This is a genomic window from Salegentibacter sp. BDJ18, assembly GCF_017579965.1.
Taxonomy (GTDB): Bacteria; Bacteroidota; Bacteroidia; order Flavobacteriales; family Flavobacteriaceae; genus Salegentibacter.
Map to the genome: position 1 here is coordinate 115,343 of NZ_JAFLQX010000018.1, position 57,671 is coordinate 173,013.

The 57,671-nt window shown below is 36.1% G+C and carries 51 protein-coding genes (1 of these 51 cut by a window edge); 21 read left to right on the forward strand and 30 right to left on the reverse strand.

Annotation, left to right across the window (positions count from 1 at the left end):
- Window positions 1-7: 7 nt before the first annotated feature.
- The 4 genes from J0871_RS10415 (at window position 8) to thrC (ending at window position 6,568) form a co-directional block, all read left to right on the forward strand.
- Complete coding sequence (locus tag J0871_RS10415; RefSeq protein ID WP_208225167.1) at window positions 8-1,471, forward strand: magnesium chelatase; 1,464 nt, start codon at window positions 8-10, stop codon at window positions 1,469-1,471.
- Between the two features lie 331 nt (window positions 1,472-1,802).
- Entirely contained in the window at window positions 1,803-4,250 is a 2,448-nt protein-coding gene (thrA, locus tag J0871_RS10420; protein WP_208225168.1) for a bifunctional aspartate kinase/homoserine dehydrogenase I, read from the forward strand.
- A 3-nt stretch (window positions 4,251-4,253) separates the two neighbouring features.
- Complete coding sequence (locus tag J0871_RS10425) at window positions 4,254-5,177, forward strand: homoserine kinase (RefSeq protein ID WP_208225169.1); 924 nt, start codon at window positions 4,254-4,256, stop codon at window positions 5,175-5,177.
- Window positions 5,178-5,272: 95 nt separating this feature from the next.
- Complete coding sequence (thrC, locus tag J0871_RS10430; protein ID WP_208225170.1) at window positions 5,273-6,568, forward strand: threonine synthase; 1,296 nt, start codon at window positions 5,273-5,275, stop codon at window positions 6,566-6,568.
- A gap of 145 nt (window positions 6,569-6,713) precedes the next feature.
- Here the strand turns inward: thrC and J0871_RS10435 are convergent, their stop codons facing one another.
- Entirely contained in the window at window positions 6,714-8,198 is a 1,485-nt protein-coding gene (locus J0871_RS10435) for a carboxypeptidase (RefSeq protein ID WP_208225171.1), read from the reverse strand.
- A 57-nt stretch (window positions 8,199-8,255) separates the two neighbouring features.
- The gene (locus tag J0871_RS10440) at window positions 8,256-9,926 is read right to left on the reverse strand and encodes an AarF/ABC1/UbiB kinase family protein (RefSeq protein WP_075326591.1); all 1,671 of its coding nucleotides are present in this window, start codon (window positions 9,924-9,926) and stop codon (window positions 8,256-8,258) included.
- 198 nt (window positions 9,927-10,124) lie between these two features.
- Here J0871_RS10440 and J0871_RS10445 point away from each other — a divergent pair, with 198 nt between their 5' ends.
- Window positions 10,125-12,371, forward strand: a complete 2,247-nt coding sequence (locus J0871_RS10445) for a SulP family inorganic anion transporter (protein ID WP_208225172.1) — start codon at window positions 10,125-10,127, stop codon at window positions 12,369-12,371.
- Here J0871_RS10445 and J0871_RS10450 read toward each other — a convergent pair.
- From J0871_RS10450 to J0871_RS10495, 10 genes are all read right to left on the reverse strand, one after another.
- Window positions 12,368-14,371: a monovalent cation:proton antiporter family protein gene (locus J0871_RS10450; protein WP_093302375.1), complete on the reverse strand. Its 2,004-nt coding sequence runs from the start codon at window positions 14,369-14,371 to the stop codon at window positions 12,368-12,370. The two genes, J0871_RS10445 and J0871_RS10450, sit on opposite strands and share 4 nt — an antisense overlap.
- A 111-nt stretch (window positions 14,372-14,482) precedes the next feature.
- Entirely contained in the window at window positions 14,483-16,348 is a 1,866-nt protein-coding gene (locus J0871_RS10455) for a peptidase M61 (RefSeq protein ID WP_208225173.1), read from the reverse strand.
- A 142-nt stretch (window positions 16,349-16,490) separates the two neighbouring features.
- On the reverse strand, window positions 16,491-17,690 hold the full coding sequence (locus tag J0871_RS10460) for a glutamate-5-semialdehyde dehydrogenase (RefSeq protein ID WP_208225174.1): 1,200 nt from the start codon (window positions 17,688-17,690) through the stop codon (window positions 16,491-16,493).
- Window positions 17,691-17,735: 45 nt separating this feature from the next.
- On the reverse strand, window positions 17,736-18,506 hold the full coding sequence (gene proB, locus J0871_RS10465) for a glutamate 5-kinase (protein WP_075326595.1): 771 nt from the start codon (window positions 18,504-18,506) through the stop codon (window positions 17,736-17,738).
- Between the two features lie 40 nt (window positions 18,507-18,546).
- Window positions 18,547-19,350, reverse strand: a complete 804-nt coding sequence (gene proC, locus J0871_RS10470; protein ID WP_075326596.1) for a pyrroline-5-carboxylate reductase — start codon at window positions 19,348-19,350, stop codon at window positions 18,547-18,549.
- Window positions 19,351-19,812: 462 nt separating this feature from the next.
- Window positions 19,813-21,186, reverse strand: coding sequence for an MBL fold metallo-hydrolase (locus tag J0871_RS10475; RefSeq protein ID WP_208225175.1), 1,374 nt, complete (start codon window positions 21,184-21,186; stop codon window positions 19,813-19,815).
- Between the two features lie 4 nt (window positions 21,187-21,190).
- Entirely contained in the window at window positions 21,191-22,027 is an 837-nt protein-coding gene (locus J0871_RS10480) for a restriction endonuclease (RefSeq protein ID WP_093302378.1), read from the reverse strand.
- A 36-nt stretch (window positions 22,028-22,063) separates the two neighbouring features.
- Window positions 22,064-22,897: a universal stress protein gene (locus J0871_RS10485; protein WP_208225176.1), complete on the reverse strand. Its 834-nt coding sequence runs from the start codon at window positions 22,895-22,897 to the stop codon at window positions 22,064-22,066.
- A gap of 2 nt (window positions 22,898-22,899) precedes the next feature.
- Complete coding sequence (locus tag J0871_RS10490) at window positions 22,900-23,748, reverse strand: universal stress protein (protein WP_208225177.1); 849 nt, start codon at window positions 23,746-23,748, stop codon at window positions 22,900-22,902.
- A 12-nt stretch (window positions 23,749-23,760) separates the two neighbouring features.
- On the reverse strand, window positions 23,761-24,615 hold the full coding sequence (locus J0871_RS10495) for a universal stress protein (protein ID WP_208225178.1): 855 nt from the start codon (window positions 24,613-24,615) through the stop codon (window positions 23,761-23,763).
- Window positions 24,616-24,796: 181 nt separating this feature from the next.
- On the opposite strand from J0871_RS10495, the gene J0871_RS10500 reads away from it, so the two are divergent.
- Window positions 24,797-25,420: a WG repeat-containing protein gene (locus tag J0871_RS10500; RefSeq protein ID WP_208225179.1), complete on the forward strand. Its 624-nt coding sequence runs from the start codon at window positions 24,797-24,799 to the stop codon at window positions 25,418-25,420.
- Window positions 25,421-25,756: 336 nt separating this feature from the next.
- On the opposite strand, the gene J0871_RS10505 is transcribed toward J0871_RS10500, so the two are convergent.
- Window positions 25,757-26,764 carry a Crp/Fnr family transcriptional regulator gene (locus J0871_RS10505; protein ID WP_208225180.1) on the reverse strand — a complete coding sequence of 336 codons (1,008 nt, stop codon included), beginning with the start codon at window positions 26,762-26,764 and terminating at the stop codon, window positions 25,757-25,759.
- A gap of 319 nt (window positions 26,765-27,083) precedes the next feature.
- Here J0871_RS10505 and J0871_RS10510 point away from each other — a divergent pair, with 319 nt between their 5' ends.
- Together J0871_RS10510 and J0871_RS10515 are read left to right on the forward strand one after the other, a co-directional pair.
- Window positions 27,084-27,494: a hypothetical protein gene (locus J0871_RS10510; protein ID WP_208225181.1), complete on the forward strand. Its 411-nt coding sequence runs from the start codon at window positions 27,084-27,086 to the stop codon at window positions 27,492-27,494.
- A gap of 56 nt (window positions 27,495-27,550) precedes the next feature.
- On the forward strand, window positions 27,551-27,814 hold the full coding sequence (locus tag J0871_RS10515) for a zinc ribbon domain-containing protein (RefSeq protein ID WP_208225182.1): 264 nt from the start codon (window positions 27,551-27,553) through the stop codon (window positions 27,812-27,814).
- 59 nt (window positions 27,815-27,873) lie between these two features.
- Here the strand turns inward: J0871_RS10515 and J0871_RS10520 are convergent, their stop codons facing one another.
- Genes J0871_RS10520 through J0871_RS10530 form a run of 3 tightly spaced genes read right to left on the reverse strand, consistent with a single transcriptional unit; the run spans window position 27,874 to window position 30,383 of the window.
- Window positions 27,874-28,863 carry an MlaD family protein gene (locus tag J0871_RS10520; RefSeq protein ID WP_208225183.1) on the reverse strand — a complete coding sequence of 330 codons (990 nt, stop codon included), beginning with the start codon at window positions 28,861-28,863 and terminating at the stop codon, window positions 27,874-27,876.
- 6 nt (window positions 28,864-28,869) lie between these two features.
- Window positions 28,870-29,601, reverse strand: a complete 732-nt coding sequence (locus J0871_RS10525) for an ATP-binding cassette domain-containing protein (protein WP_208225184.1) — start codon at window positions 29,599-29,601, stop codon at window positions 28,870-28,872.
- A 2-nt stretch (window positions 29,602-29,603) separates the two neighbouring features.
- Window positions 29,604-30,383: an ABC transporter permease gene (locus J0871_RS10530; protein ID WP_208225185.1), complete on the reverse strand. Its 780-nt coding sequence runs from the start codon at window positions 30,381-30,383 to the stop codon at window positions 29,604-29,606.
- Window positions 30,384-30,770: 387 nt separating this feature from the next.
- Here J0871_RS10530 and J0871_RS10535 point away from each other — a divergent pair, with 387 nt between their 5' ends.
- From J0871_RS10535 to wrbA, 6 genes are all read left to right on the forward strand, one after another.
- Window positions 30,771-34,412 (forward strand): chemotaxis protein CheB, encoded by a 3,642-nt coding sequence (locus tag J0871_RS10535; RefSeq protein ID WP_208225186.1) that lies wholly within the window; start codon window positions 30,771-30,773, stop codon window positions 34,410-34,412.
- Window positions 34,413-34,418: 6 nt separating this feature from the next.
- Entirely contained in the window at window positions 34,419-36,632 is a 2,214-nt protein-coding gene (locus J0871_RS10540) for an ATP-binding protein (RefSeq protein WP_208225187.1), read from the forward strand.
- Between the two features lie 49 nt (window positions 36,633-36,681).
- The gene (locus J0871_RS10545) at window positions 36,682-37,236 is read left to right on the forward strand and encodes a response regulator (RefSeq protein ID WP_208225188.1); all 555 of its coding nucleotides are present in this window, start codon (window positions 36,682-36,684) and stop codon (window positions 37,234-37,236) included.
- A complete protein-coding gene (locus tag J0871_RS10550) occupies window positions 37,223-37,792 on the forward strand; it encodes a biliverdin-producing heme oxygenase (RefSeq protein ID WP_243870461.1) in 570 nt (189 codons plus the stop codon). The genes J0871_RS10545 and J0871_RS10550 overlap by 14 nt, the downstream gene beginning before the upstream one ends.
- A 149-nt stretch (window positions 37,793-37,941) precedes the next feature.
- Window positions 37,942-39,660 (forward strand): gamma-glutamyltransferase, encoded by a 1,719-nt coding sequence (ggt, locus tag J0871_RS10555; protein WP_208225189.1) that lies wholly within the window; start codon window positions 37,942-37,944, stop codon window positions 39,658-39,660.
- 86 nt (window positions 39,661-39,746) lie between these two features.
- Window positions 39,747-40,349, forward strand: a complete 603-nt coding sequence (gene wrbA, locus J0871_RS10560) for an NAD(P)H:quinone oxidoreductase (protein WP_208225190.1) — start codon at window positions 39,747-39,749, stop codon at window positions 40,347-40,349.
- Window positions 40,350-40,508: 159 nt separating this feature from the next.
- Here wrbA and J0871_RS10565 read toward each other — a convergent pair whose 3' ends face one another.
- The 6 genes from J0871_RS10565 to recF form a co-directional block, all read right to left on the reverse strand.
- A complete protein-coding gene (locus tag J0871_RS10565) occupies window positions 40,509-40,892 on the reverse strand; it encodes a DUF3037 domain-containing protein (protein ID WP_208225191.1) in 384 nt (127 codons plus the stop codon).
- Window positions 40,870-41,661, reverse strand: coding sequence for a HipA family kinase (locus tag J0871_RS10570; protein ID WP_093302400.1), 792 nt, complete (start codon window positions 41,659-41,661; stop codon window positions 40,870-40,872). The genes J0871_RS10565 and J0871_RS10570 overlap by 23 nt, the downstream gene beginning before the upstream one ends.
- A gap of 76 nt (window positions 41,662-41,737) precedes the next feature.
- A complete protein-coding gene (locus J0871_RS10575) occupies window positions 41,738-42,310 on the reverse strand; it encodes a pseudouridine synthase (protein WP_208225192.1) in 573 nt (190 codons plus the stop codon).
- 10 nt (window positions 42,311-42,320) lie between these two features.
- Window positions 42,321-42,617: a DUF721 domain-containing protein gene (locus J0871_RS10580; RefSeq protein ID WP_075327954.1), complete on the reverse strand. Its 297-nt coding sequence runs from the start codon at window positions 42,615-42,617 to the stop codon at window positions 42,321-42,323.
- A complete protein-coding gene (locus J0871_RS10585; RefSeq protein WP_083634172.1) occupies window positions 42,601-43,035 on the reverse strand; it encodes a lipocalin family protein in 435 nt (144 codons plus the stop codon). The genes J0871_RS10580 and J0871_RS10585 overlap by 17 nt, the downstream gene beginning before the upstream one ends.
- Window positions 43,032-44,111, reverse strand: a complete 1,080-nt coding sequence (gene recF / locus J0871_RS10590) for a DNA replication and repair protein RecF (RefSeq protein ID WP_075326618.1) — start codon at window positions 44,109-44,111, stop codon at window positions 43,032-43,034. Before recF ends, J0871_RS10585 begins: the two co-directional genes overlap by 4 nt.
- A gap of 146 nt (window positions 44,112-44,257) precedes the next feature.
- Here recF and J0871_RS10595 point away from each other — a divergent pair, with 146 nt between their 5' ends.
- From J0871_RS10595 to J0871_RS10625, 7 genes are all read left to right on the forward strand, one after another.
- The gene (locus J0871_RS10595; protein WP_208225193.1) at window positions 44,258-45,031 is read left to right on the forward strand and encodes a tetratricopeptide repeat protein; all 774 of its coding nucleotides are present in this window, start codon (window positions 44,258-44,260) and stop codon (window positions 45,029-45,031) included.
- A gap of 2 nt (window positions 45,032-45,033) precedes the next feature.
- Window positions 45,034-45,531, forward strand: coding sequence for a 6,7-dimethyl-8-ribityllumazine synthase (ribH, locus tag J0871_RS10600; protein WP_075326620.1), 498 nt, complete (start codon window positions 45,034-45,036; stop codon window positions 45,529-45,531).
- Between the two features lie 110 nt (window positions 45,532-45,641).
- Window positions 45,642-45,935 (forward strand): hypothetical protein, encoded by a 294-nt coding sequence (locus tag J0871_RS10605; RefSeq protein WP_093302413.1) that lies wholly within the window; start codon window positions 45,642-45,644, stop codon window positions 45,933-45,935.
- Window positions 45,936-47,804, forward strand: coding sequence for a DNA mismatch repair endonuclease MutL (mutL, locus tag J0871_RS10610; protein WP_208225194.1), 1,869 nt, complete (start codon window positions 45,936-45,938; stop codon window positions 47,802-47,804).
- Window positions 47,805-48,548, forward strand: a complete 744-nt coding sequence (locus tag J0871_RS10615) for a rhomboid family intramembrane serine protease (RefSeq protein WP_075326622.1) — start codon at window positions 47,805-47,807, stop codon at window positions 48,546-48,548. It begins immediately after the preceding gene.
- Window positions 48,548-49,465: a rhomboid family intramembrane serine protease gene (locus tag J0871_RS10620; RefSeq protein WP_208225195.1), complete on the forward strand. Its 918-nt coding sequence runs from the start codon at window positions 48,548-48,550 to the stop codon at window positions 49,463-49,465. Before J0871_RS10615 ends, J0871_RS10620 begins: the two co-directional genes overlap by 1 nt.
- Window positions 49,466-50,494, forward strand: coding sequence for an endonuclease/exonuclease/phosphatase family protein (locus J0871_RS10625; RefSeq protein ID WP_208225196.1), 1,029 nt, complete (start codon window positions 49,466-49,468; stop codon window positions 50,492-50,494).
- Here the strand turns inward: J0871_RS10625 and J0871_RS10630 are convergent.
- The 8 genes from J0871_RS10630 to scpA all read right to left on the reverse strand — a co-directional run.
- Window positions 50,484-51,134: a WbqC family protein gene (locus J0871_RS10630; RefSeq protein WP_208225197.1), complete on the reverse strand. Its 651-nt coding sequence runs from the start codon at window positions 51,132-51,134 to the stop codon at window positions 50,484-50,486. The genes J0871_RS10625 and J0871_RS10630 overlap by 11 nt on opposite strands.
- Complete coding sequence (lepB, locus tag J0871_RS10635) at window positions 51,135-52,709, reverse strand: signal peptidase I (protein WP_208225198.1); 1,575 nt, start codon at window positions 52,707-52,709, stop codon at window positions 51,135-51,137.
- A 55-nt stretch (window positions 52,710-52,764) separates the two neighbouring features.
- Window positions 52,765-53,478, reverse strand: a complete 714-nt coding sequence (gene dapB, locus J0871_RS10640; protein WP_208225199.1) for a 4-hydroxy-tetrahydrodipicolinate reductase — start codon at window positions 53,476-53,478, stop codon at window positions 52,765-52,767.
- 50 nt (window positions 53,479-53,528) lie between these two features.
- Window positions 53,529-54,119, reverse strand: coding sequence for a DUF5683 domain-containing protein (locus J0871_RS10645; protein WP_208225200.1), 591 nt, complete (start codon window positions 54,117-54,119; stop codon window positions 53,529-53,531).
- Complete coding sequence (locus J0871_RS10650) at window positions 54,109-55,014, reverse strand: ParB/RepB/Spo0J family partition protein (protein ID WP_208225201.1); 906 nt, start codon at window positions 55,012-55,014, stop codon at window positions 54,109-54,111. The genes J0871_RS10645 and J0871_RS10650 overlap by 11 nt, the downstream gene beginning before the upstream one ends.
- Window positions 55,015-55,017: 3 nt before the next feature.
- Entirely contained in the window at window positions 55,018-55,782 is a 765-nt protein-coding gene (locus J0871_RS10655) for an AAA family ATPase (RefSeq protein WP_208225202.1), read from the reverse strand.
- A gap of 163 nt (window positions 55,783-55,945) precedes the next feature.
- On the reverse strand, window positions 55,946-56,827 hold the full coding sequence (locus J0871_RS10660) for an SDR family oxidoreductase (protein ID WP_208225203.1): 882 nt from the start codon (window positions 56,825-56,827) through the stop codon (window positions 55,946-55,948).
- Window positions 56,828-56,924: 97 nt separating this feature from the next.
- A protein-coding gene (gene scpA, locus J0871_RS10665) for a methylmalonyl-CoA mutase (RefSeq protein ID WP_208225204.1) crosses the window boundary here: on the reverse strand, window positions 56,925-57,671 show its 3' end. It continues 1,392 nt past the right edge of the window; only the last 747 of its 2,139 coding nucleotides appear in the window; the start codon falls outside the window, past its right edge; it ends in the stop codon at window positions 56,925-56,927.

The window sequence follows — 57,671 nt, forward strand, 5'->3', positions numbered from 1 at the left end:
AATAAATATGAAAATAGAAAATATAAATACACTGGGAGAACTTAAAAAATCTGGATATAAAAGTCGCGGTATTAAGGAGGAACTCAGGGAAAATTTAATTGAAAAAATAAAGAAAAATGAACCTACTTTTCCAGGCATTCACGGTTATGAAGACAGTGTAATTCCTGAAATGGAACGCGCAATTTTGTCCCGTCATAATATTAACCTACTTGGGTTAAGAGGCCAGGCGAAAACCCGTCTCGCACGTTTAATGGTGAATTTACTGGATGAATACATGCCGGTGATTCAGGGTTCAGAAATTAACGACGATCCTTTAAATCCAATTTCCCGTTATGCTACAGAGTTAGTAAAAGAAAAAGGAGATGAAACCCCAATTAGCTGGGTACATAGAGAGGAACGATTTTTTGAAAAACTCGCTACACCAGATGTAACTGTAGCCGATCTTATTGGAGATGTAGACCCAATTAAAGCTGCAAATTTAAAATTAAGCTATGCCGATGATCGTGTAATCCACTTCGGGATGATTCCGAGGGCCAATCGTAGTATTTTTGTAATCAACGAGTTACCGGATTTGCAGGCGCGAATCCAGGTAGCTTTGTTTAACATTCTTCAGGAAGGTGATATTCAAATTCGCGGCTTTAAATTAAGATTACCGTTAGATCTTCAGTTTGTATTTACCGCTAACCCCGAAGATTATACCAACCGTGGTAGTATTGTAACTCCTTTAAAAGATAGAATTGGCTCCCAAATATTAACGCATTATCCAGATAGTATTAAGATTGCTAAAACAATTACCGCACAGGAAGCAAAACTGGATAAAAGACAAAGCGAATTGGTTCATGTACCAGAACTCGCTAAAGATCTTTTGGAGCAAATTAGTTTTGAAGCTCGTGAAAGTGAATTTATAGATGAAAAAAGCGGAATTAGTGCCAGACTTAGTATCACGGCTTATGAAAATCTACTAAGTACAGCAGAAAGACGTTCATTGAAATCTGGAGACGATAAAACCTTGTTGAGGTTTGGAGACTTTCTGGGTGTAGTTCCTTCCATTACAGGAAAAGTAGAACTGGTTTATGAAGGGGAAGAAGAAGGAGCTGCCAGTGTTGCCCTTCAGCTAATTGGAGATTCAGTAAAAACTTTATTTCCGCAGTATTTTCCTAAGATAGAAAAGTTACAAAAGCCTGATGAAACCACCCCTTACGACGATTTAGTAGAATGGTTTTTTGAACAAAGCGGTTTTGAGTTACCCGATGATCTTTCAGATGCAGAATACAAAGAAAAACTGGATTCTGTAGCACCTTTAAATGAACTGATTAAAAAGTATCAACCTGAATTTTCAGAGAAAGATTCTTACTTTTTAAAAGAATTTTTGCTTTGGGCTTTGGTAGAATACAAGAAACTAAGCAAGCATCGTTTTGCCACCGGTGTTCAGTTTAAAGATCTCTACGGAAGTTATATAAGTGATCTTTAAGTAATTATTAAAATAAAACGAAAAAATACCCGGTTAAATTATTAATCGGGTATTTTTTTTATTGAATAAAATGAAATTCATAATTCTGCCGGTAAATTGTCATTTTTGTTTTTATTACACTTAAAAATATATACTTTTATCACCAGAATAAGGTCAAAAATGAAGATTACAGAAAGCATAAATTTCGGCACTTCAAGAAGCGTTTTTAACGTGGGCATTTCTGGCATGACGATTATTCGTATTACCCCTTTTGGGGTATAATTCTACATAGCACTTCCGTACACGCCTGTTTTTTTAAAACACAATCATTCTAATTTAACTAATTTGACTTATGAAAGTCCTAAAATTCGGAGGTACCTCTTTGGCCTCTCCAGAACGAATAAAACTCGTAGCTAAAACTGTTCAAAAACATTTAAAAGAAGATAAAACCCTGGTAGTTTTTTCCGCTTTTGGCGGAGTTACCAACGATTTGCTGGAAATGGCAGATCTTGCTTCCCGTGAAGATCTTGCATACAAAGAGATTCTTATAAAAAATGAAAAAAGACATCTTGAAGCCGTTCGTGAGTTGATTCCGGTAAACGCTCAAAGCAGTATTTTAAGCAAAGTAAAAACCGAACTTAATCGCCTGGAAACTTTGTATGAAGGTGTTTATTTGCTCAACGAACTTTCTAATAAAACCCGCCATGTAGTTGCTGGTTTTGGGGAAGTTTTATCTTCTTTAATTATTGCTGAATATTTCAAAAATCTTGGCGTAAACTCTCAATATATAGATTCTCGTGAGCTAATTGTTTGTAAAAATACCAATGAAAAAGTTCAGGTAAATTATGCACAAACCAATGCGAATATTGAAAACTATTTTGAAACAAAAGATGCTTCGTTATATATCGCACCCGGTTTTGTTTCCCGCAACGAACAGGGCGTTCCCAGCACTCTTGGCCGTGGTGGCTCAGATTTTACTGCGGCGCTTTACGGTGCTGCTTTAGATGTAAAAGAAGTGCTTATTTATACCGATGTGAACGGAATGTACACCGCCAATCCGCAAATTGTGCCACACGCATATCCGCTAAAGGATATTTCTTACCAGGAAGCGATGGAATTATCACATTTTGGGGCTAAAGTCCTTTATCCGCCAACGCTTCAACCTTTACTGGATAAACAAATAAATATCTTAATAAAAAACACTTTTAAACCAGAAGAAACTGGAACCCTCATTTCCAAATCTTCCGATAAGAATTTTCGTTGGGTTACCGGGATAACGCATATAGATTCTATAAAACTTCTAAATATTGAAGGCAGCGGAATGGTGGGTATTCCAGGCTTTTCCAAAAGATTTTTTGAGGTGCTTTTTCAGGAAAACATCAATGTGGTTTTAATTACGCAAGCCTCTTCTGAACACAGTATCTGTATCGCCGTAAAAGATGATGAAGCTCAACTCGCTAAAGAAGCTTTAGATGAAGCTTTTGAGGTTGAAATTCAGTATAAAAAAATAAAACCGGTAGAAATTGAAGATAATGTTGCTATTGTAGCACTTGTAGGGGATAGGATGAAGAGTCACCACGGATTAAGTGGAAAAATGTTTAGTGCCCTTGGTAACAATAACATTAATATTCGGGCAATTGCCCAGGGATCTTCTGAAAGGAATATTTCTGCGGTTATTTCTAAAAAGGATGTAAAAAAAGCGCTTAATACCTTACACGAACAATTCTTTGAAGTGCCTTCTAAAGAGCTCAACTTGTTTATCACCGGGGTTGGAAATGTGGGGAGTAAACTCCTAAACCAATTGAAGAAGCAGGAAAAATTCTTATTGGAAAAACTTCGGTTAAAGGTTAGGGTTCACGGCTTATCTAATTCCCGAAAAATGCTTTTTGATGAAAATGGGATTGATCTTGAAAATTGGGAAAAAGCTCTTGAAAAAGGAGAAAAAGCAGATAAGGCTGAATTCTTTAAAAAAGTGGACGAATTTAATTTACGAAACAGCATTTTTGTAGATAATACGGCAAGTCCCGATATTTCAGCCTGGTATAAAGAATATTTAGCAAATTCGGTTTCGGTGGTAACCTGTAATAAGATTGCCTGTGCAGATAGTTTTGAAAACTACCAGGAATTACAAAACCTGGCCCGGGAATATGGTGCTTCATTTTTATACGAAACCAACGTGGGAGCCGGTTTGCCTATTATAGATACGCTAAAAAACCTGGTTGCTTCGGGAGATAGGGTTACTAAAATCCAGGCCGTACTTTCTGGTAGTCTAAACTTTGTATTCAATACCTATAAAGCTAAAGATCCTTTCTATAAAACTGTAGAAATGGCAATGAAAGAAGGTTATACAGAACCAGATCCTAAAATTGATTTAAGTGGTGTAGACGTTGCACGTAAAATTTTGATCCTTGCCCGGGAAAGTGGTTACGAAATGGAGCTTGAAGATATTGAAAGTGAAGATTTCTTATCTAAAGAAAGTTTGGCAACCACTAATAATGAAGATTTTTTCGAGTTGCTGAAAAAAGATGAACCAAAATTCCAGGAAATCTATAGATCGGCAGAAGAAAAAGGAGAACAATTAAAATACGTGGCGCAACTTGAAGATGGAAAAGCTGTGGTAGGACTACAATCGGTAGATTCTCAGCATCCATTTTATAATTTGAGCGGGAGCGATAACATTGTGTTATTCTTCACAGAACGTTATCCAGAACAACCTTTAATTGTAAAAGGAGCCGGTGCAGGAGCCGAGGTTACCGCTTCGGGAATATTTGCCGATGTAATAAGAATAGGAAAGAAATAGGTGATGGATAAAATAAAACTATTTGCACCGGCAACGGTGGCTAACCTTTCTTGCGGATTTGACGTGTTAGGCTGTTGTCTAGACGGAGTTGGTGACGAGATGATTATTTCGAAAAATTCAGAACAAAAACTTAGAATCACTAAAATCACCGGCCAGGATTTACCTTTAGAGGTTGAAGAAAACGTGGCCGGGGTTGCGGCAAATGCTATGCTTGCCGAATTAAATGAAAAACAGGGTTTTGATATTGAAATAAAGAAAAATATTAAAGCCGGGAGTGGAATTGGAAGTAGTGCAGCTAGCGCTGCAGGCGCCGTTTTCGGAATTAATAAATTGCTGGGTGAACCTTTTTCAGCAAATCAATTAATAAAATTTGCGATGGAAGGGGAACGTCTTGCAAGTGGAAATGCTCACGCCGATAATGTAGCCCCGGCACTCTTGGGCGGTTTTACCCTGGTGAAAAGCTACGAACCTCTGGAGATAATTAGCCTACCTGGTTTGCCAGAATTAAGAATGTTGATATTGCATCCATTAATCGAGTTAAAAACCCGAGATTCAAGGTCGGTAATTAGGCAAAATGTAGAACTAAAAAAAGCAATTAGCCAATGGGGGAATTTAGCAGCACTTGTAAGTGCGCTTTACACCCAGGATTATGAACTTTTAGGCCGAAGTTTAAAGGATGAAATTATAGAACCGGTGCGATCTATTTTAATTCCGTATTTCGATGAACTTAAAAATTTGGCTGCAGCAAATGGAGCCCTTGGTTTTGGAATTTCGGGTTCGGGACCTTCAGTTTTTGCTATGTGCAAAGGTGATACGGTAGCCGAAAAAGTAAAAGCCGAATTCCAGGAATTTTATCAGGATAAAAATATAGATTTCGATCTGCATTTATCTAAAATTAATCCCGAAGGCATAAAAATACTATCATAATGAAACCAGCATGATGCTGGACCCTGAAATTAGCACTAATAGGAGCATTATAATTAGCTCTTGCCAAAACTTAAATGGGGATAAAATTTATACAGATGAAATACATTAGTTTAAACGATAAAAATCATAAAGTTTCCTTTGAAGATGCAGTTGTTCGCGGACTTGCACCGGGAAAAGCACTCTATTTTCCTGAAAGAATCCCTAATCTATCTAAAGATTTTTTTCAGAATTTAGGAGAACTATCCAAAGAGGAAATTGCTTTTGAAGCCATAAAACCTTTTGTAGGTGAAGAAATTGATAAAAACGGTCTTCAGGAAATTCTAAAGAAAACTTTAAACTTTGAATTTCCGGTAGTTCCAATTTCAGAAAACACAGGAACGCTTGAATTATTTCATGGGCCAACGCTGGCATTTAAAGATGTGGGTGCAGGCTTTATGGCGGGTTGCCTGGGGCATTTTGTAAAGAAAGGAAATCTTGGGAAAATTACAGTTTTAGTAGCTACGTCGGGAGATACCGGGGGCGCGGTGGCTAATGGATTTTTAGGTGTTGAAGGAATAGATGTAGTAATTCTATACCCTAAAGGGAAAGTGAGTGAAATCCAGGAAAAACAACTTACCACCCTTGGCCAGAATATCACTGCATTAGAAGTAAATGGAAATTTTGACGATTGCCAGGATATGGTTAAAAAGGCTTTTTCTGATTCTGAAATAAGTGAAAAACGCCAACTAACTTCAGCCAATTCCATAAATGTAGCACGCTGGTTACCACAAATGTTTTATTACTTTTTTGCATATAATCAATTAAGTGAAAAACAACAAAAAGTGGTTTTTTCAGTGCCCAGTGGAAATTTTGGAAATATTTGTGCGGGAATGTTAGCTAAAAAAATGGGGCTTCCCATAGACCATTTTATAGCTTCTAATAACGAAAATAATGTAGTGACACGTTATTTGAAATCTAAAGAATACACTCCGAAACCGAGCGTACAGACTATCTCTAACGCGATGGATGTTGGAAATCCCAGTAATTTTGTAAGAATCCTGGAATTGTTCAATAATGAATTTGAACCGCTATCAAAACAACTCTTTTCTTTTAGTTATTCTGATGAAGAAACCAGGAAGGCCATTAAAGAAGTAAAGGACAGGTATAATTATGTAATGGATCCTCACGGAGCAGTTGGTTATCTCGGGCTTCAGGAATTTTTAGTTGAAAATCCAGATTATTACGGTACATTTTTAGAAACCGCCCATCCGGTAAAATTCCTGGAAACTGTAGAGGAAGTGATTGGAGAAAAAGTGGAAATTCCGGCTTCCATTAAAGAAGCGATGAATAAAGAGAAAAAAGCTTTCAATATCTCAGATTATGATGAATTGAAAGCTTATTTGATGCAATAGTTAAGAAAGAAAATGTTTGGGAAGGATTATCTGAATTTCGTCATTCTGAATTTATTTCAGAATCTAAGTTGAAGTAGATATTAGACCCTGAAACGAGTTCAGGGTGACGTTAGATGAACAATTCTTCCCAAACTATTTATTGCAATTAATACTTAGCAGGAGCGCCTTCTTTTGGAAGACTGTTTTCTATAAACTCCCGAATATCTTCATTGGCATTTTTAAGATCCTCTGCTCGCAGATACATCATATGCCCGCTTTCGTAGCCTTTAAAACTAAGACGGTCTTTCATTTTACCGCTTGGGTCTAATTGCCACATCGTGTATTTTGCATTAAAATAGGTAGTAGCGCCATCAAAGTAACCCGATTGAATCATTACATCTAAATTAGGATTTTGCGCCATTGCCTGCCTCAAATTTTCACCGCTATTATCACCACTGCGATCCCAGGGATGAACGGGGCCAAACATATAATATTTCAAATCTGTTTCAAAATTAAGATCCTGCCGCAGGTAATGATTTATGGCGGGAGTAAACGAGTGTAACCAGGAAGTAAGCTCAGCATTATAATCGGGGGAATCTCCGGCTTCTTTGGCGTCTATTCCAAGATATCTGGAATCCAGTCTACCAACGGTAACACCATCTTTTCGCTTTAATTCTTTCCAGAAAAAACGATAATCTACATCAAGATTATTCTGAAGAATTACCTCTTTAGAAATCCCTGAATAATAAGCCATTTTCTCGGCTGCTTCCTCTTTTTTTGCAGTTTCAGTAAAACCGCCTTTTACAAGAACTGGCGTTAATTCATTTATAGTATAATTTTCTACTTCTTCCAGCAAATCTTCCAATTCTTTATTCTGAAGTTCTGCGGGTAAAGCATCATGATACCAGGCGGTGGCTGCAAAATATGGTAGCCTGTTAGCTATGCCCACCGGGCCATCGCGATCTATGCCAATTTCGGTTGGAGACACTAAAATTACTCCGTTAAGGTACATCCACTGGCTGTTTTGCAATTCTAGAGCTAAACCTGAAACACGGGTAGTTCCATAGCTTTCACCAATAAGATATTTTGGCGATAACCAGCGTTCGTTTCTGCTTACAAAAGTATTCAGCCATTCGGCTAAATATTTAATATCGGCTTGTACGCCAAAAAATTTTTCTCTGTTAACTTTTCCATCTTCATCTGGGATAGGGCGGGAGTAGCCAGTGTTCACCGGGTTCACGTAAACAATATCTGCAACATCTAAAATTGAATGTGGATTTTCCTTAATTCCGTAAGGCTGAATTGGATATCCTTCATCATCAATTTTTAACACTCGCGGGCCTGTATAGGCAACGTGCATCCAAACGGAAGCCGATCCCGGCCCACCATTAAACGAAATAACCAGGGGCCTGTTTTCGGTATTTTTTACATCGCTTCTTTTATAATAAGTATAAAATAAACTGGCAATTGGTTCACCATCATTATTCCAAAGTGGCTGCATGCCCGTAGTGGCCGTATAATCTATATTTTTTGAATTAATAGTCACCGAATGATTAGTGGTGACCGTAGTATCTACCGGAATTTCAACTTTCTGGCTCCAGGCCGTAGTTATAAAAACAAGTAAAAAAAGAGGGGTAAAGATGTTTTTCATGTGGTTCTAATTTTTAGAACCGAAAAATACACTGAAATACACAATTCCCCAAACAGGCTAATCTTTATTATTGAGATTTTCGTCCCTAAAAATAATGATATAACTAAGAATAATACCTCCAACTGCTGCGAGTAAGAAGAAAATCATTGCAAGCCCCGGGTAACCAAAAATTGTAAAATCTGAAGGAACCTGCATAAGCATTGAAGCACCAATAATCATTGCTGCTATAATTAGGCCTAGAGTAATACGATTGGCTACTTTTTGAAAACCATCTGTAACCCGTTGTTCATCTATGGCATCAATCTTAATTTTGAATTCATTTTCAGATAAATTCTTTGAAATTGTATTTAAACGATCGGGTAAGTATTCCAGAAATTTCTTTGAAGCTAACACCGAAGAGAAAAAGTTTTCAGGCTTTAATTCTTCATACATCTTATCTCGCATTATCTTGGTTGAATGTCTTTTAATGGCATCTCTAAGATCAAATTCTGGATCTAAGACCGCGATTATCTGATCCATATTTAGAAGAATCTTTCCAAGAATATTCACTTCTACAGGGAGGTGAATTCCGCTTTCGGCTGCAAGCCGGTTTAATTGAATAAGAAGCCGGCCGGTTTGCATATCTTTAGCCGTACTATGCTCGCTATCCATAATAATATCAGAAATGGTCTTTTTGAAGAATTTAAGGTTGGCATCTTCTGTAACCTCACTCATGCTTAATAGAACACGAGCTGTTTCTTCTCCATTATTATTACTAATAGCTAATAAAAGTTCTAAAATATATTGTTTAATTCCCGGGCTAAACTTGGCAACCATCCCAAGATCTATCAGGGCAATTTTATCATCTTTTGTAAATTGAATATTCCCGGGGTGTGGATCGGCGTGAACAAACCCATCATTAATTACTTGTTGCAAATAGGCTTTAACCAGTTCATCTACAAGGGGCGAATAATCTACTTCAATTTGTTTAAGTGGAGATATTGAAGTGATCTTTCTGCCTTCAATATATTCCATGGTAAGGACTTTAGCCGCAGAATAGTCCTGAATAGGTTGCGGTACAATTAAATATTTAAAATCCTTTAAATTGTCACCAAGGGTAATTAAATTCTGTGCTTCACGATGGTAATCTAACTCCTGGAGTAGAATGCGCCTAAGTTCGGTTAAAACATCATCAAAGGCATATTTTTGGGCGGTTGTACTGTGTTTTACAGCCAGCTCTGCCAGTTCTTTTAAGGTATCTAAATCTGAAAGGAATTGTTTTTTAATTCCCGGTCTCTGAATTTTTACCGCAACCGGTTTTCCCGATCTTAAAGTAGCCCTATGTACCTGTCCTATGGAAGCACTGGCCAAAGGTTCTTCATCAAAACTATCAAAAGCTTTAGAAATCCTGGTGCCTATTTCTTCTTCTACAATGCGATGAACTTCTTCGTAAGGAATAGGAGGAACATCATCCTGTAAAGTGGCTAAAGCCTTTAAATAAGCATCTGGAAGAAGGTCTGGACGGGTAGAAAGCAGCTGGCCCATTTTAATATAGGTAGGCCCCATATTTTTTAGATCTTCTACCAGTTCATCTGGGCTTTGATCGTATGAATTCTGTGAATTATCTGAATCTGATTTTTCATCCATTGCCTGCGACGCGGTATTGGCAAATAGATCGCTGTTCCAGTATTTTAGCATAAAGCCTATAAATTTCTGGTAACGCAAAAGATCGTCGGGAAGTACAGACATAAGATTATTGGTTGTTATGTTATTTAGTTTTTTAAAGATATCTATTTAAAATTATAACACCAATATGTACCGAAAAGCAGTCCGTTTTTTTGGTGTTATTTAAGAAACCTTTTGAATGTTTTACAGAAATTAGTTGGTTAACCACTAAATTTCCTATTTTCAGCATTTAATTTTAATCTTTTTTCATACTTAAAATTAATGGGAAAAAATGGCAATTTTAATTTCAGGGAAAAGGTAGATCAGGCTGCTTTAAGCAAACCCTTATTCTCCCGAATGGATAAAGATATTCCTTCCAGTATTGTAGTGTTTCTTGTAGCCCTTCCTTTGTGCCTTGGAATAGCACTTGCAAGCGGTGCCCCTTTGGTTTCCGGATTAATATCGGGAATTATTGGTGGAATTGTAATAGGAAGCGTAAGCCATTCATCGGTAAGTGTTAGTGGTCCTGCTGCCAGTTTAACTGCGGTGGTTTTAGCTTCTATAGCTTCTCTTGGGAGTTTTGATGTGTTCTTAATGGCGGTGGTGCTTGGTGGAATTTTTCAGTTTATCCTGGGAATTCTTAAAGCCGGACTTATAGCCGATTATATGCCTTCAAATATTATTAAAGGCCTACTTGCAGCGATTGGAATTATTTTAATCATCGCTCAGCTTCCTTATGCCGTTGGATTCATACAAGATTCAGGAGCAAATTTTGGAGCACGGGATAACCTTCTGGAACAGGCTATTGCTATGTTTAAAAACTTTTTTTACTCTCTGCACCCCGGCGCAGTAGTTTTGTCTATAATTTCACTAGCAATCATTATTTTCTGGGAGAAAAGTCCGCTTAAGAATTTTAAACTTTTGCCGCCTTCCTTAATTGTGGTTATTCTTGGCGTGTTTTTAAATTTACTTTTCAAGTATATAGCTCCCGTACTTCATTTAAGTGAAAAATATCTGGTGAATATTCCAAAAATAGATCGTGTAAGCGAACTTGTAACCTTCCCAGATTTCAATTCTATCACTAATCCTGAAGTTTGGGGCGTGGCAATTACAATTACACTTATCGCCTCTATAGCCAGTTTATTGGCTATTGAAGCTGCAGATGAAATTGACCCGCATAAGCGGAAAACGCCTCCAAACCGGGAATTGGTAGCCCAGGGAATTGGAAATACCATAGCCGGTTTAGTAGGAGGTATTCCGTTAACATCAGTAATTGTGCGAAGCTCGGTAAATATTAATGCCGGGGCCGAAACCAAGCTTTCCACAATTTTACACGGAATTTTCCTGCTTTTAAGCGTTTTGTTTTTAAGTTCCATTTTAAACCTTATTCCGCTCTCCAGCCTTGCGGTAATTTTATTGGTAGTGGGTTATAAACTGGCCTCCTGGGATGTAATTAGCACGATGTATAAAAAGGGATGGAACCAATTTATTCCTTTTGTTGTGACCGTTGTGGCTATTATTTTAACCGATTTATTAATCGGGATTTTTATTGGGTCCCTGGTGAGTATTTTCTTTTTACTGCGCAGTAATTATCACAACGCATTTTTTATTGAAAATACTAAAATATTTAAAGGAGAAACCATAAGATTAGAGCTTTCTAACGAAGTTTCATTTTTTAATAAAGCTTCAATTAAAAACAGTTTATGGAATGTGCCGCAGAATTCTAACGTGATTATTGATGCTACTTTTTCCAGTTATATAGATCACGATATACTGGAGATCTTTGAAGATTTTAAAACCACTTTTGCAGAAGAAAATAATATTAACGTAAGTATTATTGGCCTTAAAGATAAATATTCTGCAGGGAAAGAATTAGATTTTGTTCGGGAGGATATTGAAGAATCTAAAGAAAGATCTACACCGCAGGAAATCCTGGATTATTTAAAGGAGGGAAATTCAAGATACGTAGATGGAAAATTGGTTTCCAGACGACTTCGGAATAAAGAATTAATGGATTTTATCAATTCGCCGCCACTTGCTACTGTAGTAAACTGCATAGATTTAAGGGAGCCTTTAAATGTTATGATGAATACCGGGATTGGAGATTTAATTCCCATTAGAGCCGCCGGTAATCTTGTAGATAGTCATATTATTAAGAGTATTGAAATTGCCTGTAAACAGCAGGGCTCACGTTTTATACTTCTTATGGGAAATTCGTCGAATAAAATTTACCTGGAAGCTTTAAATGAATATATGAAAAACGGATATCAAAATCCCGATTCCCTTATAGCTGAAGCATTAAAAGCGCAACAAATCCCGGCTAAATTTGAAGAAAAAGATTTATATACTTATGCCGATCTTATCACACGCTGGAGTGTAAAAGAATCACAAAAGCGTATTATAAAAGAAAATCCATATTTAAGGGAACGAATATCACAGGGTAAATTAGGACTCGCCACTGCATTCTTTAACCGGGAAAACGGAAAAATTGAATTCTCTGAATTATATGATTCTGCAACAGTTTCCTAATATGAAAGCGCTTCGTTTAGCCTGTTAATATTTAACGGATTTCCAAAAATATATAATAAGTCTCCTTGTTTAATTTTAGTGTCCGGGAGAATTTCAGTAATGTATTGAGTATCTCTTTTTATGGCCAGTACAGTAACTCTAAAGTTCTTACCAATTCCGGAAGTTTGAATACTTTTTCCAACAATATCCCTGTTATTCTGCTGCACACTTAAGGTTACAATTTCCCGGTTTGGAATATGTAAATGCTGTAACGAAGGTTTATGCGGCCTTCCTTTTACTGAAGTTAACATCTCATAATCTGACGAACGAATACTGGCAGTAAAATCCATTATCTCGTTATAAGGCACCAGGTATTTTTTAAGCACCCGGTTAAAGATTTCTATAGAAGTCTCAAATTCTTCTGGAATTACTTCATCGGCTCCCAGTTTAATATTTTCTTCAATCTCCCTAACATAACGAGTTCTTACAATAATAAAAGCTGTTTTAGAATATAAACGTACGTTACTAATAATCTTTTTTGTAGCTCCCGGGTCAGAAATTGCAATAACAATAACCCTTGCTTCCTGGACGTGAAGATGTTTTAGAATTAAGGAGTTGGTTGCATCTCCAAAAATAATAGGTTCATTATTATTTTTCGCCTTTTTAAAAGTTACAGGATCGGTATCTAAGATAACATAAGGAATTTCAGCGTTTCGGGCGGCTTTCGCAATATTTTCACCATTAATTCCGTAGCCAATAATAATTAAATGATCGTCCAGTTTCTTAGGTTCATCGGTTTCTTCAGTAGTCTTAAGTTTATTTAAACTTTCCAGTCTATGCCTTACGGAAGAAGGCACCCTGGCCTTAAGTATTGAATAAGTAATCTTTGGCGCCGCCGCAATTAGAAAAGGGGTAAGCCCCATAGTAATTATTGAAATCGCTAAAAAATATTGATAAACACTATTTGGTATAATATTATTATCTAAACCAACACCAGAAAGCAATAAGGAGAATTCACCTACCTGAAATAAACTGAATAAACTTAATAAAACTGTTCTTGGCGGATATTTCAGCAATAAAACCGTAGCACCAACTACCAGCATTTTTAAAAATACAACTCCAATAACCAATAGAAGAATCATCAAAATATTATTGATAAAAAATTCTAAATTCAGGAGAGAACCAACCGAGATAAAAAAGAAACTGATAAAAATCTCTCTAAATGGCAAAACGTTTACTGTAGCCTGGTGGCTGTATTCAGATTCAGAAATAATAAGTCCTGCGAAAAACGCACCTAAAGCAAGGGACAAGCCTACAGAGGATGTGAGCCAGGCAATAGCAAAACAAAAAACTACAGTTGTTAATATAAAAAGTTCTTTGCTTTTAGTTTTAACCACCATACTAAAAATTCGGGGTACAATATATCGCGCCAGTAAATAAATAACTACGCCAACACCAACAATTTTAAGAATAAGAATTAAGAGGGTAGTAAGGAGATCGCCGCCATCACCTGCTAATATTGGGGTGAGCAACATCATGGGAACTACAATTATATCCTGGAAAATTAAAATTCCAAGCGCAACCCGGCCGTGCGGTGCGGTAATTTCCCCACGTTCCTGGATGAGTTTTAAAACTATTGCGGTACTACTTAAAGAGAACAAAAACCCTAGAAAAACTGCCGAATTTAAAGGTAAACCGAAAAAATAAGCAACGATTGTAGTGAATAGAATTGTGCCACCTACCTGAAGCCCGCCGCCAATTAAGACTGTATTTTTCATTGAAATAAGCTCTTTTATAGAGAGCTCAATTCCAATAACAAAAAGCAGGAAAATAATACCAATTTCTGATAGTAATTCTACCTCGTGAGAAGAACTTATAAGGTTAAAGGCGTGTGGACCTGCAATTATACCAGCGAGAAGAAATCCCAGGATTGATGGCACTTTTATCTTTTGGAATAAAAGAATTATCAAAATTGAGAGTCCCAGGATAATAACAATATCCTGTAAAATAGGAATTTCCATAAATTAATCTTCAAGTTGGTTAGGTCTTCCAATTTAAAAGATAAAACCCGATTATGGAAATAAAAAAGCGGCGGGAATTCCCGCCGCTGAAAATACTTAAATTAAAATCTATTAACCTTTTAACCAAGCATTTCTAAGTTTTACTTCTTTGCTGCTTTCGGGCAGATCTTTTTCGGTTATTGTAGTATCGGTATCAGTGGGTTGGGCAGTAGTAGCTGTAAGTTCTACCTCTTCGCCGTCTCGCATTACTACAAAACTCACTTCTTCACCTTCTTCCCAGGATTCAGCTTTCATAATTAGATTATAAACATTCTGAATATTATATTCTTCGCCGTTTACCGTTTTGATTATATCGCCACCTGTTGCACCAAGTTCCTGTAAAAACGAGTTGAACTGAATATTTTCTCTAAAAAACAATTCACCTTTAGCAGGATCACCATCTATATAAGGGGTTTGCCCTTTAATAAAATAGCCGGTATTAATTTCGGTTTCACTTTCTTCAAGTCCTACTTTGGCAAAAAATTCGTTGTAGGGAATTGGAGTTGTACCGCTAACATAGGTTTCCAGGAAAGTTCTAATTTCGGGATAAGTAAGTTCAACAATATCATCAAATAATTCTTCATCTTCAAAAGGCTTATCCATTCCATATCTCTGGCTAAGGGCTTTCATAAGATCCAGAATTCCCATTTCGCCATCGCTTAATTCCCTTAACCGAATATCTAAAGCCATCCCGATTAAGGCTCCTTTTTGATATACGTTGTAATAACTGTCTTTATAAGGATCTTCCAGGATGTTTTGGCTCATTTTGGTAAATGGCATGGTATCGTCAAACTGTTGCGCCGATTTTATTTTATCTGAAATTCTATCGTAAAAATCCTGTTTCTCTATAAGCTCCTGGTTTATTTGGAAAAGGTTCGCGAAATATTCGGTTACGCCTTCATACATCCATAAATGCTGAGACATTTTAGGATCGTTATAATCAAAATAATGAACTTCTTTTGAATGAACATTTAACGGAGTAAGTATGTGGAAAAATTCGTGAGAAACCACATCGGTCATTGTTTTTTGTAATTGTTCAGGCTGCATAGCTTCTGGAAGCACAACTACGGTAGAAGTGTGATGTTCTAACGCACCAAAACCGCGGGCATCCTGTTTTTCACTATCTGAAAGATATAACAGAATTGCATACTTGCCGGTGTTATCTACTTCTCCTAAAAAGCGTTTTTGTGCGCTAATCATCTCTTCAATTCCCGGTTTTATACTTTTTGAAGAATATTTTTTATTAGGAGAATATACATTAATGAGCACTTCCATACCTTCTACCATAAAACTTGTGGTATCTGGTTTAGCGTACATAATTGGGTTGTCTATAACTTCAAAATATCGGCCCAGAGAATAAATATCTTCTTTAAATGCCATATCTTCTGAGGCTGCAACCGTTTTGCTTAAAGCTGTACCGGGAATTAAACCTTGTGGTCTTTTAATTAGAAGCCGGTAAGGTTCCTCCTGTTTATTTTCAAAATAACCTACAAACCCGTGGAGGTTAAGCATAAAATTTTCCCCTGCTTCAATATTGGTTCCTGAAGGTGAAAATACACCCTCTTCGTCTTCAATATCATAAGTATCGTTTACCTGGTAGCTTACTTTGTCTAAATTTGCTGCATTCGGAATATTCCAGGAATTATCGTCAATTTTTTCAAATTTTATTTCATTTCCATCATAATCCAGGGCTTTAAAATTTTCGATAAACTTTCCGTAATTGTCGGTAGAGTAGGTGCCGGGAACAGTTTTAGGAATATAAAAAGTAGTATTTTCAGTAGTAAACCTATCGGGATCTACGCTCACCGAAACTTTGTCTTCTTCAACATTTACAAGATCTATGCTTGCAATTACGGGTTGATTTTCTTTTGAGGTTTGCGTGGTTTTACAACTATATAGGGCGCCAATAAAGGCCAGCGTGTAAATAGCTTTTTTCATTGAGAAACGTTTCTTTTTTAATAAGACTCAAGAAGTGCGTAAAAGTTACATTTATAAAGAAAAAAATTTGTTTTTATAAAAATTGAGCATAAAAAAACCGCTGAATTTCTCAGCGGTTTTAAAGCTTATTTTAGAGAAAAAACTACTCTCTAATATGGCCTTCTCCTAATACATAGTATTTATTGGTAACCAATTGTTTTAAACCAAGTGGCCCACGGTGGTGAAGTTTATCGGTACTAATAGCGAGCTCTGCACCAACTCCCATTTGGCCACCATCTGTAAATCTAGTAGAAGCGTTGTGGTACACAGCGGCACTGTCTACCTGCTCCATAAAGTTGGCGGCTTCTTTCTTATCATCAGTGATAATCACAGCTGAATGTCCTCCTGAATATTTATTGATTTTCTCCATTGCGGCGTCGTTACCATCAATAGCACCAAGTACAATTCTCATGGCCAGGAATTCTTCATACCAGGTATCTTCAGATGGTATTTTTTCTTCATTTGGAAGTACTTTAGCGATATCATCGTCTACCTGAATATGTACTTTATTCTCTGTGAACATATCATACAATTCTTTTACTCTTTTTTCAAAGTCTGGTAGATTTTTATCAACTAATACCTTATCTAATGCATTACATCCTGAAATCTTATCGATTTTAGCATTTAGCATTACTTTTTTAGCGGTATCAAAATTGGCATTCTTAGAAACATAAAGGAAATTATTTCCTCGTCCGCTTACTAAAACTGCACCTGTAGAATGTTCTTTTACAAAAGCAATAAGCTTTTCTCCACCTCTTGGAACTACTAAATCTATATGTTGTGGCGGATTTTTAAGAAACTCCTGGGTTTCGGTTCTATTCATTTGTAATAGCTCGATCCAGTCTTTTTCCAAACCGTTTTCCTGAAGCGCTTCGTGCCAGCATTCCTCAAGAATTCTATTGGAATGGTTTGCTTCTTTTCCACCTTTTAAATAGATCTTGTTATTTGCTTTAAAAGCAAGTACAGCGGCTTCAATTGTAACATCGGGACGGGATTCATAGATAATCATAATCGTTCCGAATGGTGCGGTTTTGTTGGTAATGTCTAAACCGGTATCCAATCTTCTATGCTCTATAGTTTGGCCTACGGGATCTTCCTGGTCCATAACTTCTTTTACAGAGCGTATCATATCGTCTACCTTGGCATTGTTTACTACCAATCTATCACGCATAGCCTGATCTCCTTCGCCAAAAGCGTCAAGATCTTTTTTATTTTCGGCTACTATTTCTTCACGTCTCTTATCCAAAATATTAATCATGGATTGCAAAACGTTATTTTTGGTTTTAGAATCTAATAATTTCATTATTCGATTTATTTTTAGTTTGATTAAACTTCAATTTTTATTTTTCTATGCGGTAAACTTTGTACCTACCGGTTTACCGGCTACGATATCCAGAATTACATTTTTCTGTTTACCGTTTGCGATATAAGTGGTGATGTTTTTAGCAGCGGTACCTTTGGCAATCTTAATTTTAGACTCCATACCACCACGGCCTTCACCTTCGCCTTTTCCAGATTCCTGAACGTATTTTTCTACGTTTTCATCAACCGTAACTTTGTTAAGTTTTTCTGATTCATCATCTTCTGGATGGCCGGTGTATAATCCATCTGTATCACTCAAAATAATTAAGGCATCAGCATTAATTAGTTCAGCCACAAGGCTTGCCAGTTCATCATTATCAGAGAACATAGACATTGTTACCGATACTGCATCATCTTCATTAGCAATAGGGATAATTCCTTCAGATAATAAAGACTCGTAACAGTTAATCATATTTTCGCGGTGAATACCCGGGCTAAAATCTCTTTTAGTTGCCAGTACCTGTGCACAACGCATTCCAAAATCATGGAAGATACTATAGTAGTGACGCATCATACGTGGTTGGCCCACTGCAGAAAATACCTGTCTTCTTTTTGAGGCATCTTCAATATCTACATCGCCAAGAACTTCTTTTCCAGCAATTGCCGATCCTGAAGAAACGAGAACTACCATTACATCCTCTTCATATAGTGTAGCTATTTGTTCTACAAGATGTTTTAGTACAGGGCCTAAAATCCTGTTATCTTTATTGGTCATTACATTGGTCCCGACCTTAACTACGATTCTCTTTTTTTCCATTTTATAAAGTTATATTTAAACTTCCTTTTTTAGATTTAGATTACTCTTTTCCCAGTTCTACAGCTCTGTCAAATGCCGCGTAAGCTGCATCTTTAATTAATTCTTCAACGTTATTATCGTCCATAGAATCTAAAGCTGCACGGGTTGTCCCTCCTTTAGAAGCAACGCGCTCCATCCAGGTGCTGGCCGAAAGATCTGATTCATTAAAAAGTTTTACGGCACCTTCAAATGTTTGGCTTACCAAAACTTTAGAATCGTTTTTAGAAAAGCCCATTTTTAAAGCTGCTTCCATCATAGAATTCATGAAATAGAAAACATATGCCGGCCCGCTTCCTGAAATTCCTGTAGAAGCATCTATAAATTTTTCTGTTTCTACATGAATGGAAGCTCCCGTGGTGTCTAATAAATTTCTAACCATAAGAAGTTCTACACGAGAGATTTCTTTTGCTTCGGTAAACGAGGTAACTCCTTTTCCTACCTGTGCAGGAAGGTTAGGCATTGAACGCACAACTTTTTTTACGTTTAAACCTTGTTGTATTTTATCTATAGTAACGCCGGCCATTAAAGAGACAAATATTTGCTGGTCGTTTACTAAAGGTTTTATTTCCTCAAATAAATCATCACAGTGATAGGGTTTTACAGCAAGGAATACGATGTCTGCCTTTGGTAGGCATTCTTCAATATCATCGTATACATCAAAATGGTCTACTTTACTAAGTGTAGTTATTATTTCAGCCGATTTATCAAAAATCATTAGATTTCGGTGATTAAGTAAACTAGACTTTGCCATTCCCTCGGCGTAAGTAAGTCCCATATTTCCTGCTCCAATTACTAATACTTTCATTCTTTATTTTTTGGTTAATTAATTTATTTCAACTTTTAGACTTTCAAGTCTGGGCCATTAAGAACAAAGACCATGCAATGTTTCCCATTAAAACCGTACTTGCCTGCCAAAAGCAAGGATTAAATTAATTTATTTTGACCGTAACTAATAAAATATTAGGTTAAACTAATCTAAAAACAGCCGTTTTCAGCGGTTTTTAAATAAATTTTGATGATGCTTAAGCCTTATAATTAGGTAGATTGAAGCCCTTTTATTATTAGCTTTTGAGATAATAAAGATTATGAAAAACGTTAAGAATTATTCAATTTAGGAAGTATTACTTATGCCTTTAGCCGAAAATGGAATAAACCCTAAATTTTTATTTAAATTTTATTCCATTAAAAAACTGCCATTTTTACTGCCATTATTGCAGAAAAAAGGTGCTAAATTGAACGAAAAGGTTTTCGTCGAATTTTTGTGAATTTAAAGCTGTAGCGTTACAACATCGTTAATGGCAGGAATGCTCACTGCACAATTATAACGATCTTTTATTTTTACTCTTAATGAGTCTAGAGCGGTGGGCTCGCCGTGGATTAAAAATATCTTTTCAGGAATATTTTTTATTTCTGACATCCAATCCAGTAGTTCCTTTTGATCGGCGTGGGCAGAGAGACTTTCCATTTTTAAAATTTTTGCTTTTACCGGGCAATATTTTCCAAAGATTTTTACTTCTGAAGCTCCGTTTTCCAGCTGCCTGCCTCTGGTGCCTTCGGCCTGGTAACCTGCTAATAGCACTGTGGTTTCAGGTTTATCTATTAAATAACGAAGATAGGTGAGTACACGGCCGCCGGTAACCATTCCGCTGCCGGCTATTACAATCTTAGACTTGTTTTCATCTATAGTTTTCCAGGTATCGCGGTATGAAGTGATGATATTAAAATAGGATAGCATTTTTCTAAATTCACCTTGCTCAATTTTATGCCACTTGCTAAAACCTTCAAATAAACCAAGAACTTCATTACCCATTGGGCTATCTATGTAAATAGGGATTTTTGGGATTTTATTCTTTTTGATTAAAAGGTATAACTTGTACATAATTCCCTGCAAACGTTCTACTGCAAAACTTGGAATTATAAGGTTTCCTTTTTTGTTTACGGTTTCCTTAATTGCTTCAATAAAAATTTCGTCTGAATCATCTTCGGGATGAAGTCTATCACCATAGGTACTCTCTAAAAATAAGTAATCTGCCCATTCCGGCTTATTGGGTGCTTCTAAAAGTAAATCTTTTTCCCGCCCAATATCGCCTGAGAATACAAAGCGCTTTTCAAAAATCTCAATTTCTATAAACGTTGAACCTAAAATATGGCCGTTGGTCTGGTAGCGATATTTTATATTTTCTGAAATTCTATGCCACTCATTCAGCTTTATACTTTTAAATAAACCTATAGTTTTTTCGGCATCACTCGTGGTATATAATGGCAAAGCCGGATGGTGTTTGCTATATTCTTCCTTATTGGCTCTTTCTGCATCTTCTTCCTGGATCTTTGCACTGTCTTTTAAAATAACCGCTGCGATTCCTAAAGTTGGTAGGGTACCAAGAATAGGATTTTTATATCCTTGTTTTACCAATTTTGGGAGATATCCTGTATGGTCCAGGTGGGCGTGGGTAAGCAGTATGAGATCTATATTATTAGGATCAAACGGAAAATCTTTCCAATTGAGTTCCCGCAGACTTTTAATTCCCTGGAAGAGTCCGCAGTCTATTAAGAAATTCAACTCGGGTGTTTCTACGAGAAATTTTGAGCCTGTTACTGTTCCCGAACCTCCCAGGAAATGAATTTTTACTTGATTTTCCATAATTTTAATGTTTACAAAGATCTCTCATTTCTTCAAGTATTCTCTTTTTACGAGGATTGCTAATGCCTAAATGATCCAGGTAAAAGGTATCGTTTATAAGTTCCTGGCACAAAACCACATCCCGACTTAACAAAAAGTTTTTTTCTCTTTCTGAAAGTAGGGTAGAAACAGTTATAGGGTATAAACCTAACTGGTCTATTCTATCTTTAAGTCCTTCCCCTTTTGGATAATCCCAGCTTAATAATTTAAGATTGGCACATTTGGCATATTTTACTGCATCAGATGTAAATCGTGTATTGGTAACCACCCAGCCTTCTTCAAAAGTTAATTTATTCTCACCATTACTTCTAAAATTTTTTATATCCCGAAATCTGGAATCTATATAAAGCGGAATTTTCACATCACAATTTCTACCTGCATTGTGAAATTTACATTCTATTAAAATTAGTTTTGAATCTGTTTTGGCCTCCACATCTATCTCGTGGGTAACACATTTTCCCTGGTATATTTTTCCGGTTTGGGTTTTATAACCACTATAACTTAAAAGGGCGGCAATAAATTTTTCAAATGGAAATCCGGTGGGGCCCAATTCGTAAATAGCAGTTTTTAATTTATATTTTGAAGCACTGGTTTTATTATCTTCTTTGAGCAAATTAAAAGCACGATTATATATTTCTTTAGTGGTGATGCCTTCGTACAGTTCGGTTTTGAGTTTTTCCAGGGTTTTTTGAATAAGTTCTTCATTGGCGCCAGATCTCCTTAAAGATTCTGCAACCCTATCTATAGAAAATTTAGCTTTTTCACCAGAGGCTTTTATGATTTTTAGATTGGAAATATTCATTTTTGGAGATTTTTCAAGAATTAACTTTGTAAAAATTTATAGATCTGAAGGCATAAAAAGCATAGGAATTTGGGGTTTTTTTCCTAATTCTTTTAGCAGAGATTTTGAAAATAGATTTTGAAAAAAGCCTCTTTTTTTATGGTTCAAAACCAACACATCACTATTTCTACTTTGAATAAAACTGTGAATTCCTTTGGTAACTTCAATATTGGTTAGGGTGTGAAAACTATGGGAAACATCTTTAAAATAGTCGTGTAGCTCTTCTTTTGTATTGAGCTGTTCTTCAGATAAATTTTCAGTATCCTGGATATAAAGAATCCTAATACAGGCCTTAAATTTCTTAGCCATATCTATTAAAAAATTTATCTCATAATCTGAAAATGATTTATCAAACCGGGTTGCCAATACCAGTTCTTTTTTTACTTCGGGTACATACACACAATTTTCTGGTATAAGTAAAACCGGCATATGGTCTACGGTTTCAATTACATTCATACTATTTGTACCAAAAATCCTGTCGTCTGCTTCGGTTTCTCCTTTTGTTCCCATTACTATAAGATCAAAAATTATTTCATTTTGAATCTCAACAACCGCATCGTTTAACCAGGATTCTATAATTACAGACTTAAACCTATGGTTCTGATTCTTATTAATTATAGCTACTTCTTTCAGCAACTTATTCATCAGGACTTTATTTTCGCTTTTTGCCTGAGCTAAACTAGCGCCATTAATATCGGGAGTATAGAATTCGGGTTTGCAGGCATTTAAAAAATAGAAATTACACAGCTCATTTTGAAATAAACTAAAGGCGTAGACGGTAGCTTTCCAGGCGTTAGCCGAAAAATCTGTGGGGATGAGTATATTTTTCATAACTAGTTGAATTTTCCTGATTGAATGACCATAAAGGGTACTTTAATATGAAAACCTATTTTATTAACTACCGGTCTAAAAAGAAGATTTTCAAAAAAGCTACGTTTGTTATTTACCATGAAAAGTAAATCTACCTCGTGCTGTTCCTGGTATTTTTTTATGGCTTTTGGTACGCTTTTGTCTTCAATTGTATAAAATTGGTGCGCAGTATCTTCCAGGATTTTACTGAGGTTCTTCTTATTTTTTTCCTGATTTTGGTCCAGGTCTTTTCCAAAATAAACGTGTAAAATATTAAGCTTTGAAGTATGTTCTTCGGCTAAATTTAAAATTGGTTCCAGTTGCGCAGTGCTAAAATTCAATTCAAAATCTGTGGGAAATAGAATATTTACCGGAGGTTGGTATTCATATCCCGAAAGGATCATTAAAAAAGGCGTTCTTAGCTTATTAATTGCGTGCACACTATTGGTACCTATTAAAATTTCTTCAGCCCCGGTTGCACCCTGGGTTCCCATTACTACCAGGTCTATTTCTTTAGATTTCACCTGTTCTTTCATCTCATCTATAAGGAGATTAAAAGCTGAGATTTTTTCAAAATGATGCTTTGGATTATTAAAATCACGATTAATTTTCCGTTCTACTTTTCGTAATCCTGTGAGGGAGTTTTTTTTATAAGCTTCAGCGAGATTAGGTTGTGTACTGTTGTATAATATATATTCAGAATCATACAAAACCGGGGTATATGTATTTAGAAGATAAAAAGTACATTCTACATCCTTAAATGCTTTAATGGCATAAGAAATCGCGTTATAAGCGTTTTCTGAAAAATCTGTGGGTAAAAGTATTTTTTTCATGATTTCTAAATTTTAAATGCATTCCCTATTAAAATTTTGTAATACCAGTAGTGGAACTTTAGGATGAAGACCCACTTTATCTATGGTAGAAGTAAGGAGCATATCTTCTAAATAAGTGTGACGGGAATTTACCATCACCAAAAGATCTATATTATTATTTGCTATAAATTCTTCTATTGCTTTTTCCTTTTGCAACTCTTCACTTTGGTGTTTTTCTAAGCGAATATTATAGAATTGCTCGTGCAAAAATTCCAGGTTATCTTTTTGTCTTGCTGAAGTTGCCTTATGTTTAGATAAATACAGAAAATGAATAACAGACTTAAAATCGCGGGCAATTTCTCCCACAACTTTCAATTCACGTTTTTGATACGGAATTAAAAAATTGGTTGGAAATAAGATGTTTTTTGGTTCCTGATAGCTAAAATTTTCTGGAATGGCCAAAACCGGGCATTGCACATATTTTAAAACAAGTAAAGTATTACTCCCAAAACCAAGTTCCCTATCGTTTGTAGCCCCACGAGTTCCCATAATAACAAGATCGGCATTTTCTGAATTTACCAGGCTGTTAACCTCGTCTACCAAATCACCAAATGCTGCTACAGATCTAATTTTATGCCTGGGATTGCAAAATTCGTTGTGAACCTTAATGCTAATTTCATTTAAAGCCATTTCAGCCTTTGTTTTGGTAACCGCCTTAAGCTCATCTATCAATTCTTTACTTAACAGATTTTCATCGGTATACACCTTATCGGCGTAAGTGTTTAAAAGAATTATTTCACTCTTTTCATATTTAAAAAGTTGGCAGGCAAATCGCAATGCGTTATAGGCATTTTCTGAAAAATCGGTGGGTAAGATTATCTTTCTCATCTTCTTGGACTTTGAATAATAAAGTTAAGAGAACACCTAAGTTTAAACTATGAGGAAAATCAGTTTGTAATTTAATTTTAAGCTTTTACAGGAGAAGAAATTTTTTGCTTAGTATGACGTGTATCATATTTATTATCAATGTTTTGAAATATATTTAATGGTAATTTTAAAACTTTTAAAGATGAAAAATTTAATAGTAGGAATCTTAATAAGTATTCCCTTTGTGTTATTTGCACAAGAACCGAAAGAATTTGATTTTGTTTCCAATCAGGAAGAGGGTTTTAGTACGGTAAGGTTAGGCGATAATTGGGGTTTTATAGATACCAGTGGCGAGGTGCTTTTTGAACTTAGAAACGATCTTGTTATGAATAAGAACCCAAAAAAAAATAGAATTGGCGTTGCGGGAATTGAATATCCTCAACTAAAAGAAGAAAGGGCTATTATTAGTAAAAAGAAAGATGGTGTTAACTATTATGGTTTTATAAATGCTGAAGGAAAAACAGTTATTGAACCTGAATTTCTAAATGTAAGCAACTTTTCTAACGGGAAAGCCCTGGCACTAAAGCTAGAAGAAGAGAGACTTGGTGAGAACCAGCTTTTAGGGAAGAATGTGCTGTCTTATAAATATGATGTGGTTCTTATAGATAAAGACGGGGAAGTACTTAAATATTTAGAAGGGCCTTTTCCTGTAGCTGTTTCCAAACAAAAATTACGAGAGGCACCAGAGATTAATGCAAAATGGTTGGACGAGAATTTGCTAAGTGTAAAAGGTCCCAATAAAAAATGGCGAATTCATAAGCTTTAAAAAGTTCCTTTTATAGTTGCTTAAATTTAATTGTAAATAGGATAGAAAGAAAGCTCTAAAAACAGAAACAGGAGACCATTGCCTCCTGTTTCTTAAGAAGATATTAAGTTTATTCTTTAACACTGGTTTGATATCAGTGATCTTACACGAAGTAAAATTTGTATATCAGGTTAAAAAATACCTTTGATATCTTCTAATTTGATTTCCAACTCTGCGAGTTAGGAAAAACAAATTTTTGAATATATATAGATAAATTTCCTGTTTTAAAAATAGACGAAAACATACTTAAAAAAAATGACAAATGTCAGAAAATCAGTATTTAACAAAAAATTAGGATTATGTGATTTCCTGTAGTTTATCTGGTTTCAGGATGTTTATTTTTTTACCTTTTATTGCAATGATTCCTTCTTTTTTTAAGCTGGAAAGGCTTCGAATAAAACTTTCGGTAGAAATACCCGCTATACTGGCTAAATCAGTCCTGGAAATATTAAGTCCTTTAAATTCTGGGTTTTGCATTTCTTCTGCAAACTGAAGAATGGTATTAGAAGTTTTTTTTAATACCGACGCATAAGCCATTTCTAAAAGTTGCGATTTTAATTCTAAAACAGTATCGGTTAAATATTGAGCTAAATCCAGGCTTAACTCCTGGTTTTGCTGTAGTATTTCCCTAAAGTCAGTATATAAGATCCTGTGAAATCCAGAAGCTTCTAAGGTGGTTGCCATTTCAGTTGCCACGGGATGTTTATGAAATCCGTAAAGTCCCAATAAGTCATTTTTACGGTAAATACCAGTAATTAATTCTTTTCCCAGTTGGTCCATCCTGGAAGTTTTAACCAAACCTTGTTTAATTAAATAGATAAAACTGGAATGCCGGTTTTCGTGAAACAATATTTTATGTTTATCCAGGCTTATTAACTCACCCTTTTTTTCCATATAACTTTTTAAAGCTTCAATATTTGGAACAAAAGATTTGTCTGGTTTTTTGGATGCAATAAAATTTTCCATTTTAGCATTGGTGAGAAATAAAATTTTCTTCTTTAGCTCCTGTTCCGAAGAATTCTCTGATAAAAAATGATGTTTTTTATGAAGGGGTTTTTGGGTCCCAGTTTCAGCAATAATAGAAAGTATAGGAAGCTCTAAAATCCCGGAATTTCTATGAATTACTTTAGGGGGAATAGGGATTTTTACTGCCCAAATAAGGAAATCTGGTTTATTTTTTATTAATAAACTTTCTAAGCTTGTTGGGGAATTTGAGTATATAAATTTCCAATCGAGGTTTTCCGCCAATTCATCTGGAATTAGATGACCGGAAGTTTTATCTAAAATATATAGAATACGCTTCATCCCTGCAGAGCTTAATATTAAGAATACGTTGATTGGGGATTGTTTCGCATTCCAGGCGGGGGGAAGTTGGGGAAATGCTTTAAACAACACCTAAATATACAAAGTTATTTTTAAAACATAGATGGTGGAGAAATTATTTAAACATCTAAAAATTAGGTGTTTAATTGTTATTAATATTCTTTAGAAAAAGAATACTTCCGCATAAAAACTGATTTTTATCATTTTCAGCTAAGTTTCTGAGACTTATCTTTAAAGAGCGAATTATTTCGAGAAAAAATCGCGTAGCATTAACTCTCGCTAAGCAAGTAAACTTTTTATTATGGAACTATCTAAAAAACAAGTCTTCACCGAAGAATTTTATCAGAATATTGGGATGCTTTTTTACGCCATTGCGGCTTCTGATAAAGTAGTGCAAACCGAAGAGATTAAAACGCTTAACAACCTGGTGCAAAAGAAATGGGTGCCAATAGATAATAAAACTGACGAATATGGAACCGATGAAGCCTATAAGATTGAAATGATTTTTGATTGGCTTAAAGAAAATTCTCCCGAAGCAGCATGGGCATTTAACGAGTTTAGACAATACAAAAAGGAAAATGAAGGCTTGTTTACTTTGCCAATTAAACAGTTAATTTGGGAAACAGCAGATGCTATTGCAGCTTCGTTTGCAGGAAAAAATAAATCTGAGCTTATTATGCTTTCAAAATTAAAAATGCTGCTTTATAAATGATTAAAATTGAACGTGTTATATTAATTTTTATTCGTATTTTTTAATAAAATTAGCTGATGAAAACCTTAATTTGCCAAAGTTGTGGCTGGCCATTTCCAAAAGCCACGGTAGGTACAAATCGCGATAAATCGGAAAATTCCGATTATTGTCGTGACTGCTACCAGGATGGCGCTTTTACTGATAAATCGCTTAATCTACATCAATTAGAAGTGAAGTTATTAGAAATGGCAGAAATGCACGAAGATATTAGCCTGGAAGAAGCCCGGCAACTTATAAAAAAGCTACCCGAGCTTAAACGGTGGCGAATGGAACATATTTAATTCTTCCTTTCCAGAAGCATATTTCGTTTTTAAAAAGAAAATTTCTGTAGAAGATTTCATTATTGATCTTCTTTTTCGGCTCGCGCTTTTTGGCGTTCCAGTTTTCTAAAATATCCACGGAATAGAATATTATGCTTTAAAGCTTCCATATTCTCGTTAAAGCGATGGGTAGCTTCTTCAATATTTTCCATACTTTGACCTAAATGATTCACAAAACTGCTGTCTTTTAGCACATAATTAAGCGCTCCTTTTTCTGAATTAAGATTGTTAGAAAATTCACCCAGATCTACGCTAATCCCCTTTATTTGCGAAGATGTAGTTTCCAAATCTTTAATAATTGTGCTGAAACTTTTCTGTGCACTGGTGTCGCTAAGAAGCAAACCCGCCACAGAATTTTCGTAATCTACATTATTTAAAATTCCATTTAGTTTTGCCAATCCCAACCTGGCAGATTTGGTTGTTTCATTTAAGTTTTCAACACTTTCCTGTACATTTTTGGCCAGGGTTTTGTCTTTGAGTAAATCTCCTAAAACGCCTTCTCCAGAGTTTATACTATTGGTGATTTTTAATAAATCCTGGGTTAATAATGCTGCATTTTCATTGGTTTTATTCAGGGTGTTTAGCATATCGGCAGTTGCCACCTGGCTAATTGAAGCAAGTGTGTCGCCTTCCTTGATGGTGGGAGAAGATGCCTGGCTTGAGGGTAAAATATTTAAAACCATACTTCCAACTAGTCCGTCTGAATTTATGGTAGCCAGTGCATTGTTTTTAATTAAATTTCCGGCTTCCCTATTAATAAGCATATCTACACAAATTGCCGTATCATTTAAAAATTTGATTTCTTTTACCGTACCAACGTTCACACCAGAATAACGAACGTTATTCCCCGATTGCAATCCATTTACGTTTTTAAAAACAGAACTTACCAGAATGGAATCTCCAAACAGGTTTTGCTTGTTTCCAATAAAGAAAACTCCAAGGGTGAAAATAATAAGCCCCGAAACAATGAGAACCCCAAGTTTTATATTTTGTGCAGAATTTGATTTCATAGCTTTTTATTTAAAAAATGCTTTAATTTTTGGATCACCAGATGCTGCCAGTTCGTTAAAAGTTCCTTCAGCATAATTTTTTCCGTCAAGTAATAAGATCATTCGGTTAGAAATTACCCTCGCACAATCTACATCGTGAGTAATTATTATAGATGAGGTTGCATATTTTTTCTGAATATTCATCATTAATAAAATAATTTCTTTTGCGGTAATAGGGTCTAAACCCGTTGTGGGTTCGTCGTAGATTATAATCTTTGGTTTAAGAATAAGTGCTCTTGCTAAAGCAATTCTACGTTGCATACCTCCCGAAAGTTCTGCGGGCATTAGGTCTATAGTTTGTGGCAAGCCTACATTTTCCAGCGCCTCTTTTACCAGTTCTTCAGTTTTTCTTTCAGAATTTTTTCTGTGTCTTCTTAGCGGAAATTCTAAATTTTCCCTAACCGTCATAGAATCGTATAAAGCACTGCCCTGAAACAAAAAACCTATATCGGTTCTTATTTCATCCAGCTCGTTTTGTTTCATTTTAGAAATATCTTTCCCTAAAACTTTAATACTACCTCTGTCAAAATCCATTAAACCTACCAGGCATTTTATCATCACCGATTTTCCTGAACCCGATTTTCCCATTAGAACAAGGTTTTCACCTTCAAATAAATTTAAATTGAAATCCTTTAAAACTTCAACATCGCCAAAGCTTTTGTACAGGTCTTTTATTTCTATTACGGCTTTATTTTCCATTTTTAGTTATAAAAAATATCAGTGATAAAAACGGCGATAAAATCTAGTACAAACAGCAGCATAGAAGTAAAAACCACGGCAGAATTGGAGGCTTTCCCAACCCCCGCGGTGCCTTTTTTGCTATTGTATCCTTTAAAACAACCTACCAGGCCAATGGCAAACCCAAAGAAAAATGTTTTTACCGTTGCCGGAAGAAGATCTGTAAATTCCAGCGCTGCAAATACCTGGTTAAAATAAAGTGTAAAAGAAACGTCACCTTTTATGTTCTCTATAATTGCAGAACCAATTAGTGCCACAAAATCTCCAACTATTACTAAAATGGGTAGCATACAGGTGGCGGCCAATATCCTGGTTACTACCAGAAATTTAAACGGATTTGTTCCTGAAACTTCCATAGCATCTATTTGCTCGGTAACCCTCATAGAACCTAATTCGGCTCCAATACTTGAACCAATTCTTCCGGCACAAATAAGAGCGATAATTACCGGGCCAATTTCTCTAACTATAGAAATACTTATCATTGACGGCATCCACGAAACCGCACCAAATTCCATTAGGGTAGGGCGGGATTGCAGGGTAAACACAAGGCCTAAAATAAATCCTGTTACACTCACTAAAAGCAAAGATTTATTGCCCATTTGGTAGCATTGTTTCAGAAATTCCCTGAACTCAAAAGGCCTACTAAAAAGTTCTCTAAAATACCTGCCGGTAAACTTCCCCATTTCCCCGATCTCCAGGAAAAAGGAACTTAAACCCGATTGATATGAGGATAGTATTTTCATCTTAGATTATTTCAGTAGAAAACCAGGTATTTATTTTTATTCAAATAAATTGAATACATAACTGCTTGAATACCAGGTAAATTTAGTTCTAAACACTTTTAATAGAAATGATATAAATCAGCTTATTAAAGCTTATAAAGGAAAAATTTAGATAGAATTGGAAATAGCCGGAACGAACTAAAATATTTTTTTAACATTTTAATTTTAAAAAACTTGTTAATTTTAGCTCTTTAAAAATTAAATTTTGACACTTGTGAAGTGGTGCAATCCGCAGTTTAAGGCGATTTTGTTAATATAAATGGCAAATGGGTTCACATTTCTCTGACTTAACATATATTTTTGGTGTTTGCCTTTTTAATTATACAAGACTGACTTAATCATTTCTAAATGACAAAAGTAAATAACTATCCTTCTAAATCGGAGTTAGAAACTAAGCTTAAAATTGACGAACCGCGTGTTATTGCTGTAGGTGCAAGTGCCGGGGGGCTGGAAGCGCTTAAAGCTTTTTTCAAAGACATACCCGAAACCGATAAGAATGCTTATGTAGTTATTCAGCATCTTTCCCCAGATTATAAAAGTATGATGGGAGAACTTCTTAAAAAGAGCACCAACCTGCCAATTCGGGAGATTAAGAATAAAATGAAGCTGAAGCAGGGACATATTTATTTAATTCCGCCGGCCAATAATTTATCTTTTGAAAAGAATAAACTTCACCTGGTAGAAAAACCTAAAGATCAAAGTTTAAACCTGCCTATAGATATGTTTTTTGAAGCACTTTCTAAAGAGCGTAAAGAAAAAGCTATAGGAATAATTTTAAGTGGCACCGGCAGTGACGGTACCCGAGGGGTAAGGGCAATAAAAGAACGCGACGGAATGATTATGGTGCAGGATCCCGAAGAATCTAAGTTTGACGGGATGCCGCAAAGTGCTATAAATACTGGGTTAGTAGATTATGTTCTACCAATTTCAAAAATGGCGCAGGAACTCAGGAATTTTATAGATTCTCCCGCGGTTTTTCATTTTAAGGACGGTGATTATAACTACAATGAGAGCGAACTGATGAAAATTCTTCGCTTTATAGATGAAAAAACCGGTCTTGATTTTAGGGAATATAAACACGCCACACTTGCCCGTAGAATTGCCAGAAGAGTTAATGTATGTAAATGCAATAGTCTTTCAGATTATTATCAATTCTTATTAAATAACGATGAAGAGGTAGAGATTTTACATCGGGAATTTTTAATTGGGGTTACCAAGTTTTTTAGAGATTCAAAAGTTTGGAAAATACTTAGAGAAGAAGTAATTCCTAAACTGGTAGAAGAAAAAAAGGATGGAGAGGTTATAAAACTTTGGGATGTTGCCTGTAGCAGTGGAGAAGAAGCTTATTCTTTTGCCATGCTTATTAATGAAGAAATTGAAAAGCAACGAAAAAGTATAGATATAAAGATTTTTGCAACAGATATTTCGCAAAAACACCTGGATATTGGAGGAGAAGCCTTTTACCCCGAAAGCATTGTTGCTGATATTGATTCAGATTTATTACTGAAATATTTTATAAGCGAGCCTAATGGATATAAGGTTATTGATAAAATGCGCCGAATGGTGGTTTTTTCAAGGCATAATATTATTAAAAATCCGCCTTTCAGCAATATGGATATGGTGGCTTGCAGAAACCTATTAATCTATTTTCAACCCGGAATTCAGAATAAGGCTTTAAACTTTTTACAATATGCTTTAAAAGTTGGCGGTTATTTGGTTTTGGGAACTTCAGAAAATGTTTCGTCCCAAAAAAATAACTTTAAAGTGATAAATCGTTCGGCTAAAATTTATCAAAACGAAAATGCTGATAAACGTTTAAATTCAAATATATCGGCAGCAACTGCTCAAAGCAGGTCACTTTCTAATACAAAAGAAATTCAAAGGCCAAATTATAGAAAAACATCAAATCCAGTTAAAAATAAACTCGCCGAAGAACTTAATGAAACTATCCTTGAGACTTTTGGCGGTGCCAGTGTTTTTATAGATAACGATTTTAATATTTTACAGGCAGTAGGAGAGTTTAGAAAATATGCAAACTTACCGGTAAATGGATTTTCGGTGAACCTTTTAGATATGCTGGGCGTAGATTTAAAGTATATTATACAAAGCACGGTAAAAAAGGCTAAAAAGAATAACGAGAAATTAAGGTACCAGGATGCCGCTTTTGACCATAACGGTGAAAAAAAATCGGTAGATATTATAATAAAACCTTACCAACTACAATTTGAAGATTCTAACGCGAGTTTTGCAATTACTTTTGTTGAAAAAGAATTAAACCTAAATGAGGTTAAAACTCTCGATAAACTTACACTTACCAATCGTACCAAAGAATTTGTTGCAGATCTTGAAGAGGAACTGAAAGAGACTAAAGAAGAACTGCAAACCTCCATGGAAGAAATTGAAACCAGTAACGAAGAGTTACAGGCAGCAAATGAAGAACTCCTGGCTTCTAACGAAGAATTGCAAAGTACCAATGAAGAACTGCAAAGTGTAAACGAAGAGATTAATACGGTAAATGCAGAAAATCTTCAGAAAGTAGATGATTTGGCGGCATTAAACGCCGATATGAATAACCTGCTTGAAAGTACAGAAATAGGCGTTATTTTCCTGGATGATGAACTACGAATAAGAAAATTTACCCCTGCTATACAAAGGCATTTTAACTTAATAGAATCTGATGAAGGTCGGCCAATAGAGCACTTTACTTCCAGTATGGGTAAAAGCAATTTAATTACGCGTTGCAAACGAGTACTTAGAACCGGCAAAATTTTGGAAAAGCAGATTATGACCAAAGATGGGACTTACTATCTGCGCAGAATTTCTCCATACATTAATTCTAACGATGAAATTAATGGGGTAGTGATAACATTTATAGATGTAGGATTGCTGCAACGTTCTAAAGAAAAATTAATTGCCAGTGAAAAACGTTTTAAATCTTTCTACGAAGAAGACCCGGTAATTCATATTAGTGTAGATCCTCAAACCCAGTTAATTGTACAATGCAATGAGATGGCTGTTAGTAGATTGGGATATACCTCTAAAGAAGATTTAATAGATAAACCTGTTTTTGATCTTTATAACGAAGAGTCTCAACTTAGAGCTTTAAAATCTAATAAAGAATTTAAAGATTCTGGCGTTATTGTAAATATGGAGCAGGAAATGCTAACTGCTACAGGAGATTTACTTCCGGTAATATTAAATGCTACTGCAGAAAGGGATATTGATGGCAGGATAATGACTATTAGGTATACTTGTGTAGATATTGCAGCCTTAAAGAAAGCCGAATCTAAATTAAAGCAACAACACGAAGACCTTGAACGCGCTAACAAAGATTTGGAACAATTTGTATCTATTTGTTCCCATGACCTTCAGGAGCCACTTTCTACCATTAAATTTGGTAGTGATGTTTTGGGTAAAATGTACTCTTCGCAATTAGACCAAAAAGGAAAAGATTATGTGAAGTATATAAAAGATGCTTCTACAAGACTTTCAGAACAAATTAAAGCTTTACTGGAACACTCCAGGATTGGCCGAAATGGTGAGAAAAGCCTGGTAAACATTAAAGAAGTGGTTGAGGTTGTAAAATATGATCTCGGTAAAAGAATAAAGGATACCAATGCCAGAGTGAATGCTGGTACGCTTCCAAAAATTATGGGTTATGAAGTAGAATTACGCCTGTTATTTCAAAACCTAATAAGCAATGCCATAAAATATACTCCAAAAGAACGTAACCCCGATATTCGTATTGCAGCTTATCGTGAAGGTAAATTCTGGGTTTTCTCGGTGATGGATAATGGTTACGGAATCTCTGAAGAAGATAAAAAGAACATTTTTACCATTTTTAACCGAGTGAAAGAAACCAATGGAAATGATGGTACGGGAGTTGGCCTGGCGCACGTAGAAAAAATTGTACAACTACACGAAGGTACCATTTGGGTAGATAGCCAGGTAGGTGTGGGCAGTACTTTTTATTTTAAATTAAAAGCATAGCTGTGTATGAGCTCAGAGCAGCTTTCGTATCCCGAAAAGATAGATATTCGAAATTGTGAAAAAGAACCTATTCATTTAATTGGAAAAGCTCAGGCTCACGGTGTAATTCTCGCGGTAGATCCTAAAACTTTTAAAATTATTCAGGCCAGTGAAAATACCTTAAAGTTTTTCGGTATCTCACATAAAACTCTTTTGGGCGATGGTCTTAAAAGCCTGATTGGTAAAGCTGCATTTGAAAAGATTACTACCGCCATAGACCAAAAAACAGGATTTAAAGCCGAAGAGCTAAAAATTGGTAATAAGCATTTTATAGTCTTACCACATTTTTCAGAAGAACATCTTATTATAGATTTTGAAGTGCTGGGCGAGTATTGGGAACCAATGGTTTTTCAGCAGCAATTAACCGGCATTATTAATGGTTTAGATGCAGATGAAACTATTCCTAATCTCTGCAATACCGCTGCCAAATTAATGAAAAACATCTTCGGTTACGATCGTGTTATGGTTTACAGGTTTGACGAAGAATGGAATGGCGAAGTAGTTGCCGAAGAGAAAGAAGAGCATTTAGAAAGTTGGCTGGATCTCCATTATCCTGCCAGCGATATCCCTGCGCAGTCCCGAAATTTATTTTTAAAACATAAAGTGAGAATAATTTCAGATGTGAATTATGAACCTGTTCCTATTTCTCCTGAACGTTCTCCAATTACCAAAAAACCTTTAGATCTTTCCAAATCTACATTACGTGGCGTTTCGCCTATTCATATTGAGTATTTGCAGAACATGAAGGTGGGAGCTTCTTTAACCGCCGCTATTATTGTGCAGGGGAAACTCTGGGGTCTTATAGCCTGCCATCACTATTCAGCAAAATTTATTAATTATTTTCAGCGGGAAACCTGTAAATTTTTAGCGCAGGTTTTTTCTAACAATATAGCTTCCATACAAACCGGTATTTTCAATAAGAAATTCAGTGAAAATTCTGAATTAAGAGCTAAGATTTTAGCCGATCTTAAGATTGAAAACACATTGGGAGAGGGACTTGAGAATGCCAAAATTCCGTTTACTTCTCTAATAGTAAGTGGCGGAGGCGCAGTGATTTTAAATGATGAAATTAAACTTTTTGGCAATACACCCACTGAAGCTGAGGTTATAAATTTAAGTAATTTTCTTGCAGAAAAAGAAGAAATTATATTCTACACTAAACAGCTTAAAAATCATTTTTCGACAGCCGAAAATTATAAAAAATCGGCTTCAGGAATTTTAAGTATTAGGCTGGGACGTGCAAAAAATCATTTTATTATCTGGTTTAGACCCGAAGTTTCCGAAACGGTAAGTTGGGGCGGAAATCCCAATAAAAAACTTACTTATAACGAAGAAAAACAGCGTTTAAGTCCGCGAAAATCTTTTGAAAAATGGACAGAAAAGCTGGATGGGATTTCTAACTCCTGGCAGGATTATGACGTTGAAACTGCTAAGGCTTTTCGGGAAAATTTAAACCAGTTTATTTTAAAAAAGCAAAAAGAAGAGATTAGTAGGTTAAATCAAAATCTTGAAGAAGCTAATAAAGATTTAGAACTTTTTAGCTACGGAATTTCCCACGATTTACGCAGTCCGTTGCGTGGTATTACCGGTTATACTCAAATTTTAAAGGAAGATTTTAGTGAAAATTTACCCGCAGAAGCTTTAGAAACTATAGAGACAATTTTAAAGTCTTCTAACCGTATGGAAGGAATTATAGACGATATTCTTTCCTTTTCAAAAATTACCGGTGGCGAACTTCAGAAGAAAAATTTTAGTACTAAAAAATTACTGCAAGAGCTGTTAGTGAGTTTCAACATTAAAACAAATTACCCGAATTTTGATATAGAAATAGCTGAAAATCTTCCTATTACCTATGGAGACCGCCCAATGATATCGCAACTTTGGAGTAACCTATTAGGGAATGCTTTAAAATATACCCAACAAGCTCCTTATCCGCAGATTGAAATTGGAAGTTTTTCACAGGACAATAAAGATGTTTTCTATATAAAAGATAACGGGATTGGAATTCCTGAACACCAAAGGGATCAAATCTTTAAAATGTTTTCCAGGTTTGCAAAAAAAGATTTTAAGGGTGCCGGTATTGGTCTGGCCATTGTAGCCCGGATTTTAGAAAAGCATAGTGGAATAATTTGGGTAGAAAGTGAACCGGAAAAAGGCAGTACGTTTTTCTTCCACCTTTAATTAGAACTTACAGTAACAAGTTTAGTATTTTTGTGAAAATTTAGAAGTAATGATCAAAACGCCGTTGCGCATAATTCTGGTGGAAGATGAGGAAACCGATGCAGTTTTAATAAAAAGACAAATTGCTAAAATTGTTGAAAAACCCCAGATTAAAGTGGTTAAAGATTTACCGGGTTTTGAAGGAATTTTCACCAGCTTTTTACCCGATGTAATAATTTCAGATTATAACCTTCCCACCGGCACGGGGCTTGATATTATGCAGTTGGCAAAATCTATAGACGAAACTATTCCTTTAATTTTTATAACCGGAGCCTTAGACGATGATGAGTTGGCTGCCGATACAATCCTATCTGGAGCTTCAGGTTTTATTCTAAAAAAGCATATGAATGTTCTTGCCGAGAAATTAGAGCCTTTATTAAAACAGGCGATCTATAATATGGTACAGCACGACGAATTAAGGGAAAGAATTAGAAAAAATAAAATAGCCGTTCACCAAATTTACAGTTATCTGGACAGTATGAAAGCCGATGATAAAGAGCAGCGGGAAAATATTGCAAAAATAAGGAAGAACCTTGATAAATTTGGTGTAGATGATGCTGAATAACCTTAGAAATGCTACCCAGAAATTACACGAAGAACTGGAAAAAGAAAATCTTGCCGGGAAGATTATTTCACACGAAATAAGCCTGGAAGATTATAAACTTTTATTACTGCAGAATTATATTGCCTATAAAATTACCGAAGCTGAAATTTCTAAATTTATCCCAGCCTACAAATCAGATAAAAGCGATCAGCTGGCAAAAGACCTTGAGAATTTGAATGTAGATACCTCTATTTCTGAAGAATTTCAGGGTGAATTCAGCATCACATCGCGTGAAGAAGCCCTGGGAGCGGCTTACGTAGTTTTAGGTTCTGCCTTAGGCGGGATTTATATTTCAAAAGAGATTCCTAATTGCCCTAATTTAGCTGAGATATCCAGGCCATATTTCTTTAATGGCGATCGTGATGGAGTAAAATCCTGGAATAAGTTTGTAAAAGAACTTAAAGCTGAAGATTTTAATGAAGCACAAATTGCGATAGCTTCTAAAAAAGCTCAGGAGACTTTTGAATTTTTTGGGCTTGTTTTTGGGGAAACTTCAGTTATTCCCCAAAATACTTAATTTCTTATATTTTATTTTTGGGTCTTGTTTTCTGCCACCTTTTTCTTTAGGTTTACCCAATAATAGAATTTAAATTTCCTTGTTCTATTCGATTTTATACTACATATATCGAAATATATAAGATTCTATAACCCAAGCTTCCAAAATATATGAAACATAAGTTTAAACCTTTGTTTTGCCTTTTTCTGGCGTTCAGTTTTTATTTTTCAAGTGTAGCACAATCTGGCCGCACGCCTGTAAGGGCAGAAAATGGAATGGTGGTTACCAGTCATTATCTTGCTTCAGAAGTGGGGCGCGATATTTTAGCCCAAGGAGGTAATGCCATAGATGCCAGTGTAGCAACGGCTTTTGCACTCGCTGTTACTCTGCCTTCCGCAGGAAATCTTGGCGGAGGTGGGTTTTTGGCTTATCACGGGAGTAACGGTGATAAAACTTCTTTTAATTTTCGTGAAAAAGCACCTTTAGCGTCTACTCCAAATATGTTTTTAGGAAAAGATGGAAAGATTAAAGATAATTCTAATCACGAAGGTCTGCTTTCCGTTGGAGTGCCCGGCACAGTGGCGGGACTTTATGATGCGCATCAGAAAATGGGAAGTTTGCCCTGGCAAGAACTTTTACAGCCTGCTGTAGAACTTGCTGAAAACGGATTTGAATCTACCTATAATATGAACTGGTTTCTAAATTGGGTAAAGGATAAAAAAGATGATGCTTTGTATGCGGCCACCGCTAAAGCTTTTCTTAAAAATGGGGAAGAAGTTTATAAGCCTGGAGAAAACTGGAAACAACCTGACCTTGCTAAAACTTTAAAGCGAATTCAGAAAAATGGAGCCGATGGTTTTTATAAGGGAAAAACAGCAAAATTGATCGCTGATTTTATGAAAAAACACGGCGGACTTATCACCGAAGAGGATCTTGCAAAATATAAAGCTGAAGAGCTGGAACCTGTTACCGGTACTTACCGTGGTCACGAAATAGTAGCAATGCCTCCGCCAAGTTCAGGGGGAGTAGCTCTTATAGAAATGCTGAATATTCTGGAAGGTTTCAATTTAGAAGAAACGGGACATAATTCTGCAGCTTCCCTGCATTTACTTACCGAAGCCATGCGCAGAGCATATGCCGACAGGGCACTTTATTTAGGAGATCCTAATTTTAATCCTGAAATGCCTATAGAAAAAATAATCTCTAAGAAATATGCTGCCGAGCTGCGGGAAGGTATTGAGATTAAAAAAGCTTCTATAAGTGATTCTGCCAATTTTAATAATGCACATTTGCAATATGAAAGTCCGCAAACCACCCATATTTCGGTAGTAGATAAAGAGGGAAATGCGGTTTCGTTAACCTATACCCTAGAACGAAGTTACGGCTCTAAAATCGTGGTAGAAGGCGCAGGTTTTCTGCTGAATAATGAAATGGGCGATTTTAATCCAATTCCCGGGCACACAGATACTCGCGGACTAATTGGAACAAAACCTAATTTAGTTGCTCCCGAAAAACGTATGCTTTCCAGTATGACGCCCACCATTGTAGCAAAAAACGGTAAACCACTTTTGGTAATAGGTAGTCCCGGCGGAAGAACTATTATTAATACTGTGCTACAGGTAATTGTAAATACCATAGATCATAAAATGAATATAGCTGAAGCTATTGAATCTCCTAGAATTCATCACCAATGGCTCCCCAACCGTACGCGGTTTGAGGATTGGGGGATTTCTCCCGATACAAAACGTATTTATGAAGAAATGGGACACGAAGTTTATGAAGCAGGAAACCAGGGACAGGCAATGGGCATTTATATAGATTGGGAAAATAACTTAATCTATGGCGCTGCAGATTCCCGTAGTTATGATGGAAAAGCCTCCGGATTTTAATTGAATTTTATAATAACCTTAGAACTATTCGCTTTATTTTGTTTTATATTTATCTGAAAAGATTAATCAATTTTAAAAGATAAATTATGAGTCAACCAAAAGTAGCAGTGATATTTTATAGTGCCACTGGCACAAATCACCAATTAGCACAATGGGCCGGGGAAGCGGCAAAACAAGCAGGAGCAGCAGAAGTAAGAGTGAAAAAAATTCAGGAAACTGCGCCCCAGGAAGCGATAAATCAAAATGAATCCTGGAAGAAATATGCCGAAGAAAATAAAGATTTCCCAACGGCAGAACTGGATGATCTTGAATGGGCAGATGCTATTATTTTTAGCACCCCAACGCGTTATGGAAACTTACCATCACAATTACAGGCATTTTTTGATACTACCGGCGGGCTTTGGTCTAGTGGAAAATTAGCCAATAAAATTGTAAGCGGAATGACGAGTGCTGCAAACCCACACGGCGGCCAGGAAGCCACTTTGCTTTCTCTTTATAAAACGGTAATGCACTGGGGATCTATAATTGTAGCTCCGGGTTATACAGATCCTTGTTTATTCGAAGCCGGAGGAAACCCTTACGGAATTAGTGTAACTGCCGACGGGAATGGTCCCGGGGATAATATTAAAAAAGCAGTAAATCACCAGGTAAAAAGAACGGTAGAAATGGCCGCAAAGTTTAAGAGCTAGAAAATAAATCTTAAAGAGGGATTATTTGAAAATGTGAGTCGGAAAGCTGAACTTGTTTCAGCTTCTAGTTTGATAACTGCTTTGATTCCCGATAAAAATCGGGACAGGCTCTGAAATAAGTTTAGGATGACAATTTCAAGTCTTCAAATAATCTCTTTTTTATAAAACAAGTTCTGTAAAAAGCCTATTTAAAGTTTTATCAAGATCACTGGTCATTCCAGGATGTGGTCGTGAAGTTTGAATTATAGAGCTGCGCACCGCGGTAAGCCATCTAAATCTAGAAGCTAAATCTAGTTGTGCAATTGGTCCACCATTTTTACTTCCTTCGCAAATCTTTTTAAATGAATCAAGATTAGTGCAAAGTTCATCTTTGTCCAGGTCTTTGCAGAAAACAGCCAATCGCTTTTCATCCACTTCAAATAAAGCTTTTAAATATTTAGATTGTTTGCTAAACAAGATAATCCCCACGTTTAGAAATTCTTCGCGTTCAACCTTAGGCACCAGCCTAATTACAGCATATTCATATAAGTGCTTTTCTTGCATTTTCTGCTTCTTTTATAAAAATTTCTGAATGTGCGAGTCTAGTTGTTAAAAACTGCGTATAAACATTTTTAATTTCTTCTTCCGTTTCATCGGTATCTTCCCATTGCAGCCATTCTGAAGGTAGTAAGGATACAATTTCTTTTATTTTTTCGGGAGTAATTAATTTCCTGCAATACTCATTGGCTTCCTGCAACTTATTGGCTCTTGGAAGTAAAACGTGATCTTTAATAAAGCTGAAAGGCGTTTTTGCTTTTTCCTCAACATTCGTCCACGAGTGGTGAAAATAAAACGAAGCTCCGTGGTCTATAAGCCATAATTCTTTGTGCCACATTAGCATGTTGGTATTCCTATAGGTGCGATCTACATTGGTGATAAAAGCATCAAGCCAAACTATTTTTGAAGCTTCAAATTCATCAACTTCGGTCACCACGGGATCAAAATTTATGGCACCAGATAAAAAATGAAGCGCCAGGTTTAATCCCTGGCTAGCCTGTAATAGATCCTGAATTTCTTCATCGCCTTCTGTTCTTCCAAAAGCTTCATCTAAATTAGCATAAACGAGTTCTGGCACCTTAAAGCCCAGGGCGCGGGCAATTTCGCTCCCTAGAAGTTCAGCGATTAAAGCTTTTACGCCGTGGCCTGCGCCTTTAAATTTCAGCACATATTTAAAATCATCGTCAGCTTCGGTAAGTGCCGGCAATGAGCCCCCTTCCCTTAGTGGAGTGATATAGCGGGTTACCGTAACCGTTCTTAATTCTGCTTTTTGCATAAATTGTTATAAAGCGTCAAAGTTAAGGTTTATGGCTCAATTTGAGATAATGGCCAATGGGTTAATAAAGTAATATTTAAAGAGAAAATTCGGAAAGTTCTATAACTTCCCCGGCATCCATTCCTTCAAGTTTTTCATTTCCAATCCTTACGCGCACCAATCTTAAGGTAGGAAAACCAACAGCGGCAGTCATTTTTTTCACCTGGCGGAATTTACCTTCTGTGAGTGTTATGGAAATCCAGCTGGTAGGGCCGTGGCGTTCATCCCTAATTTTCTTTGCCCTTTCGGGGAAAGTGGGTCTTTCTTCCAGGATAAACGCTTTGCAGGGAAGCGTTTCATAGCTTTTACCGTTAATGCTTATTTCAACCCCGTTTTTTAGTTGTTCAATAGCTTTAGAAGTAACTTGTCCATCTACCTGAACGTAATATTCTTTTTCAATTTTGTTCCCGTTCACTTTGGCGCTTACTTTACCACTGGTGGTAAGAAAAAGCAAACCTTCTGAGTCCTGATCCAGCCGGCCAACAGACATTGTTTCCGCAGGGAAATCACCTAAATCTCCCAAAAGTTTCTTTTTCTTCCTGGGACGTTCATTAGTGATAAACTGACTTAAATAGCCGTAAGGTTTATAGATTTTGAAATGGCGGTGCACGGGGATAATTTTAGCGTAAAACCAGTTTTTTAATGAGGTCTTTTCCTAATTCCCGGTTTAGCATATTGATTATTTTTTCTTTACCATAACTAAGTTCTTCCCTTAAAACAGAAGAGCTTAATTGCACGAAAAGTGTTTCGTTTTGAAGTTTTATGGCTGTAGTATATTTTTCTATTGCAGGACCCATTTCACGGTACCAGACATCTTTAACGCTAACTTTATCAAGACCACCCTGAAGTTTGTTATGGTCTACAAATTCTTTTAAAACTTCGCTTAAACTTTGATTTTCACTATTTCTCTTCTTCATTTTCATCTAATAAGGAGGTGAATTTTGTGTAATGGTAAATTTTCCCATCCCGGTTTAGTACACTAAACTTATCTTCTTCAGCAGAAATTACGGTCTCGGTCCATTCGTCAAATGGGGTTTTGTAATGTAAACGCAAACTGTCGTTTTCTATTTGTGCTGAAATTTCTTCTATATCTTCACTAGTCTTATAACTGCCATCAAATTGCGGCTTAACCTTTTTGCGAAAGCCTTCTTCGCCATCAAATTCAATATAATCTACCGTGGCATTCACCTTGTAGTTAATTACTGAATCTTCTGTAATCTCCACTCGATCAATTTCCCAGTAACCGGTAAGGTGTTCCAATTGTTCTTCAGGGTTGTTTTTCGCGCATCCTAAAAGTACGATTCCGAAGAGGAAAAAAAGAATTTTTTTATTCACAATTTAAAGAGTTTATAAGATTGATTACTGCTTTTAACCACAGCTTCTGTACGATCTGCGTGAGTGTCACTAATAAAAATTTGACCTAATTGATCTGTAGCCACCAAAGCTACAATATGTGCCACACGTTGCTCGTCTAATTTGTCGAAAATATCATCGAGCAGTAAAATTGGATTTACTTTACTTATAGCTTTAATAAAATCGAATTGCGCCAATTTTAACGCAACTAAAAAAGATTTTTGTTGCCCCTGGGAGCCAAATTTTTTGATAGGGTGACCTTCAATTTCAAAACTTAGATCGTCCTTATGTGTGCCTACGCTTGTATATTGTAAGGTCATATCCTTTTGAAGGTTTGCTTCAAGTAAAGAAGCTAAATCACTATCAAACAGCTGACTTTTATAACTTATATCTACCTGTTCCTTGTTTTTAGTAATATCAGCATATCGCTTATTAAAAATAGGAATGAATTCTTCTAAAAAGGCTTTTCTTTTTTCAAAAATATACTGGCCTAGGTCACTAAGCTGAAGATTATAAACCTCTAAAGTATCACGATCAAAACTATGATTTGCGGCAAAGTATTTTAGCAAAGAATTACGCTGCGCGTTTATCTTTCCGTACTGAATAAGTTTATTGAGATAAACATTATCGCTCTGGGAGATCACACCATCCATAAATTTTCGGCGGGTTTCGCTTCCTTCAATTATAAGGTCACGATCGGCCGGAGAAATAATTACGGTAGGAATAAAGCCAATATGATCACTAAATTTTTCATAGGGCTTATTGTTCCGCTTTATAACTTTTTTTTGTCCGCGTTTAGCGCTTACTAATATTTGTTCCTCTTTTTGTGATTTTTCAAACTGTCCCTCAACCACAAAAAAATCGGCATCGTGATTAATGTTTTGGCTGGTAATTGGGTTAAAATAGCTTTTTCCAAAAGCCAAATGATAAATACTGTCTAAAACGTTGGTTTTACCAACGCCATTATTGCCTACAAAACAATTTATTTTCGTGTCAAACTCGAAAGAAGCTGAATCCAGGTTTTTGTAATTAACTAAAGAGAGTTGTTTTAAAAACATAAAATGCTGTTGTTCAGCTTTTTGATATTTATATAATAGAATTCTGAAAGTAAAGCGAATGACCCGAAAATATTAAAAAAATACAAATAATTTCCCTTTTAATTTTGAATAAAAATCATATTTTTGCCACGCATTAAACAGTTTTTATGGCAACTTACAAGAAAAAAGGATATAAACCATCTAATAAGGAAGAACAGCAGAAACAGGTAGAAGACGAATCTACAACTGCTGAAGTATTTAACACTCTTGACGAAGGTGCTGGCAGGACCGAAACCTGGGTAGCAGAAAATCAAAAGTATATTTATATCATTGTTGGAGTAGCAATCGTAGCCGTTTTAGGTTACCTTGGTTACGAACGTTTTGTAAGTGAACCAAAACAGGAGGAAGCGGCCAATGAAATGGCTCAGGCTCAAAACTATTTTGCTTCGGCTTTAAACGCATCTGGCGCTGAGCGCGATTCACTTTTCACGATGTCTTTAAATGGTGGTGAAGGTAAATATGGTTTTCTTGATATTATAGATAACTACGGAAGTACCGATGCAGCAAACCTTGCAACTTACAATGCCGGTTTCGCTTATTTGAACACCGGTAATTATCAGGAAGCAATCAATTATCTTGAAGATTTTAATAGTGATGATGAAGTTCTGGCTGCTTTAGCTACTGGCGGAATTGGAGATGCTTTTATGCAATTAGAACAACCGGAAGAAGCTCTAGATTATTACGAAAAGGCTGCTTCTATGCGTTCTAATGAATTTACAACACCAAAATTTTTACTTAAAGCAGCAATAACCGCTTTAGAAGTGGGGCAACCAGCTGAAGCCGAAGAACACCTTCAGAAAATAAAAGATGAGTATCCAGAAGCTCCAGAAGCTGAGCAGGTGCCAATCTATATGGGGCAGGCTCGCGCTGCAAAACAATAATTATGGCTACAGAAGGAAATAACCTTTCAGATTACGATAAAGACCAACTTCCCGATGCGAGTGATTTTCGCATCGGGATTGTTGTTTCAGAATGGAACGATAAAATTACCGAAGGCCTTTATGAAGGCGCTTTTAACGCACTTATAGAAAATAAGGTGCAGGAAAAGAGAATTGTTCGGTGGAATGTACCCGGCAGTTTTGAACTTATTTACGGTTGCAAAAAAATGCAGGAAAGTTATGATATGCTTGATGCGATTATTGCTATTGGAAGCGTAATTGAGGGAGAAACAAAACATTTTGATTTTGTTTGTGAAGGCGTTACCCAGGGTATAAAAGACTTGAATGTACAAAACGATACTCCAATTATCTTTTGTGTTTTAACCGATCAAAATATGCAACAGGCCATAGATAGAAGTGGCGGGAAGCACGGTAATAAAGGTACTGAAGCTGCCATAGCTGCTATTAAAATGGCTAAATTACGCCAGGACGCCAGATTTTAAATAAAAATATACATCGGCATTATTATTGTTGATTTCTTTTTAAGCTCGTTCGCTTCGGTTTTTTGAAGCAATTTGAGTAAATTTGAACTACCACAGAAAATCAACATATTTTGAAAATCAAAATTCATAAACCCAGAAAGAATGCCCGGTATAATTACACCCCACGTTATTATAAGGGGAAGGATACGGGTAATATTTATAGTTTTGATTCAAAATTTAGTAAGTATAAAGAAACTACAAATGCCATAGATTTTGGCTCTCAATGGGCTGAAGTGCGTAAATCAAGTAGAACCCGGGGAAACCGGGAGATCAATAAGCGATTGCTCATTATTATTATGGTGCTGGTTCTTATTTTTCTATGGATAATTGACTTTGATCTGTCCATCTTTTCCAATCAACCCTAAATGACAGATATAATTCAACTTTTACCAGACCATGTAGCGAACCAGATTGCTGCCGGGGAAGTGGTGCAACGCCCTGCTTCGGTGGTTAAAGAATTGGTTGAAAATGCTATTGATGCTGGTTCTGGAAATATCCAGGTGGTAATTAAAGATGCCGGAAAAACTCTTATCCAGGTGGTTGATGATGGGAAGGGAATGAGCCTTACCGATGCCAGGATGTGTTTTGCACGTCACGCTACGTCAAAAATTAAATCTGCTGAAGATCTTTTTAGTTTACAAACTAAAGGCTTTAGGGGAGAAGCATTGGCTTCTATTGCGGCAATTGCCCACGTAGAGTTAAAAACGAAACCTGAAGATGATGAAGTTGGAACACAAATTAAGGTTGAAGGCAGTAAAGTTGCCAATCAGGATGTTTGTGTTTGCCCAAAAGGAACTTCGGTTAGTGTAAAAAACCTGTTTTATAATATTCCCGCAAGAAGAAATTTCCTGAAATCTGATGCGGTAGAAACACGGCATATTATAGATGAATTTCAAAGGGTGGCATTAGCACATCCGCAAATTGCTTTTACTTTATTTCATAATGGAAGTGAGCTTTTTCAACTTCCGGAGACTAATCACAGGCAACGAATTACTAATATTTTTGGAGGAAAAACCAACGAAAAATTGGTGCCGGTAACCGAGGAGACCGAGATTGTTGAAATTTCGGGATTTGTAGGGAAACCTGAGTTTGCCAAAAAATCACGGGGAGAACAGTTCTTTTTTGTAAATAATCGGTTTATAAAAAGTCCTTACTTAAATCACGCCGTGGTAGCCGCTTTTGAAGGTTTGCTAAAAGATAAATCTTATCCCAGTTATTTTCTTTTCTTAAAGGTTGATCCTAAAAGTATAGATATCAATATTCATCCTACTAAAACTGAAATAAAGTTTGATGATGAACACGCGCTTTATGCAATTTTGAGAAGCGCTATAAAACATAGTTTGGGACAATTTAATGTAGCTCCCGTTTTAGATTTTGATCGGGATGCAAACCTGGATACACCTTACGATTATAAAAATAGATTGGCTGAAGTACCGCAGGTAGAAGTAGATCGTAATTTTAATCCATTCCGGGAAGAAAATGCCCGGACTCATAAAACTGGTTCAAACTCCTTTTCTTCAAACTTTAGAAAAGAGCGGGGAGAAAGTTGGGAAAGTTTATATACTGGTTTGCAAACCGAAGACACCCCTAAGTCGGATTCAGATTTTAGGGAAATAGAATTTGAAAGTGAAGAAGTAACGGGAAATTTATTCCAGCCTTCTGAAGATAAAGAAGAAAAATCTACCTTTCAGCTTCATAAAAAATATATTGTAAGTACTCTGAAGAGTGGGATTTTAGTTATAGATCAACACCGGGCCCACACCAGGATTTTATATGAAGAAATGCTGAAAAATATTACCGTTTCAGCCGCGGTGAGCCAACAATTATTGTTTCCGTTAAATCTTCAGTTTAATACTCACGAAATTGAGATATTAAAACAATTACAGGATTCATTGGAACAAACCGGATTTGTATTTTCTGAAGTGAAAAGTGATTCCGTAGAAATTGTTGGGATTCCAACGCTTATTTCAGAAAGTGAAGTAGAAATATTACTGGAACAACTTATTGCCGATTTTGAAAACGATGTACCCGATAATGGTTTTTCTCAAACCGATTTGCTGGCAAAGTCGCTCGCAAAGGGAATGGCGGTAAAATCTGGTACCTTATTAAACAATACCGAGCAGCAACATATCGTTAACAGGTTGTTTGCTTGTAAAGAACCCGGGTTAAGCCCGTCTAACAGATCGGTTTTCGTTACTTTAACGGTAGACGAACTGGACAAAAAATTTATGTAAATGGGAAGAATTACCGAAACTGTAAAAGTACTTTTAATAATCAACATCATCTTTTTTGTTGGTAGCCAGTTTCTGGGCGATTATGCCTACCAGTTATTTGCACTTTGGTTCTTTGAGAACGATAATTTTATGGCGTGGCAGTTTGTTACCCATATGTTTATGCACGGCGGACTTATGCATATTGTTTTTAATATGTATGCACTTTGGGCGTTTGGTGGCCCTATAGAACAAATGCTAGGGCAAAAGAAATTTATTTTCTTCTACTTTTCGGCAGGGCTTGGAGCTGCATTTTTACATACATTGGTAAATTATATTGAATTTAAAACCGGTTATAATGCGCTCTTAGATGCAGGAATGAGTATGGGAAGTATAGAACAATTGCTTAAAACGGGAGAATATTCTACCGCAATACTTGAGTCTGTACCCCGGGAAACGCTTCAGGGATTATATCAAAGCGTAAATACACCTGCGGTTGGAGCATCTGGTGCTATCTATGGAATTCTTGTTGCTTTTGGAATGATGTTTCCCAATGTAGAATTATTCCTTTTATTTGTGCCGGTTCCTATTAAGGCAAAATTCTTTATTCCTGCACTTATTTTACTTGATTTATTTTCAGGATTAACCGGATATTCGTTATTTGGAGGAGGTATTGCTCACTTTGCCCACATTGGTGGAGCCCTGTTCGGCTTTATTATGATGTGGTACTGGAAGAAAAACCAGTTTAACCAAAATCGCTGGGATTGATGAAAGGATCTGATAAATTTAAATACAAACTACAAACCGCCACGGTAGTTGAAAAACTAATCGCAATTAATGTGTTGGTTTTTATCTTGTTTTATCTTTTTAGAACCTTAACCTTTTTGTTTCAGTTACCGTCAGACTTTTTACTGGAGTGGTTTTCTTTTCCGAAGGAATTAGGAGAGTTTATATTTAAGCCCTGGTCCATTATTACCTATTCTTTTTTACACGGCGGGATTTGGCATATTCTCTCTAATATGCTCATTTTATACTTTTCTGGAATTTATTTTTTAAACTATTTTTCGCCAAAAAGATTGCTCAATTATTTCTTTCTTGGAGTAATTATGGGCGCCTTGGTTTATATGCTTAGTTATAATTTATTTCCCGCATTTGAAGCTACCGGTAGATCTTATTTAATAGGAGCTTCTGCCGGGGTAATGGCCGTTTTAGTAGGTATTGCTACCTATATTCCCAATATGCGGGTTAGACTTCTTTTAATAGGAAGTATTAAATTCTGGTATATCGCCGCTTTTTTAGTGGCCCTGGATGTTATTCAAATTCCAATGGGGAATGCCGGGGGGCATTTAGCTCACCTCGGTGGTGCGACTTTAGGCTATACTTATACTAAACAATTACAAAAAGGGAATGATATTGGTTCCTGGTTTGAGAAAATAATGGACAGCTTTGCGGCTATGTTTCAACCTACCGAGCGCAAAGCCAAAATGAAAACGGTGTACCGAAAAACTTCAGATAAAAAATCTGGCTCGGGACCTCGTAAATCTTCTTCTTCTTCTAAAAAGCTGGATAAAGATGAAAAACAAAAGCAAATTGATGCTATTTTAGATAAAATAAGCAAAAGCGGTTATGATAGTTTGAGCAAAAGCGAGAAAGATTTTCTATTTAAAGCCGGTAAAGAAGATTAAATGAAGAATCTTGGACTCATAATAGATAAGATCATTTTTATCTTTAATTCCCTTGCTGCTACGGCACTTTTATTATCTTATTTGCTTGCTTTTATTCCTCCAAAATCTTTTCCATTACTTTCTGTTTTAAGCCTTGGGGTACCGATTTTAATCTTAATAAACCTGGTTTTTATGGTTTATTGGATTATAAGGTTGAAAAGGCAATTTCTGTTATCATTTATTATTTTACTGGTAGGTTATAATTATGTAACCAATCTTTACCAGTTTAGCGGTGATACACTTACCTCTGATGATGAGTTGAGTATTATGAGCTATAATGTTAGAATGTTTAATTCTTATGGATGGACTGATGAAAAAAACATTCCAGAGAAAATTACCAATTTTGTAAAAGATAAAAATCCGGATATTTTACTCACGCAGGAGCATACCGTAGACGAAACCGGTTTTAAGGAAATATACCCTTACAAATTTGTGCATAAAAAAGGAAGGAATTCTGAGTTTGGGATGGCTATTTTCTCTAAATATCCAATAATTGAACAATCTTCTATAGATTTTCCGCATAATGGGAATAATAATTCTATCTATACCGATGTGGTAGTGAAAAAAGATACCTTGCGTATTTTTAATGTTCATTTTCAATCCCTGAATATTAAACCCGAAATTGAAGACTTACGTAAAGCAGATTCTAAGAAATTGCTTGGTAGAATAGGGCAGGGTTTTAGTTTACAACAGGAACAGGCTGAAATGATGATGGAAAAAGTGAACAAAACTCCTTATAAAACAATTATCGCCGGAGACTTTAACAATACTGCTTTCTCTTATGTGTATGAAATGCTAAATAAAGATGACAGGTTTACTGATGCTTTTTTGCATTCTGGTGAAGGTTTTGGGCAAACATTTAAATTAAATTATTTCCCTTTAAGAATAGATTTTATCTGGGTAGATAACAACATTCAAATAAACGATTATGCCCGTTTTAAAAATGAACTTTCAGATCACTATCCAATCTTAACCAGGATTAAAATTTAAGTTCCTGTGCTTCCAGGTAATTGGTGGTATTTGACCCTTCATTAAAAAGAAGATCCAGAATGCTTAAATTAGGTAAAAACCCGTGTTTTTCTTTAAAAACCTGGGTGTATTCTTCCTGCTGAAATTTCAATTTACCCTTAGCATTAATCAATGTTCTTAGGTCTTTTTTGTCTTCTGGATAAAGAATATATTCTGAAGTTTTTTCGAAATTTAAATCCAGCTGAAGTGCATCTGTAACAAACTCCAAGCAGGCATAATTGAAATCTATTAAGTAATTAAATTTCTTATGATAAAGCGGATAAATTTCATCTTCATAGAATTCAAAAAATGGCGAAGTTTGGTAAGAAGCTTTTAAAGCTCTCCAATGCTGCTTTTGCCATTCAAAATCATTTTCAATTTTAACTTCTTTATATAACTGGTGTTTACCGGCTTTTTTAGGTTCGCCGGTTAAAGCAGAACGATGCTTAATAGGAATATTCAGCAATAATTTTCCATTGGAGTCATAGATATACATCCGGTTTCTATAGGTTTGTTTCTGGTAATTGTCTTCGTTTTCAAAAAAGACTTTATCAGCTTTTACCAATGCAACAAACTGAGAAACCGGCCCAAAATAGGCCGGATGTATTAAAATATTTTCCATTTAAGCGTTTTTCCTGCGTTTTTTGAAGTAATTAAAAGCGATAAGTATTACTACAATTATTAGAAAATAGGGCAGGTATGAGGTGGGTGTAGCGTCACCCTTAACGGTGGTAAAAACACGATCCCATCTTATTTTATTAAAGAAGCCCTGGGCATTGGCATCCCAACTCATCCACACAAATACAGGTTTTCCCACCACGTGGTTTTCAGGAACAAATCCCCACGTACGGCTGTCTTCACTGTTATGGCGATTGTCACCCATCATCCAGTAATAATTTTGCTTAAAGGTGTAAGAATTTACAGGTTGGCCGTTTAATAAAACCTGGGTTCCATTAAGACTTAGCTTATTGTTAATTCCCATCTCACTGCCTTCGTAAGTTTCTATAATTCGCTTATAAAAAGGCATTGATTCTGCAGTAAGATCTACTGTCACCCCTTCCTCAGGAATGTAAATTGGACCCATATAATCGTTATTCCAATTCAGTTTTCCATTATTCGGAAAAATGCTTCGATCTTTTGAGCCTAATGAGTCAGAATATCTTTCAATACTCGTAACGTTGGGATGATTTTTAATTCGGTTATATGCGTCTTCGGTTAAGGCTTTTATATAAAATTGATTGGTATTAGGGTTGTGGTAATAACCATCGGTAATATCATATTCTTCATATAAATACCTGGGGTTAAAACCCTGCCCGTTGGTAGTACCAATATAAGTGAACTGAGTTTTTGCACGCCCCGGAAGCTGAAGCGGCTGGTTATTTACCACAACTTTCCCTGCACGAACTTCCAGAGAATCCCCGGGAATTCCTACCGCTCGTTTTACGTAATTAGATTTTTTATCTATGGGTTTGTAATAATATTTCCCATCACCATATTGCTGAAAAGCATTTACAGTATCTACCGGCCAGTTAAAGACTACAATATCGTTGCGCTCTATTTCTTCAAATCCCGGTAATCTCAAATATGGAATTTGAGGTTTTGTTAAATAAGATTTTACACCCAAAACAGGTATAGTATCGTGCACCATAGGAAACGCCACCGCCGTTCTTGGCAGGCGTGCTCCATAATGAAACTTACTTACAAAAAGGAAATCACCTACTAATAAAGTTTTTTCTAAAGAAGAAGTTGGTATGGTAAAAGGTTGCATTACATAAGTATGCACTATGGTTGCGGCAATTACTGCAAATAGTATAGAGCTTATCCATTCGCCGGCGGCGGTCCTTGGTTTTAAGCTCCTATCTTCAATATATTTTACATCAGTTGCATAATTTATATAGTAGATATAGAAACCGAGTGTTATAATAGCTAAAATTGTATCGGTAGTACTATGCCTGCCATAACTTCTTATGGTTTCCACCCAAATTACCGGGAACATAATAAGGTTTACAATAGGAATAAACAGAAGAATCACCCACCACCACGGGCGGTTTATGATTTTCATTAAAATTACTGCATTGTAAATAGGAATTGCGGCTTCCCAGGCTTGTCTTCCCGCTTTTTGATAAAGTTTCCAGGTACCTGCAAAGTGAATAACCTGAACCAGCAGAAAAAACAGAAACCATTGTGTAAACGTCATATTTTTATTCTTTGCTTATTAGTAACAAAATCCAGTGATTGTTACTATTTTTTGTTTAAAATTGGCTGGAAAGTACATCTTGCATAGTGAAAACTCCTTGCTTATCCTTAAGCCATTCTGCAGCAATTACTGCCCCTAAGGCAAATCCCTCTCGTGAATTTGCGGTATGCATAATTTCTATAGAATCTATTTTAGATTTGTAAGAAACGGTGTGAGTGCCCGGCACATCTTCAATTCTCTTAGCTTTAATAGGGATTTCATCGGCAGCGGCGTGATCCAGTTGCCAATTGTTCTTTTTATCGTTTTCAGCAATTACTTGTTGCGCAAGACTTATAGCTGTGCCACTTGGGGCATCTTGTTTCTGGGTATGATGAATTTCTTCAATTTCTACAGCATAATCCTCCATACCATTCATCATTTTGGCCAGTTTTTTATTCAGTTCGAAAAATAGATTTACACCTACGCTAAAGTTAGAAGCATAAATAAAAGCGCTGCCTTCTTTTTTGCAAATTTCTACTGCTTTCTCATAATCATCTAACCAACCGGTTGTACCACAAACCACCGGGATATTATTTTCAAAACAGGTGGTAATATTTTTAAACGCTGCTTTTGGAACACTAAAATCTATAGCAACATCAATTTCCATTTTATTGATCTCGTAAGTATCAATATCTTCTTCAATTTTAAGAACAATTTCGTGACCACGGTTTAAAGCAATCTCTTCAATTGTCTTTCCCATTTTTCCGTATCCTAAAAGTGCTATTTTCATCTCTATAAAAATTTTGATATTCTAATTAATTGGTAGTAATAAAACGCTTCCTAAAACTTATAATTTAAAGATAAACCGTACCGGGATTTCCCGGTAAAATTATCAAGCCCCATATTAGGTTGTAGCGTAAGGTCTTCACTAACATTAAATTGCTGTAAATGCGCGTCTACATTGGCATCTATAATATTCAAGACATAAAATCCTGCGATTACCAATATCGATATTTCTTTGTTTCTGCGGTAAAATTCCTGGGCTCTTATTAGACCATCATCAGATATCCTTTCTTCTCCATTTACGGTAAATTCATCTTTTCTACCTGCAAGCCGATTTTTATAAGCATCCCTATACCGGTTCCATTCTTTATTGTTGTTTATATAAAAATAAACTCCGGTACCAATTCCCGCATATACTAAAGGGATTTTCCAATACCTGTCGTTATATGCCTGTCCCAGACCCGGTAATATAGCCGAGTAAAATGCAGCTTTAGCGGGTGCGAGGGCATTGTAAGGTTTATAATCTTTTTCTTTAGAAACAGTATCTGGCACTTCAGGAGTTTCCACCATTAAAGAATCTTCCTGGGCCGTAAGTGTAAAAACAAACAACAGAAAAAATACAGATAATAAAGCCCGATTATTCTTCACCCTGAATAAGTTTTTTTAACCTATTAAAATCTTCTTCGGAAGAAAAAGGAATACTAAGTTTCCCCGAGCCTTTTTTAGTGACTTTCACATCAACTTTGGTCCCAAGATATTCTGAAAATTCTTTAATTCCTTTTTTATAAGTAGTAGGAACTGCAGCCGTTTTCTTGGAAGTTTTTGAAGCTTTTGAACCTTCGTTTACCTCGCGAACCAGTTGTTCAGTTTCTCTTACCGACAATGATTTTTGAAGTATTTTCTCATAAATATCCAGTTGCTTTTGCGGATCGCTCACATTTATAAGTGCGCGCCCGTGACCCATACTCATAAAGCCATCTCGCATTCCTGTTTGTATTATGGGATCCAGTTTTAAAAGACGTAAGTAGTTGGCAATAGTAGAGCGATTTTTACCAATGCGTTCACTTAATTGTTCCTGGGTAAGGTTTATTTCATCTATTAAACGCTGATACGAAAGTGAAATTTCTATTGGGTCTAAATCCTGGCGCTGAATGTTTTCTACCAAAGCCATTTCTAAAGATTCCTGGTCGTTGGCGATCCTTATATAAGCCGGAATTGTTTCTAAACCTACCAATTTTGAAGCACGATAACGGCGTTCTCCCGAAACCAGCTGGTATTTATCAAAATCCAGTTTTCTTACGGTAATTGGTTGAATTACTCCAAGTTCTCGTATTGATGATGCGAGTTCTTTAAGATTGTCTTCATTAAAACTTGTTCTTGGTTGGAAAGGATTTACTTCAATAGATTCTAAATCCAGTTCAACAATATGTCCAACCAGTTTATCGGCATTTTTATCTTCTGCAGATTGTATATCGTTTTGCGGATCTTTCAATAAAGCTGAAAGTCCACGTCCTAATGCTTGTTTTTTGGTCGCCTTCGCCATCTTCTACGAGTTTTTCTTTATAATTTCATGTGCCAGGCTCAAATAATTGCTGGCTCCTTTGCTGCCCGCATCATAGTTAATAATGCTTTCCCCATAACTTGGGGCTTCACTTAAACGCACATTTCTTTGAATGATTGTATCAAAAACCATCTCGCCAAAATGCTTCTGTACTTCTTCTACAACCTGGTTAGATAATCTTAAGCGAGAATCATACATAGTAAGCAATAAACCTTCTATGTCTAATTTATTATTATGAATTTTCTGAACACTTTTAATAGTATTCAATAATTTTCCTAAACCTTCCAGCGCAAAATATTCACACTGTATTGGGATAACCACAGAATCTGAAGCGGTCAAAGCATTTAAAGTTAATAAACCCAGGGAAGGGGCACAGTCGATTAAAATAAAATCATACAGCTCTTTTAGCGGGGTAATAGCCTTTTTCAGCATAGATTCCCTGGCATCCTGATCTACCAATTCAATTTCTATAGCTACAAGATCTATATGAGCAGGAATAATATCAAGATTTGGGGAACTGGTCTTTTGAATGCATTCTTCAGGAGCTATCGAGTCTTCAAAAAGCTGGTAAGTACCTAATTCAACCTCTTCCACGTCAATTCCGAGTCCGGAAGTGGCGTTGGCCTGTGGGTCTGCATCTATTAACAATACTTTCTGTTCAAGTACTCCAAGCGAAGCGGCCAGGTTTACCGAGGTAGTGGTTTTGCCCACTCCTCCCTTTTGGTTTGCAATAGCAATGATTTTACCCATTAAGTCTTTATGATTTTTGAAGGGTAAAAATACAATTTATTACAGGTTTATAAAATGATTTTGTTAACAGCTTATACATAAAAAACCGATTGTTGCCAGAAAAGCACAACAATCGGTTTTAAATAAATTGATTTCAGTAGAATTAATCTTTATTAAAATGGAATTAGCTCCCTTTCTTCGCTTTAATCATTGCTTCCAATTGGTCCCACATTTCCTCGGGAATTGCTTCCAGTAAATTGAACTGCCCGGCACCTTTAAGCCATTCTCCTCCATCTATGGTAATTACTTCGCCATTTACATAAGCTGAAAAATCTGAAACTAAATAGGCAGCAAGGTTTGCCAATTCCTGGTGCTCACCAACTCTTTTTAGTGGTACTTTTTTAGCAAGATCGAATTTGTCTTTTAAATCTCCCGGTAATAATCTATCCCAGGCGCCTTTGGTAGGGAAGGGGCCGGGTGCAATTGCGTTGAACCTAATTCCGTATTTTGCCCATTCTACAGCTAAAGAGCGGGTCATAGCCAAAACTCCTGCTTTCGCCGTAGCACTTGGCACTACATAAGCAGAACCTGTCCACGCATAAGTGGTCACGATATTAAGTACAGTTTTATCTTCTTGCTTTGTATCTATCCAATGTTTTCCAAGCGCCATGGTGCAGTTTTTACTTCCTTTAAGTACAATATCAATGATTGTATCAAAAGCATTGGCGCTTAATCTTTCAGTTGGAGAAATAAAGTTTCCCGCAGCATTATTTAATAAAACATCTATGCTTCCAAATTCTTTTAGAACTTCATCACGCATGTTTTCTACCTGATCGTAATGCCTAACATCGCATTGAACCGCAAAACATTTACCTCCGGTTTCATCTTCAAGTTCTTTCGCGGTGTTTTGAAGTTTTTCCAGGTTCCTGGAAGTAATGGCTACGTTAGCGCCAAGTTCCATAAAGTATTTGGTCATTGCTTTCCCAAGGCCACTTCCTCCACCGGTTACGATCATCGTTTTGCCTTTTAAAGCATCGTCCCGAAGCATTTTTTTAGTAAAATCCATAATTTATTTTTTAGTTGGTTGGTTTACTCACTAAGTGAGATATAATATTTTAAGTCCTTTTATATTTTATAAAACCTTCAAGGTTATTTTTACGAGTTTAAACTTCTTCTTCTATTAAAATTTCTAAAAGCTGAATAGCGGCATCACTTATTTTAGTTCCCGGTCCAAAAACCGCAACAGCGCCGGCATCAAATAAATATTGATAATCTTGCGACGGTATTACCCCGCCTACAATTACCATTATATCCTCTCTTCCTAATTTCTTTAATTCTTCCAAAACTTGTGGAACTAAGGTCTTATGGCCTGCTGCTAGTGAAGAAACTCCAAGAATATGTACATCGTTTTCCACCGCCTGTTTTGCAGCTTCTTTGGGAGTTTGAAAAAGTGGTCCAATATCCACATCAAAACCAAGATCGGCATAACCGGTGGCTACTACTTTTGCACCACGATCGTGACCATCCTGACCCATTTTTGCGATCATAATTCGGGGTCTTCTTCCGTCCTGTTCTGCAAATTTATCGGCCAGTTCCCTGGCTTTTTTAAACGAAGTGTTCTCTTTCATTTCTTTAGAATATACACCACTAAAGGTTTGTACTTTAGCTTTATGCCTGCCGTAAACTTCTTCCAACGCATCGCTAATTTCACCTAAGGTTGCGCGATGTCTTGCCGCCTCAACAGCTAAACTAAGCAAATTCCCGTTTTCTTTTTCGGCGCATTCGGTAACATCTTTTAGCGCTTTTTCAACTTTTTCGGTGTTTCTTTCGGCTTTTATTTTCTCCAGGCGTTCAACCTGTTGTTTTCTTACGGTCTGGTTATCTACTTCTAAAGTAACCAGCTCATCTTC

What these genes read in the sequence shown, in the direction of transcription:
- J0871_RS10440 (WP_075326591.1), bottom strand. Translation starts at nt 9,926, where the DNA reads ATGTCTGTACTTCCCGACGATCTTTTGCGTTACCAGAAATTTATAGGC.
- J0871_RS10415 (WP_208225167.1), top strand. Translation starts at nt 8, where the DNA reads ATGAAAATAGAAAATATAAATACACTGGGAGAACTTAAAAAATCTGGA.
- J0871_RS10625 (WP_208225196.1), top strand. Translation starts at nt 49,466, where the DNA reads ATGAAGAATCTTGGACTCATAATAGATAAGATCATTTTTATCTTTAAT.
- J0871_RS10455 (WP_208225173.1), bottom strand. Translation starts at nt 16,348, where the DNA reads ATGAAAAAAGCTATTTACACGCTGGCCTTTATTGGCGCCCTATATAGT.
- mutL (WP_208225194.1), top strand. Translation starts at nt 45,936, where the DNA reads ATGACAGATATAATTCAACTTTTACCAGACCATGTAGCGAACCAGATT.
- J0871_RS10565 (WP_208225191.1), bottom strand. Translation starts at nt 40,892, where the DNA reads ATGCAAGAAAAGCACTTATATGAATATGCTGTAATTAGGCTGGTGCCT.
- J0871_RS10425 (WP_208225169.1), top strand. Translation starts at nt 4,254, where the DNA reads ATGGATAAAATAAAACTATTTGCACCGGCAACGGTGGCTAACCTTTCT.
- J0871_RS10615 (WP_075326622.1), top strand. Translation starts at nt 47,805, where the DNA reads ATGGGAAGAATTACCGAAACTGTAAAAGTACTTTTAATAATCAACATC.
- J0871_RS10580 (WP_075327954.1), bottom strand. Translation starts at nt 42,617, where the DNA reads ATGAAGAAGAGAAATAGTGAAAATCAAAGTTTAAGCGAAGTTTTAAAA.
- ribH (WP_075326620.1), top strand. Translation starts at nt 45,034, where the DNA reads ATGGCTACAGAAGGAAATAACCTTTCAGATTACGATAAAGACCAACTT.
- J0871_RS10595 (WP_208225193.1), top strand. Translation starts at nt 44,258, where the DNA reads ATGGCAACTTACAAGAAAAAAGGATATAAACCATCTAATAAGGAAGAA.
- J0871_RS10435 (WP_208225171.1), bottom strand. Translation starts at nt 8,198, where the DNA reads ATGAAAAACATCTTTACCCCTCTTTTTTTACTTGTTTTTATAACTACG.
- J0871_RS10515 (WP_208225182.1), top strand. Translation starts at nt 27,551, where the DNA reads ATGAAAACCTTAATTTGCCAAAGTTGTGGCTGGCCATTTCCAAAAGCC.
- J0871_RS10510 (WP_208225181.1), top strand. Translation starts at nt 27,084, where the DNA reads ATGGAACTATCTAAAAAACAAGTCTTCACCGAAGAATTTTATCAGAAT.
- proB (WP_075326595.1), bottom strand. Translation starts at nt 18,506, where the DNA reads ATGGAAAAAAAGAGAATCGTAGTTAAGGTCGGGACCAATGTAATGACC.
- J0871_RS10655 (WP_208225202.1), bottom strand. Translation starts at nt 55,782, where the DNA reads ATGGGTAAAATCATTGCTATTGCAAACCAAAAGGGAGGAGTGGGCAAA.
- J0871_RS10660 (WP_208225203.1), bottom strand. Translation starts at nt 56,827, where the DNA reads ATGGATTTTACTAAAAAAATGCTTCGGGACGATGCTTTAAAAGGCAAA.
- J0871_RS10570 (WP_093302400.1), bottom strand. Translation starts at nt 41,661, where the DNA reads ATGCAAAAAGCAGAATTAAGAACGGTTACGGTAACCCGCTATATCACT.
- J0871_RS10620 (WP_208225195.1), top strand. Translation starts at nt 48,548, where the DNA reads ATGAAAGGATCTGATAAATTTAAATACAAACTACAAACCGCCACGGTA.
- J0871_RS10535 (WP_208225186.1), top strand. Translation starts at nt 30,771, where the DNA reads ATGACAAAAGTAAATAACTATCCTTCTAAATCGGAGTTAGAAACTAAG.
- J0871_RS10450 (WP_093302375.1), bottom strand. Translation starts at nt 14,371, where the DNA reads ATGGAAATTCCTATTTTACAGGATATTGTTATTATCCTGGGACTCTCA.
- J0871_RS10445 (WP_208225172.1), top strand. Translation starts at nt 10,125, where the DNA reads ATGGGAAAAAATGGCAATTTTAATTTCAGGGAAAAGGTAGATCAGGCT.
- J0871_RS10500 (WP_208225179.1), top strand. Translation starts at nt 24,797, where the DNA reads ATGAAAAATTTAATAGTAGGAATCTTAATAAGTATTCCCTTTGTGTTA.
- J0871_RS10650 (WP_208225201.1), bottom strand. Translation starts at nt 55,014, where the DNA reads ATGGCGAAGGCGACCAAAAAACAAGCATTAGGACGTGGACTTTCAGCT.
- J0871_RS10520 (WP_208225183.1), bottom strand. Translation starts at nt 28,863, where the DNA reads ATGAAATCAAATTCTGCACAAAATATAAAACTTGGGGTTCTCATTGTT.
- ggt (WP_208225189.1), top strand. Translation starts at nt 37,942, where the DNA reads ATGAAACATAAGTTTAAACCTTTGTTTTGCCTTTTTCTGGCGTTCAGT.
- lepB (WP_208225198.1), bottom strand. Translation starts at nt 52,709, where the DNA reads ATGACGTTTACACAATGGTTTCTGTTTTTTCTGCTGGTTCAGGTTATT.
- J0871_RS10550 (WP_243870461.1), top strand. Translation starts at nt 37,223, where the DNA reads ATGATGCTGAATAACCTTAGAAATGCTACCCAGAAATTACACGAAGAA.
- recF (WP_075326618.1), bottom strand. Translation starts at nt 44,111, where the DNA reads ATGTTTTTAAAACAACTCTCTTTAGTTAATTACAAAAACCTGGATTCA.
- proC (WP_075326596.1), bottom strand. Translation starts at nt 19,350, where the DNA reads ATGAAAGTATTAGTAATTGGAGCAGGAAATATGGGACTTACTTACGCC.
- thrA (WP_208225168.1), top strand. Translation starts at nt 1,803, where the DNA reads ATGAAAGTCCTAAAATTCGGAGGTACCTCTTTGGCCTCTCCAGAACGA.
- J0871_RS10480 (WP_093302378.1), bottom strand. Translation starts at nt 22,027, where the DNA reads ATGAATATTTCCAATCTAAAAATCATAAAAGCCTCTGGTGAAAAAGCT.
- thrC (WP_208225170.1), top strand. Translation starts at nt 5,273, where the DNA reads ATGAAATACATTAGTTTAAACGATAAAAATCATAAAGTTTCCTTTGAA.
- J0871_RS10525 (WP_208225184.1), bottom strand. Translation starts at nt 29,601, where the DNA reads ATGGAAAATAAAGCCGTAATAGAAATAAAAGACCTGTACAAAAGCTTT.
- wrbA (WP_208225190.1), top strand. Translation starts at nt 39,747, where the DNA reads ATGAGTCAACCAAAAGTAGCAGTGATATTTTATAGTGCCACTGGCACA.
- dapB (WP_208225199.1), bottom strand. Translation starts at nt 53,478, where the DNA reads ATGAAAATAGCACTTTTAGGATACGGAAAAATGGGAAAGACAATTGAA.
- J0871_RS10545 (WP_208225188.1), top strand. Translation starts at nt 36,682, where the DNA reads ATGATCAAAACGCCGTTGCGCATAATTCTGGTGGAAGATGAGGAAACC.
- J0871_RS10485 (WP_208225176.1), bottom strand. Translation starts at nt 22,897, where the DNA reads ATGAAAAATATACTCATCCCCACAGATTTTTCGGCTAACGCCTGGAAA.
- J0871_RS10490 (WP_208225177.1), bottom strand. Translation starts at nt 23,748, where the DNA reads ATGAAAAAAATACTTTTACCCACAGATTTTTCAGAAAACGCTTATAAC.
- J0871_RS10630 (WP_208225197.1), bottom strand. Translation starts at nt 51,134, where the DNA reads ATGGAAAATATTTTAATACATCCGGCCTATTTTGGGCCGGTTTCTCAG.
- J0871_RS10460 (WP_208225174.1), bottom strand. Translation starts at nt 17,690, where the DNA reads ATGAAATTATTAGATTCTAAAACCAAAAATAACGTTTTGCAATCCATG.
- J0871_RS10530 (WP_208225185.1), bottom strand. Translation starts at nt 30,383, where the DNA reads ATGAAAATACTATCCTCATATCAATCGGGTTTAAGTTCCTTTTTCCTG.
- J0871_RS10495 (WP_208225178.1), bottom strand. Translation starts at nt 24,615, where the DNA reads ATGAGAAAGATAATCTTACCCACCGATTTTTCAGAAAATGCCTATAAC.
- J0871_RS10475 (WP_208225175.1), bottom strand. Translation starts at nt 21,186, where the DNA reads ATGGAAAATCAAGTAAAAATTCATTTCCTGGGAGGTTCGGGAACAGTA.
- J0871_RS10505 (WP_208225180.1), bottom strand. Translation starts at nt 26,764, where the DNA reads ATGAAGCGTATTCTATATATTTTAGATAAAACTTCCGGTCATCTAATT.
- J0871_RS10540 (WP_208225187.1), top strand. Translation starts at nt 34,419, where the DNA reads ATGAGCTCAGAGCAGCTTTCGTATCCCGAAAAGATAGATATTCGAAAT.